The sequence below is a fragment of the Candidatus Poriferisodalis sp. genome (assembly GCF_965198245.1).
GTDB lineage: Bacteria > Actinomycetota > Acidimicrobiia > Acidimicrobiales > Poriferisodalaceae > Poriferisodalis.
Genome location: NZ_OZ240249.1, coordinates 801323 through 858993, shown reverse-complemented (window position 1 = coordinate 858993; position 57671 = coordinate 801323). Strand labels below are relative to the sequence as shown.

Below are 57671 nucleotides of genomic sequence, written 5' to 3'. Positions count from 1 at the left end.
GGCCGGCGATTTCGATGTCGAACTTGCCGGCTTCGAGCCAGGACTTGGTGACCGGCTGCGGTTCCGAGTCGGCCGCTGTCGGATGGGTCACGTAGCCCATCGCCAGGCAGCGGTCCTCGGTGTAGCTCCACATTGCCGAGGTGACCCGTCCCACGAGTTCGCCGTCACGACGGATCGGTTCGTCGTGGTAGGCGATCAGGTCGGGATCTTCCAGACGGAACTGCACCAGGCGGCGAGTGCGCGGCTGGTGACGCTGCGCCTCCAGCGCGGCGCGGCCTATGAAGTCGCGTGGCTTGTCCCATGCGATCGCGAACCCGAGCCCTGATTCGAGCGGTGTGTCCTCGTCACTGATGTCGTGGCCCCAGTGCCGGTAGCCGCACTCAAGGCGCAGTGTGTTCATGGCGTGGTAGCCGGCGTGCGCCAACTCCAAACCGTCGGCGGTCTCGGCAGCGTCTCTCAACGCTTCGTACACCGCGACTGCCTGGGCGTTCGGCACGTACAGCTCCCAGCCGAGCTCGCCGACGTAGCTCATGCGTACCGCCAGCACCGGCGTCGGGCCCGCTGGCGTTGCAATGTCAATGTGGCGCGCAGTGCCGAACCCGAAGGACTCATTGTCGAGCGGCGCATCGGTGATCCGGCTGAGCATGTCCCTCGCTTGGGATCCCATGAGGCCGAGCACCGCCCACTCGTCGGTCACGTCGGCGATCTCGACATCTCTTCCCCGGCAAGCCCGCCTCAGCCATGCCCAGTCGCGTGTCTGGCTGGCAGCCGAGGTGACCACCCAGAATTCGTGACCGCCCAGTCGAGTGACGGTCAGGTCGGCTTCGATGCCGCCCCGCTCGTTGCACCACTGGGTGTAGACGGCGCGCCCGGCGGGCACATCCACCGAAGCCACGCTCAGCGTGTCGAGCACATCGAGCGCGTCGGGACCGTGCACTGTGAACTTGGCGAATGACGACTGGTCGAACAGTGCGACACCGTTGCGAACCGCGTCGCATTCCCGTCCTGCATTGTCGAACCAGTTCTGCTTGCCGTAGCTGTAGCGGTACTCGCGCTCCTGGCCGGGCTCGGCAAACCAGTTCGCCCGCTCCCAGCCGGCTGTCTCGCCGAAAACGGCACCGGCCGCATCCATTGCGTCGTGCAGCGCCGAGCGGCGCTGGCCGCGGGCGCTCGTGTACTGGAAGAACGGCCAGTGCATCGCATACAGCAATCCGAGGCTCTCGCTGATGCGCTCGGCCAGGTAGCCCTCGTCGGCTTGGAACGGCATGGCACGCCGGATGTCCACCGCTGAGAGATCCATCGGCGGATGCCGGTCAGCGATCCAGTCGGCGAGCACCCATCCGGCTCCGCCCGCGGACTGGATGCCGACAGAGTTGAAGCCCGCCGCCACGAAACAGCCGTCCACCTCGGGAGCCTCGCCGAGGTAGTACACGCCGTCGGGGGTGAATGACTCGGGACCGTTGAAAAAGAGCTGCACGCCGCAGTCCTCGAGTGCGGGCACACGGTGACAAGAGCGCTCGAACACAGGTCCGACGTGGTCCCAGTCCTCGTCGAGGGTGCCGAAGCTGAAGTCCCGAGGCACGCCGCCCAGGCGCCAGACCTTGGCCTCCGGTTCGAAGAAGCCGACCATGAGCTTGCCGGTCTCCTCCTTGAAGTACGAGAAGTTGCCGGGATCGCGCATGATGGGCGTCGTCGCATTGACGCCATCAAGTGGCTCGGTGACGACGTAGAAGTGCTCGCAGGCCTGCAGTGGGACGTTCACGCCGATCTGCGCAGCCAGATGGCGGGTCCACATGCCCGTGGCCAGCACCACCGTTTCGGTTTCGATGAGGTGATCGGCGGCTTCGTCCGCGCCGCCGTTCGCCGATTCAGTGCGCACACCGCAAATTGCGCCGTTGCGCGTCTCAAGGCCAGTCACCGCGACCCCTTCGACGATGCGGCAGCCGTGCGCTCGCGCCCCCTTTGCCAACGCCATCGTCACGTCAACGGGCGAGACCATGCCGTCATCAGGCAGGTACAGCGCGCCCACCAGATCGTCGGTGCGGATCAGCGGCCACATCTCCGAGAGCTCGTCCATGTCGATCTGCCGGGATTCGACGCCCATGGAGGCCCCCATCGAGGCACCTCGCAGGATCTCGTCCCAACGTTCTGCGTCCGCCGCCACCGAGATCGAGCCCGGCGCCCGGAAGCCCGTGGCCTGACCGGTCTCGTCTTCGAGCGCCTCGAAGAGCCGCACCGAGTACGTAGCGAGCTTGGTCAGGCTGTACGTCGCCTTGAGCTGCGCCGCCAACCCAGCCGCATGCCAGGTCGTGCCTGACGTGAGCTGGTTCTGCTCCAGCAGCAGCACGTCCCGAATGCCCCGACGCACAAGGTGGTAGGCGATCGCACAACCCACAACCCCACCGCCGATCACCACCACTTCGGCTTGGTCAGGCAGGCTGCGCCCCACAGTTTCTCTTGCAGTCGCCACTGGTTCAGATGCGTTCAAGCAAGTCGGGCGTCAAGTCGGCGACCGAGCGGACGCCGTTCAAGCGCATCGTTCGGGTCATCCCCTCGACGAAGTAGTTGAGCACCCAGTCCACTCCGGTCTCGCCGGCAGCACCGAGCGCATACAGATACGCACGGCCGATCATCGCCGAGTCGGCCCCCAGTGCCAGCGCCTTGACGATGTCGCTGCCTCGCCGGATCCCGCCGTCACAGATCACCTCACAGCGGTCGCCGACTGCCTCGCGAATCGCCGGCACGCACTCCACCGGGGACGGGGCCCCGTCGAGCTGGCGTCCCCCGTGATTGGACACGATCACGGCGTCGAGCTCGATGTCGGCGGCGATCTTCGCGTCGTCCGGCGACAGCACCCCCTTGAGCATCACGGGGCCGTCCCAGCGATCGCGGAACCACTCGATGTCGTCCCACGACAGCGACGGATCGAATTGGCTGTTGACGTAGTCGGCGAGGGCGACCGCATCGCCGCCGTCGCCGCCGCTCGTCCCCTCGCAATTGGAGAACTTGATCGGCTCGTTGCTCAAGAAGTCGAGCAGCCATCGTGGGTGCAGCAGTCCGTCGATGATCGTGTCAGGACCGAGCTTGGGCGGCAGGCTGAATCCGTGACGCACGTCACGCTCGCGGCGCCCCAGCACTGCCGTGTCGACCGTGATCATGATCGCCTCGTACCCGCAAGCCGCGGAACGTTTCAGCAAGTCGGCCATGAGCTCTCGGTCACGCCACACGTACACCTGGAAGAACTTGCGCCCCGAGCACACATCGGCCACTTCTTCGACTGAGCGCGTGCCCATCGTCGAGAGCGAGTACGGGATGCCGGCACGTTCGGCAGCCCGTGCCACAGCCAGTTCGCCTTGGGACTGGGCAATGCGGTCAAAGCCGGTCGGTGCGATGACCAGCGGTATCGGCACTGTCTTGCCCAGGACTCTGCCCGAGATATCCACGTCGGTCACGTCGCGCAGCACACGCGGCCGGAATTGCCAGCGGTGATATGCCGACACGCTGCGCTCGGCACTGACCTCGTCCTCCGCTGCCCCGTCGATGTAGTCGAAGCAGCCGCCGGGCATCCGGCGTTTCGCCATACGACGCAAGTCCGATACGTCTGCGGCGCGGATCAGGTGCCGCTTGTCCGCATCGCGTTCGAACTCGCCGAATTGCATGACGCTGCGGGCGGTCTCATAGGCCTGTGTGACCCATTTCGCCAGACCTGCCATGACATGCCTCCCCTCTGCTGGCCGCTCAGGGTCCCCACCAACTCATCGGCTTCGTCTTCTCAGCTTGAGGCCGACTCGATCGTGGACGCTCGTATTGGTTGCCTCCCGGTCGTACCGGGTGCGAACGAACTCTACGATGTGCCCGAACTTCCCAATGCCCGTTCCGCATGCATCGGAGACTGCGGTTCGGGCATCCGACTTTTCTCAAGCGAAGCGAAAGTGAGCCGACATGGCTGCTACCGCCGATCTCGCGGAGCGCTACCGGGCGATCATGCCCAGCTTCATCAGCCCGCTGTACGAACGGCCCCTCTCGATTGACCGCGGCGAGGGGAGCTACGTCTTCGACAATGAGGGCAATCGCTACCTGGACTTCTTCGGCGGGATCCTCACGACCATGATCGGGCACGCCAATCCAGTCGTGGTCGAGGCCGTGCAGTCCCAAGCAGCCAAGGTGATGCACACCTCGACGCTGTACCTGAACTCCGAGATGATCTCGTTCGCCGAGGAGGTCGCTGCGGTGTCGGGCATTCCCGACCCCCGTGTGCTGTTCACCACCTCGGGCAGCGAGGCCAACGACACCGCGATCCTGCTGGCCACCAACTACCGCAATAGCAACCAGGTGCTGGCGATGCGCAACAGCTATCACGGCCGCTCGCTCACGGCCCAGGCGATCACCAGCCACCGGGCTTGGTCGACAAGCAGCTTCAGCGGGCTCGACGTGCAGTTCGTCCAGGGCGGCTACCGGCTGCGCAGCCCCTTCAGGCATCTCGACGACGACGCCTTCACCAATGCCTGCGTGGAGGATCTCGTCCAGCTCATCGACATGACCGATTCAGGCGGCTTCTCGGCGCTCATCGCCGAGCCCATCCAGGGTGTCGGAGGCTTCGCCACACCGCCCGACGGCTTCTTCGGTGCGATGGGCAAGGTGCTGGCTTCGGAGGGGATCCTGTTCATCTCCGACGAGGTGCAGTCCGGCTGGGGACGCACCGGCGAGCATTTCTGGGGTTACGAGGCCCACGGCATCACGCCCGATGCGATCACCTTCGCCAAGGGCGTCGGGAATGGCATCACCCTGGCGGGCATCGTTGCCCGGGCCGAGCTCATGAACTGCCTCACCCGCAATTCGATCACTACCTTCGGCGGGAATCCGCTTTCGACCGCCGCGGGCCGGGCCACCCTGCGTTACCTGCTCGAGAACAATCTGCAGGCCAATGCCGCTGCCCGCGGGGCGCAGATGCACGAACGCCTGGCTCCCGTGTGCGACGCGTCGCCGCATGTCGCGGAGCTGCGCGGCAAGGGACTGATGCAAGGCCTCGAGTTCTGCCACCCGGGCAGCATCGAGCCCGACGCCGCGACCACGTCGGCAGTGCTGGAGTCCGCCAAGGACCGCGGCCTGCTCGTGGGCAAGGGCGGCCTCTACGGCAACGTCATCCGCATCACGCCGATGATGAACGTGACCGAAGCAGAGATGGATGAGGGGCTCGACCTCCTCGTCGTCGCCATCGAAGCGCTCGACTGAGAGCAGGCGCTCGTCAGTCGAAGCTGATCGAAACCTTCAGCGCGCCAACTTCGTGAGGTTCGTGCGCGAGCCGGAACGCGTCGCCGATGTCGCTGACGTCGAAGACGTAGCTGAGCAGTGGCGACACGTCGATGTCGCCCGAGGCGATCAGGCGTAGCGCCTGGCGGAAGGACATGGAGCCGGGCTCGTCCTGGGCCCCGTACGTGCTCGCCGCGGACAGCCGCTTGCGGAAGAACTTCTGGAAGCGCACGTGGATGTTGTCGTCGGTGGACGGCAGCCCGAACCACAGCAGCTGACCGTCCATGCGCACGAGCTCGACCGAGTCCAGGAACGTGTCCGCGCGCCCCACAGCTTCCACGACGTAGTCGGCGCCGCGGCCGTCGGTCATGTCCTTGATGGCCTCGATGACTCCGGCGTTGCCGAGCTCGGCGGCATTCAGGCACTCGTCCGCGCCGTAGGCCTCTGCGACAGCCAGGCGCGCCGGCGAGAGGTCGGAAACGATGACCCGCTCGGCACCGGCCCGCTTCAACAGGTAGGTGAAGAACAATCCAGCCGATCCCTGTCCCATCACGACGACGGTCTCGCCGGACACGTCGCGGGGATGCTGGCGCATGGCGTAGATGACCGTGCCGAGCTGCTGGCCCATGAGCAGGTGCGAGCGGGGCACATCGCTCGCCGGAAGCGGAACGTAGTAGCCGGAGTTGATCCGCTGAAATGCGTTGAAGCACTCGCCCACCGGCGGATTCGGAAAGGTCAGTACATGCGTGCCCTCCGGAAGGCCTGACGCTCGGCTCTCGACCACCATGCCGATGCCCTCGTGTCCCGGGAAGCCATGCGGGCACGGCGGGCGATGCGCAAGGCCGGCCCCCATCATCACCATGTGCAGATCGCTGCCGCAGATAGAAGCCATCTCGGACCGAATGAGCACGTCGTAATTCACCGCTGTCATGCCCAGGGCGGCATCGGGCCTCGAGGACGGCGCGGCGTCTGAGGAGGCCTCGTCCAGAGGTGGCACGGGAATCTCTTCGCATTCCATGCGTCCGATGTCGACCATCCGGCCGGCCTTCATCATTTCCATCGGCTTGCTCGCTCCTCGCCTGCCGTTTGGCTGCAGATCATTCTCATCGGTTCGGCGAATACTGGCTCATGAACGCTCGGCCGTCCGCGGTGCCGACGCGCATTCCGGCCGCGGCAGGCGCATCGGGGCAAGTTAGCTGGCAGGCTGTGCGGCGATGAGTGTGCCGGTGGCTACCGCTGAGCGCAGCCAGCGGTCCCTTCGGGGCTGGGTTGTGCTGACCGGCGTCTTCGGGGTGATGATGATCACCTCGGGCATGGTGTTCTATGCCCTCGGCGCCTTCTTGGATGCCTTCGTCGACGAGCAGGGCTTCAGCACCAGTCTCGCGGGCGCAGGCGTGGGCGCCTTCTTGCTGGCATCAGGTCTGTGCGGGTATTACACAGGCAAGCTGGTTAACCGCTTCGATGCTCGCTGGGTGATCACGGCGGGCACTGCAGTCAGCACCGTCGGCATGGCACTCCTCGCACAAGTGCAGTCTGGCTGGCAGATGTTCGTCGTGATGACCATCTTCGGCATCGGGTTCGGACTCTGCGGTCTGGTGCCGACTACCACGTTGGTGACGCGCTGGTTCGAGCGTCGCCGCTCGGTGGCGATGGCAATCGCCTCCACCGGTCTGTCGCTCGGCGGCATCATCCTGCTGCCGCAGCTCAGTCAACGCATCGAAACCGAATCGTTGGTCTACTGGGCGCCCCGATTCGCGCTGGTGTACTGCGTCCTGCTGCTGATCTCGACGTGGTTCTTCATTCGAGCATGGCCCAAAGACGTGGGACTACGGCCCGACGGTGCGCGGCAGGCCAGCGATTCGGGCGGAGCCCCCGATTCTCCACCGCCGGGAATGCCCTACCAGCAGGCCATCCGCACTCGGTTCTTCATCTTCACTGCCATCGGATTCGTGCTGGTGATGAGCAGCCAAGTCGGGGCCATCCAGCACATGTACAAGTTCGCCGGCGACCGCTTGGGATTCGAGGCCGCTGGTGCGGGTGCGGTGCAGCTGCTGGCGGGCACCAGCGTCGTCGCGAGGATCTGCGGCGGCGTTGCAGCCCTGAAGGTGTCGCTGCGTTGGCTCACGATGGTGCTGATGGTGGTGCAGGTCGTGGGGCTGTGCCTGCTGGCTGTTGCTGGCAGCGGCCTCGCCATCTTGTTCGGCGTGTTGGTGCTCGGCAGTGCCATGGGCAACCTGCTGATGCTTCATCCGCTGATCCTGGCCGACGCTTTCGGCGTACGGGACTATCCGCGCATCTACGGCTTCGGTTCACTGCTGATGGTGTCCGGCCTGGCCGGTGGGCCGTTCCTCACCGGGGTCCTCAACGATGCGTACAGCTACCGGTCCGCGTTCTTCGCTTTGGCAGCGATTGCCGTGGTGGGTCTGGTCGTCTACAGCTTCGCCGGCAACCCGGCCCGCGACTACCTGAGTGCACGCGCACCGCGACCAGTCCAACGTGTCGAGCCGGCGCGCGTCGTAGCCCGTCCGCCATCCGCCGCTCCCCAAGCAGTGCTCGCGGCCTCGCGCAACGGTGTGCCCGCCGGTCGCGCCGCAGTGCTCGCAGGAGCGAAGGCGAACGGTGCATCACCCGGAGCGCCTCAGATCCAGCCAGGTCGGGCACCCGAGGTCTGGTCGGTCGACCCCGCCTGAATCCGGGCTCGGCGCCCAAATTTCAGCGTCCGTGCCGGCGATGTGGCAGATGCAGCCTCGCTCGAAGCTGCGCAGCCAGATCAGGGGCGGAAAGCGATCGGGCGCGCCACAAGCTGAGCCGGCCGGCTGACGATTCGATAGGCGCCCTCGATCCACTCGCAAATCAGTCGACGAGTCTCGCGTGGGTCGATCATCTCCTCGATCTGGAAGCGGTTGAGCGGACCGATCGGGCCACGCGCGGCTTCGATGCGCGCCTCCAGCTCCGCCCGCAGCGCCACCGGGTCTTCAGCCTCGGCCAGCTGCCGCTTGTAGGCAGCCTCGATGCCGCCCTCGGGCGGGATGCCCCCGACATCTGCGGCCGGCCAAACCACCCGGGCGTTGTGTTGGCGCCGTGGCGTGGCGTAGTTGTTGCCGGCCACGCCGAAGCTGCGCCGCATGAGCACAGTGAAGATCGGCACCGTGGCCTGGGCGAACGCCGTCATCCACGTCGCACCCTTGCGGATCGTCCCGGTGATCTCGTGCTCGACCCCGACCGCGAAGCCGGGGTTGTCGCACAGGTTCAGTATCGGCACATGAAAGAGGTCGCACAGGTCGATGTGGCGGGTCAGCTTGTCGCAGCCGTCGGCAGTCAGTGCGCCGCCGTTGGGATGGCGGCTGTCCGACGCCAGCACCCCCACCGGGTGCCCGTTGATGCGTGCGAACCCGACCACCTGGTCAGTGCCCCACAGCGGACCGATCTCGAAAAACGAGCCGCGGTCACAGATCAGCTCGATGCCGCGGCGCATGTCGAACGTGGTGGTGCGCTTTCGGGGAATCAGCGTCAGCAGCTCGTCTTCACGCCGATCCGGCGGATCATCGGGGTCCGGCCGCAGCACGGGTGGCGTCTCATACACCGACGACGGCAGGTACGAAAGGAACTGTCGCACCAGCTCGGCTGCCTCCTCCTCGGTCTCGGCCAGGTTGTCCACCGAGCCGTTCGTGCAGTGGATGCGCCAGTCGCCGAGGTCTTCCTTGGAAATGTCGTAGCCCATCGCGTGGCTGACGACCGGCGGTCCTGCCACGAACAGCTGCGAGATGTCGCGCACCATGACGGCGAAGTGGCCCAGGACGGCCTTCGCGGCTCCGATGCCGACCACGCTGCCGAGCAGCATGTTGACCACCGGCACCGTGGCGAGCTGGGTGGCGTACTCGGTGCTGCCCAAGTGCGAAGGCAAGAACGAACCGCCGCCTCCACTCACCCGCGGGCGCCCGGCTTTGATGGCGCCAGAGCTCTCCTTGGCCGTGCTTTCCCCATCCTTGCGTTGCTCGGGCACCATCGAGGCAACGCTGCCACCGCCCGAAGAGCCATCGAGGAGCCGGATCGACGGCACCCCCAACTCGGTCGAGAGCAGGTCGAGGTGGAAGCTCTTGGCGCCGATTGCCCCGTCGGCATGGCCGCCGCGCGAGGTGAAGTCGTCTGCACAGACCACCACGCCTCGGCTCTCGATCGTGCCGGTTCCGCCGACGTGATTCGCGGGTGTGAACGCTGCGATCTCGCCATCGTCGTCGTAGGAGGCAAAGCCCGCGAGGCTGCCGACTTCGCGGAAGGAGCCCTCGTCGAGCAGCAGCCGGATGCGGTCCCGGCAGTGCAGCTTTCCCCGGCTGCGCTGGCGCACCACACCGGGCTCGTCCGAGTCGGGCCCCAGGCGTTTCTCCGCCAACCGCCGCAGGGTTTGCACCTCATCAAGCAGCGGTTCCCAGCCGCTGCGCGCCGCTTCTGCGGCCGCCGGTGTGCCCGACAAAGCCGTCGCAGTCACTACCGCGAGCACGTCGCCCGCGGCCAGCTGGTCGCCAGGCTGCAACTCACGCAGAGCTGTGATCGTGCCGGCGCTAGGCGCGGTGACCTCGGTCTCCATCTTCATGGCCGACAGCACCACGAGCGCCTGCCCTGCTGCCACAGCGTCACCTGCGCTTACCCGCACCTCGACGACGCTGGCGGGAAGTGGGCTGGAGACTGCTACTTCATCGTCACCGAGTTCGCGGTCCGGCCATGTCGATGGCGGCAACGCCGGCATAGCGGCAGGCGCAGCAGCGGGGTGTGGCAACGCTGGCTCCAAGAGGGCGGCGCGGCGCGAAGCGTCGCCGCCACCCATGCCGTTCGGACTGCCCGACGCTCCGCTTTGCGCCGTCACCATTTCGGCCAACAACGTGGTGCGTGCGTCGCCATTGCTCACCGCCGGATGGTCCAGGATCTCGCGGAGCTGGCCGATATTCGTGGGCAGCCGACCGATGTGGAAGTCGGCCAAGGCCGATGAAGTGCGGGCCACCGCGGCTTCGATGGTGTTCCCGGTAGCGATGACCTTGGCGAGCAGGGGGTCGTAGTACGGCGGCGGCGCGTAGCCGGAATACCCGGCGGCGTCGACTCGCACACCCGCCCCGGAGGGCTCCTGGTATGCCGAGATCGCACCCGATCCAGTTGCCACCACACGGGCCTGCACCGCGTAGCCGCGAGGCTCGGCGGTGCCAGCCGCGCCGATGCCCACCGCTGCGAGCGTTTCGCCGGCGGCGATGCGGAACTGAGCTTCGACGAGATCAACGCCGGTGACCTGCTCGGTGACGGTGTGCTCCACCTGGATGCGGGGGTTGCACTCGATGAAGTAGTGCTCGCCAGCTTCGGGCGAAACCAGGAACTCCACCGTGGCCGCATTCACCAGGCCCGCCTCGGCGGCGAGTCGGACGGCGTCGGCATGAAGCTGTGCCCGCAGTTCAGCACTGAGCCCATGGGCAGGGGCGATCTCGATGACCTTCTGATTGCGCTGCTGGACCGAGCAATCCCGTTCGTAGAGATGCGTCACATTTCCGTGATGGTCCGCCAGCACCTGCACCTCGATGTGGCGCGGCCGGTTCACGAGACGCTCCACGAACACAGTGCCGTCGCCAAACGCTGCGGCGGCCTCGCTCGAGCATCGCCCGAACGCCTCGTCGATGTCCTCGATGCGCTCCACGGCGCGCATGCCGCGACCGCCCCCGCCGGCAGCGGCCTTCAACATGACCGGCAATCCAATCGCTGCGGCCGCGCCGGCTGCGGCAGCCGCGTCGGCAACAGCACCCGGCGATCCCCCCACGACGGGAATGCCAAGGGAAGTGGCCAGGGCCCGAGCGCGGATCTTGTCGCCGAAGAGCTCGAGCGTGCTCGCTGCCGGGCCGACGAATGCGATCCCTGCCTGAGCACATGCATGAACGAACGCTGCGTTCTCAGCAAGGAATCCATAGCCCGGGTGAACGCAGTCGCAGCCGTGCTCGCCTGCGATCCGCAGCAATGCGGAGATGTCCAAGTACGCAGCCACCGGGTCGCTGCCGGGCAATGGAGCAACGTGGTCCGCGGCTACCAGGTGCAGTGAGCGCTCGTCGACGGGCGCGTAGACGGCAACCGACTCGATGCCCAGTGCGTCAGCAGCCTTGGCAATGCGGATGCCGATCTCGCCGCGGTTGGCGATGAGGACCCGGTCGAAGCTCACGATTCCCCCTGGCTCAGCGCCGTACGCGCTGTCGGTGTGGCGATTGTGGCCGCTGTGGCACATCGCCGCACAGGAACCGGGGTATCGCACAGCACGAGTCGCGCCCCACGATGCGAGACTGGCGAGATGGAGATTTACGACGTCATGCGCACCACGTTCGCCGCCCGGGACTTCACCGACGACGAAATCACCGACGAGATGCTGTACCGCATCTTCGACAACGCCCGCTTCGCGGCCAGCGGCGGCAACCGCCAGGGCTGGAAGGTCATCGTGGTGCGCGACCCCGCACGCAAGAAGCACTTGGGCGAGTTGTGCTACCCGGCGATGCGCGTCGCAGCGGCCCAAGTGAAGGCTGGCGAGGTCTACTGGCAGAGCTACAGCCCCTCAGCGGTGAACATCGCCGAAGCGATGAACGACGAGTCGCTGAAGTTTCCGCTCCCGATGTTCCGGCACATGGACCAGGTGCCGGTGGTGCTCGTGATCGTCGTCGACCTGCGCGTGGTTGCTTCCATAGATAAGGAGCTCGACCGCGTCGGTGTCGTGAGCGGCGCCTCGATCTACCCGTTCGCGTGGAACATCCTGCTCAGCGCCCGCAATGAAGGTCTCGGTGGCGCGATGACCACGCTGCTGTCGGCATCCGAGCCCGATGCCAAGGAATTCCTCGGCCTCGAGGACTGGGAGGCGGTGTGTGGGCTGCTTCCGATCGGCAAGCCGACCAAGCAGCTCACCAAGCTCAGTCGCAAGCCCGTCGAGCAGTTCGTCGTTCGCGAGCGCGGCGACGGCGAGGCATTCACGCTGTAGCGCGCCCGCGTCGGCCCCGCTGTCGCGGATCTGCGGGGTCGCCTCAGTCATACGGGCACGAGGAGGTACCGATGGCCATTGATTTCAGCTTGAGTCCAGAACTCGAGAAGCTGCGCGCTCGCATCGCGGACTTCATCGACGCAGAGGTGCGCCCCGTCGAGGGCAGCATCGACGCGGAACGGCTCGAAGAAACCGATCGCGACGCGTACGTGACGGCGCTGCTGGGCATGCGCAAGCGCGCACGCGAGGAACACCTGTGGCTGCCGCACATGCCGACCGAATGGGGCGGCATGGGCCTCGGCCACGTCGAGATGGCGATGGTGCAGGCCGAGGCTGCCAAGACCCGCTTCGGTTCGTGGGTGCTGAACTGCCAGGCGCCCAACGAGGGCAACATGCACACGCTGCTGCACTGGGGCACCGACGACCAGAAGCAGCGCTACCTGGCGCCGCTGTGCGAGGGCCGAGCCGAGTCGTGCTTCGCGATGACCGAGCCCGAGGTGGCCGGATCAGATCCGACGCTCATCCAGACCCGCGGCTATCCCGACGGCGACGAGTGGGTGCTGAACGGCCACAAGTGGTTCATCTCGAACGCACACCGGTCGAAGTTCGCGATCCTCATCGCCCGCACCGAGGACAATCCGGATATCCCGCAAGCCGGCAACTCGGCGTTCATTGTGGATCTACCGGCCGACGGCTGGACCGAGGTGCGCCAGATCGAGACCATGCACGGCTCCACCGGTCACAGCGAGATCCTGATCGAGGACTTGCGTGTCGGCGGGGGCCAGATGCTGGGCGGGCGCGGCCAGGGCCACCTGCTGGGCCAGTACCGGCTCGGGCCAGCGCGGCTGGCGCACTGCATGCGCTGGATCGCCCAGGCCCAGACTGCACTCGACATGATGGTCGACCGGTCGCTCAACCGGTTCTCTCACGGCTCGCTGCTTGCCGAGAAGCAAGGCATTCAGTGGATGATCGCCGACAGCACGGTGGAGCTGTACCAAGCGAAGCTCATGGTGCTGCACGCGGCCTACAAGGTCGATCGCGCCCAGGCCGGACACGGAGACGACTTCAAAGCCGAAGTCTCGATGGCGAAGCACTTCGTAGCGAACATGCTGGGCCGGGTCATCGACCGCTCGATTCAGGTGCACGGCGCGCTCGGCTACTCCACCGATACGCCGTTGGCGCATATGTACCAGCACGCGCGCTGGGCCCGCTTTGCCGACGGGGCCGACGAGGTCCACCAGATGCGCATCGCCCAGCGAACCATCGCCGCCTACAGCGACACCAACAGCACCGCCGCAGCGACCGGCAACCTGCCGATCTGAGTGTGTTGCTGACGATGGACGTTCGATGAGCCGCGCAAAGAACGTCCGATGAGCGTCCTCGAATACTTGCTGGCAGCGTTGTTCGTCGCCGCCGGTGCTGGCACACAGGCGTGCATCGGCATGGGCATGGGACTCATAGCCGGGCCGGTGCTGGTGGTCATCGAGCCGACCGCGGTGCCCGGGCCGATGCTGATGATTGCGGGCGGCATCAATCTGCGCAACGCCATCGCGGACAGAGCCTCGCTGAACGCACCCGCTCTGCGGCGGCAGTTGCTCGCGGCACCGCTGGGTCTCGTCGGGGGCATGGCATTGCTGTCCGCGTTGAGCGATCGTGCGCTGGCAATTGCCGTGAGCCTGTTCGTGCTGTTGGCCGTTGCAGTCCAGGCGTTCGGGGTGCGGCCGCCCGAGGGCCAGCGAGCTGACTATGCCGCAGGGGCCGGCACTGCGTTCTCGTCATCGGTGGCAGCAGTGCCCGGTCCGGTGTACGCCGTCTTCGCCAGCCACTGGCAGCCTGCAGCGTTGCGAGCCACGCTGGCCACCTACATGCTCATTGTCGGCACGGTCATTATCAGCGCCCTAGCCGTCATGGGCGATTTCGGCCTCCGACAGCTCTGGCTCGGGCTGGGCCTGCTGCCCGCGGTGGCACTCGGCTTGCCGTTCGGAAGGTGGCTACGGCCGCGCCTTGCGGGACCACGCTTTCGGATGATCGTGCTCGCCGTCGCCGCAACCAGTGCGACGGTCGTGCTCATCCGCCAACTCGTCAACGGCTGAGCACGCCCGCGGCGGCGGGGCTGCTGACAGGACCAGGGGTTTTCCGGACCCGAAGCTGGCTTTGGCACCGGCGTAGTGGCCGGGGCGATGGCCTGCGCCCCCTGATGAGTCGCGCATACCCGACTATCGAGAGCCGGTATGCGCTGAATTGCTGCCGCTGCCGCTGGAATCGGGCACACTGGCCCCGTGTCAGCGGTCCAACGCCCCAAACTTCTGCTGAAGGAGTACCCGCCTCGAACCATGACCGAGGTGGAGCGCGGCGAGGAGCTGGCGAGCCTGCTCCACCTCGCCATGCATTTGCCGAGGCAAAATTCACCCGAGCTGGAGTATCCCGTGTTCAGGAGCCGGCGTGAGCGACCAGCCGGCTGAGGTTCTTGCTCCCGACATATTGGGGTTGATCCGGGGGCTGCATCATTCCCTTGAGCGCTCAGGCCTGCCATACGCATTCGGCGGTGCGCTGGCGTTGGCGTGGTGTATTCCCGAGCCGCGTACAACGCGAGATGTGGACCTCAACATCTTCATTGAGGCCGAGTCCGCCGAGGTTGCGCTCGCTGCGCTTCCGCCCGAGATCGTCGCCACCGATGCCGCAAAGTCCGAGCTGCGCACGAGGGGCCAATCGCGTCTGATGTGCGACACCATTCCGGTTGACGTCTTCCTCACGAATGATCCGTTTCACACCGAAGTGGCAACACGCATCGTCCGACGACCGTTCCTCGGCGAGCAGATGCCGTTCCTGTGCTGCTCAGACCTTGCCGTCTTCAAGGCATTTTTTGACCGGAGAAAGGACTGGTTCGACCTCAGCGAGATGTTCGAAGCGCGCTCGATCGATCTGGCAGAGATAACTGAGCTCGTCGCAGAACTGCTGGATCCCGACGACCACCGCATCGCCCAGCTTCGCCAAGCGCACGACGACGGAGAGCGCACACGACTCCGCCGCACCGCCAGCGATGATGGAGACTCCTGACGGCTTCACGGCATCGACAACAGCAACCGGTCCATACGGCGTCGTGGCGCGCCTGCGTCAGAACCCAGAGCCCACTCGCTCCGACGTGATCACAGATCGGTCACATCGCAGTCTTGCTCAGCGGCAGGTGCTGAGAGCCGCTGTCAGGACCAGGGGTCCTCGGGGCCGGGCGCTGGTTTGGGCGCTGGCGTGGTGGCCTCGGCGATGACCTGGGCGGCAGCCGCTACGCCGGAGGCACCCATGGGGGCGTCGATTGCCACAAGGGTGGCTTCTATGGTGCCGAGCGTGCCGAGCAGCATCGGCGGGTTGAGATGACCCATGTGACCGATGCGGAATTCGGCATCGGCGTTGCCGGTGATGCTGAGCCCCAGCGTGAGGCCCGATTCGGTCTCACAAGTGGCGCGCAGCTGCTGGGCGGACACCTCGCCAGTGCGGATCATCGTGACGGAGTTCGAGCGATGCGCAGGGTTCACCACATTCAGCTCAAGCCCGCCGGGTGCCGACCATGCGTCTACGGCTGCGTGGATTGCGCCTGCCATCACGCGGTGGCGCTCCCAGACATTTTCCAAGCCCTCCTCGTCGATCATGTCGAGCGCCTCAGCGAGACCCCACAAGTGCTGGACCGGCGGTGTGCCGCAGAAGATCCAGTAATGGGCATCGGGGTCGGTGCGGCGCGTCCAGTCCCAGTACGCAGTGCGCAAGTCGGCTCGCTGGTGTGCGTCCCATGCCTTGGGCCCGACCCAGACGATGCCGAGTCCTGGAGGGACCATCAGTCCCTTCTGGCTGCCTGCCACGGTGACATCCACGCCCCAGTCGTCCATCTCGAACTGTTCGCAGCCCAGTGAGGCCACGCAGTCCGCCATCAGCAGTGCCGGATGGTCGGCCTCGTCCATCGCGCAGCGGACCGCGGAAATGTCATTGCGCACTGACGACGCTGTATCGGTCTGGGCGACGAGTACAGCGGCGAACTCCCGGCTGACGTCTCCGCGCAAACGCTCGGTGATTGCTTCGGGATCGAGGGCAGCCCGATCCGGCGCATGCAGCACTTCGAATTTCACTCCGCTGAGGGCAGCCATCTCGGCCCAGTTCGTGGCGAAGTGCCCAACTTCGAGTACCAGCACCTTGTCGCCACGAGACAGCGTGTTGGTGACGGCCATCTCCCACGCACCGTGGCCGTTGGAGATGGCGATGTACGCCCGGTGCTCGGTGCGGGCCAATGCCGGCAGCCGGTCCAGCAGCGAGTAGGTGAGGTTCACCACCTCGCCCTCGTAGATGTTCGGAATAGGTCGTCGCATCGCGTTCAGGACGCGATCGGGAATGACCGACGGGCCGGGGATCATGACCAGCGGTCGACCGTGTCGCAGCGACATCGAAGCTCCCTTCGGCGACCGCGCTTGCAAGCGCGTCGCCAAACTTCATCAGCCTACGAACAGCCCGCGTGCACGCCTGCATGGACTCGAGGCGCACCATGACCCAGCGACGGCTCCGGTTTCCCTCCCCTCGCTCCGCAGCTCACGCGTAGGCTGCGCTCAGGCCTGTGCTCATGGACATGGGAGCTCATAGACGGGGGTGTCCACGATGGGCAGCAACGCACTCATTCATCCGTTCTCGGTCGTCAGCCGCGATGAGAACGAATTCATCCAGATCGTTTCCGGCGAAGGCGTCATGCTGCGTGACTCCGCCGGCAACACCTACATCGATGCACTGGCCAGTTTGTGGCTGTGCCAGATCGGTCACGGCAATCGCACCGTCATCGATGCGATCACCGCACAGCTCGAACTGCTGCAGACCTACAACACGTTCGATCCGTTCACGAACGGTCCAGCGGTCGAAGTTGCCGAGATGGTCCGTGCGCGCTCACAGCACCCGGACGGCCGGGTGTTCTTGGGCTGCTCGGGCTCCGAAGCTGTCGACACCGTCTTGAAGTTCGCCCGGCGCATCCACCGGCTGCGCGGCGATGCGGACCGGCAAGTCATCGTGCGCCGCACCGGCGGCTATCACGGCGTGAACGTCGGGGGCACCAGCGTGCAGGGCCTCGAGCCGATCCGCGATGGCTGGGGCGACCTCATGCCGCATGTCGTCGAGATTCCCAACGACGACGTCGAGCCCGCAGCACAGCTCTTCGCCGAGCAGGGAGAACGCATCGCAGCCGTCATCACCGAGCCGATCCAAGGCGCAGGCGGCGTGATCCCGCCACCGCCCGGTTACTTCGAGGGCCTGCGCCGCCTGTGCGACGAGCACGGCGCGCTGCTCATCTTCGACGAGGTGATCTGCGGCTTCGGGCGGACAGGCAGCTGGTTCGGCGGTCAGACGTTCGGCGTGGTCCCCGACATGTTCACCTTCGCTAAGGGCGTGACCTCGGGGTACATCCCGCTGTCGGGCGTGGTGGTGTCACGCGAGATCGCAGACACACTCGAAGCCGACGAGAACAAGTTCATGCACGGCTACACCTATTCGGGCCACCCCACGGCTTGTGCGGCCGGTGTCGCCAACATCGGAGTCATCGAATCCGAGGGACTGGTGGACCGCGCTCGCGACATCGGCGACCGCATGGAAGAGGGCTTCCTGGCGCTCCAAGGCGACGGCATGATCGACAGCTACCGAGGCATCGGCGGCATCTGGGCGTGCGATATCGGCCGCGACGCCACCGAGGCTCGCGAGGCGTTCCTCAAGCGCGGCGTCATCTCGCGGCCCATCGGCAACGCGCTCGGGTTCTGCCCGCCGCTCATCATCACCGATGACGAGATCGGGCAGATGTTCGACCGGCTCGACGACGCCCTGCGCGCCACCGCGCCCTAGGACACCTGGTCACAGGAGGAAGAGCGACAATGGAGACTGCTGAGACACGGGCGTTGATGGAGCGCTACTACGCCGCGCTGACAACGGCCGATCAGGACACGCTGCTGGAGTGTCTCGACCCTGACGTGGTGTGGGTGCTTCCCGCCACGGCCGCGCTGGGCAACGCTGTGGACACGATGTCCGGGGCGACCGAGGTCGTGGAGGCTCTGGGCGGCCGCGTGGTCCGGCAGTCCTTCGACGTCAGAAAGCCGATCAACCTCGAAGTTCGCAAGATGACCGTCGAGGACGACACTGCCGTCGTGCAGCAGCGGTTGGCGGCCACCGCCAAGGCCACCGGCCTCGACTACGACAACCAGTACTGCTGGGTCTACACGTGCCGCGACGGCCGCATCGCCCACATGGAGGAATACACCGACACGCTGTACGCAGCCCGCCAGATGGGCTGGGATCTCGACGTCTGACCGTTCCTGCGGGCCGGCGAGCACGGCTGATGTCCCACGCGGCACAATCAAGACAACGCAACCGAGTGCCCCGAACGCGGAAGCTTCAGGAGAAATCGCCATGAGCACCTACGACATCGTCATCAAGGACGGCATGATCTTCGACGGCACCGGTGCGCCCAGAGTGCGCGGCGACGTCGGCATCGCGGGCGGCAAGATCGCCGCCGTCGGGCGGGTCGACGCCCGTGAGGGCGCCAGGGTCATCGACGCCTCAGGGATGCATATCGCCCCCGGCTTCGTGGACCTTCACACCCACTACGACGCTCAAGTGTTCTGGGATCCCTACTGCACGCTGTCGGGCTGGCATGGCATCACTTCGGTAGCCATCGGCAATTGCGGCTTCGGCTTCGCCCCGGTCGATCCGGACATGCGCGAGTACGCCATGCGCTCGATGACCCGGGTCGAGGCCATTCCCTACGAGTCGATGCGCCAAGGCATGCCGTGGGACTGGGTGACGTTCCCCGAATACCTCGACAGCCTCGAGCGCACCCCCAAGGCGCTCAACATCCTGCCGTACGTGCCGATCGGGCCGATGCTCGTCATGGTGTTGGGCCTTGACGACGCCAAGGAAGGCCGGATGCCGACGGTCGGCGAGCACGAGATGCTGGCCAAGCTGGTGCACGAGGCAATGGACGCCGGTGGCTGCGGCTGGTCTGCCCAGCGGCTGCCTCCGACGGGTCCCGCCGCGGTGCAGCGTGACTGGGACGGCACGCCGATGCCGACCGACATGATGAACGACGAGACGGCGCTGGTGCTGGCCCGGGTTCTGGCCGAACGCAACGAGGGTGTCGTGCAGATGACGCTGACCAGCGGCAACGTGGCCCACGATCTCGCACACCTCGAAGAGATCGCGTCGATCAGCGGCCGCCCGCTGCTGCACAACGTGGTGCAGGCCTTCGAGGACAAGCCGAACATCCACCGTCGCCAGATCGAATGGCTGGAACGCTGCCGTGAGCAGGGGGTGCCGGTCTACGGCCAGGGCGTCACCAGCGATGCGGGATTCACTTTCACGCTCGAGGACTGGAACCTCTACGACGACTCTGAGGCCTGGATGGAAGCCTGCATGGGCGACAAGGCCGAACGCTTGGCAAAGATGGCCGATCCCGAGCGTCGCCAAGCCCTCAAGGACACGCTTCCTCGCACGGCCACTGCGCCGCTCGAGACGGTGACGATCCTGTCGCCGCGCAGCGAATCGACCGAGCGGTACCGGGAGATGTCGGTGGGCCAAGCAGCCGAGATTGCCGGCAAGCACCCGGTGGATCTCATGCTCGACGTCGCCGTGACCGACGGACTCGACACCCTGTTCTTCGTGGCGCCGCCGCAGGGCAACTCAGACCTGTTGCGCGACTTGGTGCAGTACCCGCACATGCTGTTCGGCGTGTCCGACGGCGGTGCGCACACCAAGTTCCTTACGGCGGGCCGCTACCCCACCGAGACGCTGACCGAACACGTGCGCGAGAACCAGTGGATTACCTACGAGGAAGCCCACCGTCGCCTGTCGGCGCTGCCCGCACAGCTCGCCGGCTTCCGTGACCGGGGCCTGATCCGAAACGGCGGACCCGCCGACGTGCTCGTGTACGACCCGGAGAATCTGGAGATCGGCCCGAACGAAGTCGTCCACGACCTGCCGGGCGGCGAGTGGCGGCGAGTCCAGCGGGCCAGCGGCTACCGCAGCGTCATCGTGAACGGCCACGAGACCATCTCCGAAGACGCCCAGACCGAGACCTACAGCGGCCAACTGCTCCGCCACGGCGGCTGACCAAGCTCAAGCATCGCTTCAGATTCGAAGACCGAATGGCTGAGGGGTACTCCCTGGCAGATGCTGGCGCGCGAAATCGACTACCGGGCGCTGGAGCGACGAAGCGACACTCCTCAACCGCCCGGTCGCCGCTGGACCGTCTACCGATTCGATTTCGAGAACGGCCAGCAATACGTGGGCATTACTCAGCGGTCCGCTCGTGCTCGTGAGGCTGAGCACGTCTCGGGCGACACGCGTCTCACAGGCGGATCAGCACGGATCAGTGAGCTCGTCGCAGACGGTGTCACGTACGACCTCGCCACCCTCGCAACTGACTTAACCGAAGGCGAGGCCTACGAACTCGAACGTGAAGAGATCGCCAAGCTGACGAAGCCTCTCAACGTCCGAGGACCCGTCAATCTTGAACCCGTCGAAGCTTGGCCTGATGAGGTCGCATCCTCGGGGCCAACAGGCATCGATGACGCGACAGTCATCGCAGCAGTAGCGGCAGCGAAGGACGAGCTCAGCGGTGACGGTGATTCGCCGGTCGTTGGCATGCTCGAAGATGCAACACTGTTCCGCAGATCGCAGGCCACGTCACCAAGGGACCACGAGGGGAGACCATGACGACGTACGCAGGTGAGCGGCTCATTCACGACACTGACAGCCATCTGATGGAGCCAGTGGACTGGCTGGCCAGCTACGCCGACAGCTCCGTTGCCAGCAAGCTCCGGAACCTCAGTCTGGCCGGCGGGGGCGATGCGGCGACGTTCGAGCTTGTGGAGAAATGCTGGGAGCGTCGCAACGATCCCGACGAGACAGCGAAGCTGGCTGCCGACGTAGTGAACGGGCCGAAGGGCTACTACGCCTATGGCTCGATGGATGCCAACGAGCGGGTGGGAGCGCTCGACCAGCTCGGCTTCGCCAGCCAGCTCGTGTTCACGACCTTCGCGCACACCCAGTTCCACGGCCGCAAGGACCTCGACCTGATCTACGGCGGCGCATCAGCGCACAACCGCGGCATCGCTGACTTCTGCTCGGTCGACCCTCGATTGCTCGGCGTGGCGTTTGTACCGCTGGAGGACCCGCAACGGACCATCGAGTGCGCCCGTGAGGCCATCGAGGCCGGGTGCCGGGCTGCGTGGATCCCACACGGCGTGCCAACAGAGCTGAGCCCGACGCATCCCGACTTCGATCCCCTGTGGGCGATGCTGTGCGAGGCAAGCGTGCCCGTGCTCATGCACTTGGGGCCCAACGGCGGCAACCAGCTGCCGAAGACGTACCACAACAACGGCCGGAACCCCGGCAAGGACTTCGTCGGCGGCGGTGAGAACCTGCGCTCGAAGGACTTCCTGAACCTCTTCCACGATGCCGAGAACCTGCTGTCGTGCATGGTGATGGACGGCATCTTCGAGCAATTCCCCGAGTTGCGGTGCGGTCTCATCGAGCTGGGTGCGGGCTGGGTGCCGAACCTGCTGCGTTCGCTCGACAACGCCATCTTGGCGTTCGGGCGGCACGAGCCCGAGTTGGCCAAGCTGACCATCGCGCCGTCGGACTACATCCGGCGGCAAGTGAGATTCACCCCGTGGCACTTCGAGGATGTGGGCTGGCTGGTATCGAACTGCGGGCCCGAGCTGTTCCTGTTCTCGTCCGACTGGCCGCACCCCGAAGGCGGCCGCGACCCCATTTCGGAGTTCCAGGCGTCGTTCACCGCTGCCGGCCTCGGCGAGGGCGTCACAGCGCCGTTCTGGGCCGGCAACGCCTCGTTCCTGCTTGGCGTCTAGCGCTGCCAGGGCCCGTGCGGGCCAGCGGTAGATTTGACCTCAGAGCGCCGCGGGAGCCGCGCCCGGCGGCACGAATCTCGGCGCGGGAGAGCAGACATGGCTGAGAACCCGAACCGGCGCGAGCGGCCCCGTGCGGCCCTGCTCGTCGTGGACGTGCAGCCCACCTTCTGTGAAGGCGGCGCCTTGCCGGTTGACGGTGGTAATGCAGTGGCCTCGCGAGTGGCGGACCTGTTGGCTGGGGAGCACGGCTACGACCTGGTGGTCACTACCCAGGACTGGCACATCGATCCCGGCGATCACTTCAGCGACGAACCCGATTTCGTCGATACGTGGCCGCCGCACGGCGTGGCGGGAACCGCTGAGGCCGAGTTGCATCCCGCCCTCGACCCCGTCGTTGACCGGATCGACGCAGGTGTGCGCAAGGGCATGGGGGCTGCGGCATATTCCGGCTTCGAAGGAATCGACGACGACGGCCGGACACTGGATGAGGTGTTGGCCGCCGCGGAGGTGACCGACGTGGACGTCGTCGGGCTCGCATTTGACCACTGCGTACGCGCCACCGCCGTCGATGCGGCTGCCAACGGCTACGCGGTCACGGTGCTTGAGGATCTCGCTGCGTCGGTGGCTCCCGAGACTGAGACCGCAGCCCGTGCCCAGCTCGCCGACGCCGGCGTCACCGTCGTCGCCTCGCGCTGAACTCGCCGCAACTCGCTCCGCTCAGATCCCCGGGATCCCAGCTAGGAGTTCGACTCGGCGATGTGTTCGTGGTGACGGATGACCTCGTCCATCACGAATCGCAGGAACTTCTCGCTGAACTCGGGATCGAGGCCCGCCTCAGCGGCGAGCGCGCGCAGTCTGCCGATGTGCTGTTCCTCACGAAACGGGTCGGCAGCCGGCATGCCGTGCGCGGCCTTGTAGACGCCGATTTCCTGGGTGATGCGGAAGCGTTCCGCGAGCAAGCGCACCAGCGCGGCGTCGACGTCGTCGATGCTGCGGCGGTAGGCCTCGAGCTGGTCGTCGGACATCGGCCCTGTTTCTAGCCCATCGAGCCGCGACAACCACCGGTTCGGCTGACGCAGCGCCGTCACCCCAGGTGCGCCGGGCTCGGGCGGCGCCCGGCGCCGCTTGGCTACGGTTTGCGCCGTGAGCGCATCGGGTCTGGAACACGGCCTTCGAGGCCGCACCGCCATCGCAGGCGTGGGCGAGACCACCTATTACAAGAGGGGCCAATCGCCCGATCCCGAATTTGTGCTGGTGCTGAAGGCCATCCTTGCCGCTTGCGAGGACGCTGGCATCAACCCCCGAGAGATCGACGGCTTCTGCTCTTACAGCAACGACCGCAACACACCGGCCCGGCTGGCAAATGCGCTGGGCCTCTCCGAGCTGAGGTATTCGAACATGCAGTGGGGCGGCGGCGGGGGTGGCGCAGCCGCTGTCGTGCAGAACGCCGCCAGCGCGGTGCACGCCGGTTCAGCGAACGTGGTTGTCGCTTACCGCGGGCTCGCCCAAGGGCAGTACGGACGGTTCGGCCAGGGCAGCCGGCGCCCGGCCATCAACGGCGAGTACGCCTACACGATCCCCTTTGGCGTCATGAGCCCGGCTCAGGTCTATGCCATGCGCACCACCCGGTTGATGTACGAGCACGACATCGATCGGTCGACCATGAGGGCGGTTGCGCTGGCTGCCTACCACCACGCACAGAACAATCCCCGGGCGGTGATGTACGGCCGGCCGTTGGACGCGGAGACATACGACTCGTCGCGCTGGATCACCGAGCCGTTCCGCCTGTACGACTGCTGCCTGGAGAACGACGGCGGTGCGGCGATGATCGTCACCTCGGCCGAGCGGGCCGCTGATCTCAGTGACACTCCGGTTCTGGTGCTGGCAGCCCAGCAGAGCGGCGGGCATCGCTCCGGAGCGTGGGTCCACAACCCGACCGATTACGCAACTTCGAGCTTCAAGTTAGCGGCACAGCATCTGTACGAACAGGCAGGTGTGACCCCCGAAGATGTAGACGTTGTGCAGAGCTACGAGAACTTCACCGGCGCCGTGGTGATGAGCCTCATCGAGCACGGCCTGTGCACCTACGACAACGCCAACGAGGTCTTGACGTTCGAGAACCTGCGCGCCGACGGCGGCTCGCTGCCGCTGAACACCAGCGGCGGCAATCTGGCCGAGTGCTACATGCACGGTCTCGGGATGCAGATCGAAGCGGTGCGCCAGGTGCGCGGCGACTCAACCAATCAGGTGCCCAATGTAAAGGTGTCGCTCTCGAACGCCGGCCCGATGGTCGAGATTGCATCGACCGCCATCTACGGCACGGCTGAGGCACTCGGATGAGCGCCCTCTCCGGTTCCGCGTACCTGCCGAAGGGACTGACGCAGCCAGCACCCATGCGCGACGGCCTCGACCTTCCGTACTGGGAGGGCACCCGCGAACACGAGCTGCGGGTCCAGCGCTGCACCGATTGCGGCACTCACCAGTGGGGTCCCGAGTGGATGTGCCACGCCTGCCAGTCACTCGACGTCGAATGGGTGCCCGTCGAGCCCACCGCCCGCATTTACTCGTGGGAGCGCGTCTATCACCCGGTGCATCCGGCGCTCGCTGACCACGGCCCCTACATCGTGGTGCTCGTCGAACTCCCCCAGGCCGATAACCTGCGCATGCTCGGCAATCTCCTCGGCGAACCGATGGCCGACATCGTCATCGGCAGCGACGTGGAGGCCGTCTTCGAAGACCACGACGACGGCAGCCCGCCCTTCACCCTCGTCCAGTGGCAGGTGAGCGCGGCCTGACGCTCCGCTCGCCAACCGTAGAAATGCGTGCGTAGCGGCGGGACGGACTTAGCATTCGAGCGAGAGCCACTAGGGGGTGCAGGCGATGGCACGTGCCGATATGGCTCACACTGACAACGTCGACGGGCCATGGTTCGTCGACACGCGCTGCATCCGGTGCGATGTCGCCCGGCACTGGGCTCCCGGTCTCATCGAGATGGACGACAGCGGGCTCTCGTACCTGGCGCGCCAACCGGAGAGCCCAGCCGAGACTGCCGCGTTGTGGCGGGCGGCCGAGGCCTGCCCGACCCAGTCGATCGGCAACCTCGAGATTCGCCGGCCGCCCAGCCCGCCATTCCCTTACGAGCTGACATCCGGTGTGTTGGCGCTCGGGCACAACGCTCGATCCTCATTCGGGGCGCACTCGTACCTCGTTGAACGGCCCGACGGAAATCTCATGGTCGACTCGCCTCGGTACCTGCGCGGCTTGGCCGAACGAGTGGACGACCTCGGCGGCATCCGGCACGTGCTGCTCAGTCATCGCGACGATGTCGCTGACGCCGACCGGTGGGCCGAGCGCTATGGCGCGGAGGTGTGGATTCATGCGGCCGACGCAGATGCTGCTCCCTACGCCACCGTGATCCTCGACGGAAACGAACCCGCAGCGATCTGTTCGGGGACCATCGTCATCCCGGTGCCGGGCCACACCGAGGGCTCGGTCGTCTTCCACGTCGACGACCGGTGGCTGTTCACCGGCGACACGCTGCATTGGAACCACCGGCGACACGAGCTCGACGTCTTTCCCGAACAGACCTTCCACTCATGGGATGAACTCGCACGTTCGATGGAGCTGCTCTCGAAGCTCCGTGTCGAGTGGCTGTTTGCCGGACACGGCTCGTGGCACGACCTCGGTACCGATCTGTATGCCGACCAGATGTCGAGCCTCGGCGACAAGATGCACCAGATCGGCCGAGCCGGTTGGGCGCAGCGCCCCCGCGCCGCCTACGACTGGTACTGAGCCCCGCCAGAACCGATACGCCGCCCCGGCAGGAGGCCAGCCTCGCCAGATGAGCCGGGCCAGCTCAGCCGTGCTTGTCGGGGCCGGCCTTGGTGATGTGGAAACGGACCAGGCAGCGTTGGTCTTCGGTCATGGCCCGGCGGTAGTCGTCCCAGTCGGGATGCTCGCCCCGCAGGGCGCGGTAGTACTCGACGAGCGGGTCGAGCGCTGCGGGGCCAGAGATGATCTCGGCTTGGCACTCGAGCTGGACCCAGCGGCCCAACCACTTCTCGGGAAACACGCACAGCCAGGACTGCGGGTTGCGATGCAGGTTCTTGGTCTTGAAGGCCGTGTCTCGGGTGCTCATGACCACCGTGTCGTCGACGACCGCCAGCGTCACCGGCGAAAGCTGCGGTGTCCCGTCGCGCGCCTTGGTCGCCAGAACTCCCCGGTCGTTCTTGCGCACGTAGTCGAGTGCCTTGGAGATCTCCATGAGCACAGCGTCGCACACACCGCATCGTCAATTCAGTGCAGCTCGGCTTGGTCCGCAAGACTGCCGCCATGAAGATCTCCGCTGCGTTTCCGCCCGTTCCCGAGACACCCGACCACATCGTGCTGGCCGAGGAGTTGGGTTACGAGACCGCGTGGGTCTACGACACCCCTGCGCTGCAGCTCGACGTCTGGATGACACTCGCACTCGCGGCGATTCGCACCGAGCGCATCCGTCTCGGACCGGGCGTGCTCATCCCGTCGCTGCGCCATCGCCTCACTACCGCCTCGGCTATCGCAACGCTGGTTGGCCTAGTCGGTGCCGACCGGGTGATCGTCGGCGCCGGCACCGGCTTCACGGGCCGCCGGGCCATGGGTCAAAAGCCGTTGCGCTGGGTCGACTTCGGGGGCATGGTCACCGACGTGCAAGCACTGCTTCGGGGCGAGATCGTCGAGGTCGACGGCAGGGCGGCGCGGATGCTGCACTGGCCTGGCCAAGCGGTTGAGCGACCCATCGAGGTGCCGTGGATCCTGGGCGTGAACGGCCCCCGAGGGCTCGCCGCAGCCGCCGAGATGGGCGCCGGCGTGTTCACCTCACGACCCCGTCCTGATGCCGACTACAACGGGATCGACGACGTCATCCTGCTCGGCTTCGGCACGATCATGGACGACGACGAATCGATCGAGTCCCCTCGCGTGATGGACACCGCCGGTCCAGGTGTCAGCGTGGCGTACCACGCTTTCCTGGAGCAACGCGACGCCCGGCTCGGCACGTTGCCGAATGCTGAGCGCTTCGCCGAGATCACTGGGGACATGGACCCCGCGACCATTCACCTGTCGCTCCACGAAGGTCACCTCACCCAGTTGAACGCCATCGATCGCCAGGTCCTCACGCCTGAGTCGCTGCGCATTGCCCCGTTCGTGTGCCATGCCGCCGAGGTGCCCGAGCGTATGGATCGGCTCGCCGCCGCTGGCATCACTGAGGTCTCGTTCCAGCCGATGGGCGACGTCGAGCGCGAGCTGCGCACCTTCGCCATAGCAGCCGGAATCTGAGCCCCAACGCGTTCAGCCGGCCACAGCACATTGGGTCGGCCCGTTACGGTTCACAGCCGCTATCTGGCACTATCGGGGCGATGACGAGTGGCGGGGCAACGATCCCGGACCCGCTGGAGAGCCCCGAGGGGATTCCTGTCCTCGGCGATCCCGACTCGCTGGATCTCGCGGAGGCGGCCATCGATTCGCCCCTCACCACTGCCGAGCTCTGCCGCGTGGTCGGCAGCCGCGTCCGCGAACTGCGCCAGGCGTTGAACATGACGATGTCGGCCTTCGCCACTGACGCCGGCATCTCGCTGGGGATGCTTTCCAAGATCGAGCACGGCCAGAGCGCGCCCAGCCTGTCGACGGTCGCGCGCCTGGCGGCGACCGCCAAGGTGCCGGTGACCGCGTTGTTCCGGGGCCTCGACGAGGAGCACGACCTGGTCATCGTCCGGGCGGGCGAAGGCCATGAGATCCACCATGACCGGGGCGGACCAGATCGGCTGTATCAAGACCTCGGCAGCCTGCGCGGACCCAACCGGATCATCGAGCCGATGATCACCACCATCGCCGAGCCGGGTGGTGTCTTCCCGCTCTACCAGCATCCCGGCGTGGAGTTTCTCCACGTCCTGGAGGGGTCGCTCTACTACGGCTACGGCGGCAAGGCCTACCTCCTGAACAGAGGCGACACCATGCAGATCCACGGCGAGGTGGCCCACGGCCCGGTCGAGCTCGTGGAGTTGCCGGTACGGTTCATCTCCATCAAGGTGTACCCCGCCAGTGAGCCGCGCGGAGCGACGGGAGGGTGACGCGATGGGCTTGATGTTCGTCGCCGACTGGATCAGCGAAACCGGCTTCGCCCGCCGGAGCATCTTTCTGTGGATCCTGCTCATCGCTGCGGTTGGGCTCACCTACTGGGAATGCCGCGAACGCGGCTACCGGCAAACGGTCTTACTGTGGTGGGTGTCTTTCGTGGCTATCACTCATGTGGTGGGTTACCTGATCCTGCGCTTCGTCGTTCGCCCGCCCCGAGACGACTGACCCCACAAGCTCGCGAGCCGTAGGACGCCAAGATGTCTGAACACGAGTCGATACCCGATAAGCCGAAGGGCCTGCTCGGCCGCATCAATGCGATGCCGGGGCGCCCGATGCTGCTCATCGTGGTTGGCCTGATCCTGGTCATTCTCCTCGTCTTCTTTCCAGGCAGCTGTTCCGGAGTCGACATCGAAGAGGGCCAGGCCATCGCCACGGCCCGCGACGCCCTCGAAGCCCATCCCCAAGCCTTCATACCTGAGCGGACCGAGACCAAGATTCTCCGCCAAGGCTTCCCCCCGACTGCAATGTGGATCATTGTCTTCACGGTCCAAGACCCCGAAGGGGGACCGGAGGACTTCCTCCGCCACGCAGCCATCTGGGTGGACGCCGGCACCGGCGAGCTCCGCCAAGTCAACGTCGGCGAGCCTGACGACAACTGACCGGCGCCGCACAATCGTCGGCGAGGCTCAGCTCAACAGCGCTGCTCCGTCGCTCGCGGCGCGCGACTGCCCGGCTGAATTCGCGCGCCAACCGTCCGCGAGGTTCAATATCAACCCATCGGGTGGGTGTTGTTCTTGCGAACATTGCGAACGTGTTACGGTCTCATCCAATTGGTCTGGCGCCCGGGTTGTTTGGAACTCAAGCGCAAACCGAAAACGGGGGGAGGCGCGATGGACACGTCTGTTGTGTTCACGGAGGCTTATTACTTCTTCACTGTCGCGATCATGTGGCTGCTGCACGTAGGTTTCATGACCTACGAGGCAGGCGTCAGCCGTCGCAAGAACGTCATGTCGACGGCGATGAAGAACATCATGACGATCGCCGTGGTGACACCGACGTTCTACTACGTCGGTTGGTACGTCTACTTCTGCATGCAGGAGGGCCTGAAGTTCACAGGGACGCCCAACGGCAACAGCCCTGCAGGACTTGAGGCGCTGTTTTTCTGCGGCGACCAGTACGGCCTGCCCTGGGACGGTTCTGCGGGACCGAACCTCGGTGACAACATCACCGGCGTCTTCTGGGCAGCCTTCGTGCTGTTCTCTTGGACAACCGGTTCGATCATGTCCGGTTCGGTGCTAGAGCGAATCCGAATTTCGGCTTACCTCTGGCTCACTGCCCTGATGGGCGGCATCGTCTGGGTGGTTGCGGCCGCCTGGGGCTGGAGCTACGGCGGCTGGCTGACTGTTCACTTCGGCTACCACGACTTCGCCGCTTCAGGTGTGGTCCACGGAGTCGCCGGCATCTTCGCCCTAGGGATACTATTCAACCTCGGGCCAAGAATCGGCCGGTACGACAGCAATGGCGGTACACGGGCGTTCAAGCCCCACAACCTCCATCTGACGTTGATGGGGCTGATGATCATCTTCACGGCCTTCTACGCCTTCTACGCGGCGTGCCTGGCCATCACGGCCGACACCACTCCGGGTTGGGCGAACATCTACTTCAACCCGGCCACGTTGTCGGCGATCACCTACACCATCACGATGGGCTTCGCAGGCGGATTCGCCGGCGGCTACATCTTCAGCAAGGGCGATCCGTTCTGGACCATCTCCGGAGGTCTCGCCGGGGTCGTGGCTGTGTCGGCAGGCGCCGACATCTACAGCCCGAACCTGGTGCTGATCCTCGCCTTCTTCTCCGCCGGTGCCGCCTTCATGGTGGGCAGCTGGATCGAGCAGAAGGCCCGCATCGACGATGCTGTCGGAGCGGTGGCAGTCCACGGTGTCATGGGATTCTGGGGAGTCATGGCCGTCGGCATCTTCGCTGCGGGCTACCCGACAGGACCCGCAGGGGTGAAGACCACCATCCTGGGCCAGCTCGTTGGCGCAGCGGCAATCTTCGCATTGTCGTTCGTCACCGGGTACCTCGCTTCCTGGGTTCTGAAGAAGCTGAATCTGCTTCGGGTGCCGCCCGAGGTGGAGGTCGAGGGCCTCGACATGGCCGAGTTCGAAACGGACTTCTATCCGGAGTTCGGCCGAGCCGATGAGCCCATCATCCACGCCGACGGGTCGGAGAGTTCCGCAGAAGAAACGCTGCGGGCCGACCTCGCCGCCAACCGCTAAGTCGGGTGTCCGCCTCGTGGATGCAGTTCGTTCTTGCGATCGTCGTCATGTACCTGCTGGTTGCGGCCGCCGGGTACTGGGGCAAGCAGAAGCGAGCGCAGCAGGAGGCACTGGGACATGACCGACACGATGACTGACATCGTTCAGGACTTAAGGAGGACTGAATGAACACCTTCCCCTACGACAGTTGGGAAGCCGCCCTCGAAGCAGCCGACGGCACGACCGGGTACTTCACCTGGGGTCCAGGTGGCAACACCGGCTCGTACGTCCTTGCAATCATCGGGATTGCGGTCTCGGTGGTTGCGGCACTGCTCGTGACGGCGCGTGAGGACAAGCTGCTCAACGATGCAGCTGACCGTCTCGCTGACAAGTACAGCTAGGAGGACTGACATGGCTCGACGCAAGCAGATCGAATTCCAAGGACTGCACGGTCACAACAAGGCGGTCGAGATCGGGGTGGTGGTATTCACCATCGCCTGCATCGTCTTCACCATCATTGCCATCCAGGTCGTCGGCTGACAGCAGTCAGCAGACTCAACCTGATCAACCCGGCAGACGCCGTGCCGCCAATCGGTGACGCGGCGTCTGCTGGCGCGTGGAGGACTTAGGTTGGCGTTGTGAGAGTCGCCCGATTGCGGATCGCCCAAGCGTGCTCTGCGGTTGCCGGCGCGGCGGTGTTCTTGCCGTGGTACATCGATGCTCGCACTGGACTCGTCGGCACGGAAACGTTGCGCGGCATCAGCACCGGGGTCGGCAGGCTGTTGTTGGTCGTCTGCATCGTGACGATCGTGATGGTGCAGATCGGCTGGCGCCCCGCATGGATCGGCGCCGGCTTCGCCGGCGCAATCGCGGTGCGAGAAATCCTTGATCCCTCAGCATCTGGCACTCCTGATCCGGGCTCCGGTCTGTGGATCACCGTGATCGGCGCTGTGGTGGCCGTCGTCTTGCTCGGGTGGAACATGTTCGCCGGCGTTGCTGCAGATGACGGTTCCGGATCCGACGAGCCCCCACGTTGGTTCTTCTCCGGGCCGCTTGGCCGTCGACGGTGACGCTGGGACCGGTCCATGGGGACGGCGAGACCAACACAGGCGGACCGGCCTGACATCGACACGACACTCACAGAGGCAGCAATGACGACGCTCGCAACCGAACAGTCACAGGTGTTGGTTCCAGGGCCGATGATGCTGGGACCGGGTGTGGAGCGCTACCGGGTGACCGGCGGCGGCGCCACGGTGCTAGCTCTGGCGGCCGGCGACGAGTTGGAGATTGTCGACCCTGAGGGATGCCAGGTCTGCGAGCTGATCGCCTTCGATCAGACCGGGACGTCAAACCCCGGATTGCTGGCGATCGCTGCCGGCAATGGGAACGGGCGAGTTCCGTCATCGAGCAAGCCGGCCGCTGTAAGCATCCTCTCGGCGGGCCTGCACGACTCCCGCCGAGTGCGAGCCGGGCTCGAGCGCGTCGGCATCGACATGGCCAAAGTGCAGGCAGCGGCGCCGCTGCGGCTCTTCGAGGTTGACACGCCGCCCAACAGCAGCGCTCGCGTGGTCGCGCATGCCGATGTCGCCTGCGTGGTGGCAGCGCCGGGCGGCGCCATGTCGGCCCATGGCGGTGCTCCGCCCACCGACCTGGTCGCCTACGTCCACCGCAGCAAACCTGATGGCGTTGACACCGAGCCGTTGCTGCCGACCCCGTTGGCTGATCCCAGTCAGGACTTCATCGTGCTGGCCAGCACAGCTCGTGCCTACCAAGTGTCGGTGGGCGACTGGTTCCAAGTAGTGGACATGGAGGGACGGCAGTGCTCGGACTTCCAGTGCTTCGCAGTGGCGGACCTCGAAGCGGGTTCCGAGCTCGGCCTCGACGCCACCATCACCCGCTCCCTCATGGGAGCAAGCTGCCCGGCACCTGGCCTGTACTCGAAGTTCTTCAACGCCAAGATGGCGCCGCTCGTCGAAGTGGTGCAGGACACGGTGGGCCGCCACGACACCTTCAACACTGCCTGCAACGCCCGCTACTACGAGGAGATGGGCTACCCCGGCCACATCAACTGCACCGACAACATCAACGGGGTCCTCGATCCCTTCGGAGTCGCTGCACGGCGGGGCTGGGAGGCGATCAACTTCTTCTACAACACCCAAGTGGATGACGCGAATCAGATCTACCTCGACGAGCCGTGGTCGCGCCCTGGCGACTATGTGCTGCTGCGGGCGCTGGAGGACCTGGTGTGCGTCAGCACCGCATGCCCGTGCGATGTCGACGCTGCCAACGGCTGGAACCCCACCGACATCGCGGTCAGGGTGTACCCCGCAGCCAACATGTTCAAGAAAGCGACGGCGATCAGAATGACTGCGGACTCCGAAGCCCAGCTCACCCAAGAGACCGGATTCCACCCCCGCACTTCCGCCTTGACGCGGAGCTTCAGCGAGTACTGCGGCTACTGGCTGGCCGACCATTACACGGCACACGGCGCCGTCGAGGAGTACTGGGCCTGCCGGCAGGCCGCGGCGGCCATCGACCTGTCACCCCTTCGCAAGTACGAGGTGACGGGGCCCGACGCCGAAGTGCTGATGCAGACGTGCGTGACCCGCAACGTCCGCAAGCTGGCTGACGGGCAGGTCGTGTACACCGCTATGTGCCACCCCACCGGCGGAATGATCGACGACGGCACCGTCTTCCGGCTGGCGCGCGAGAACTTCCGCTGGATCGGCGGCCAGCTCGGCTACAGCGGCATCTGGCTTCGGGAGCAGGCCGAGCGGCTCGGGCTGGCTGTCTGGGTGCGCAATTCCACCGAGCAACTCCACAACCTGCAGGTCCAAGGCCCCAACAGCCGCCGCATACTCGACGAGGTCATCTGGACGCGCCCCGACCAGCCAACCGTGGAGGAGCTGGGCTGGTTCCGGTTCGCGATTGCGCGGATCGGGGACCACGACGGCATCCCGATCGTCGTCTCACGCACGGGCTACACCGGCGAGCTCGGGTTCGAAGTGTTCTGCCACCCCTCCGACGCCCCGGCAGTGTGGGACGCGATCTTCGAGGCGGGCACACCCCACGGGCTCGTGCCCATGGGCCTGACTGCGCTCGACATGCTGCGCATCGAGGCGGGGCTGATCTTCGCCGGTCACGAATTCTGCGACGAGACCGATCCGTACGAGGCGGGAATCGGTTTCACGGTCCCGCTGAAGACCAAAGAAGACGACTTCATTGGGCGCGATGCCCTGTTCGACCGGCGCGACAACCCTCAGAGGCGGCTGGTGGGGCTGGAACTTTCCGGGGGTGAGTCGGCGGCGCTTGGCGACGGCGTGTACGTGGGGCGCAACCACGTCGGTGTGATCACCAGCGGCACCATCTCCCCCATCCTGCGGAAGAACATCGCCCTGTGCCGCATGGCGTTGCCCTACAACGAGATCGGCACGGCCGTCGAGGTGGGCAAGCTGGACGGCCACGAGAAGCGCATCAGTGCCGAGGTAGTGCGGTACCCGTTCTACGACCCGGACAAGTCCCGAGTCCGCGCTTAGGCGTGTTCTGCAGCCCTGCGCGGGGATGCAAGACTGAGAATTGTTCTACTCTCGTTGCATAAACATCTAACCACAGGGGGGATCTCGTCATGACACGGGTAGCCATCATCGGCGCGGGGCCATGCGGACTCTCGCAGCTGCACGCGTTTGCCAGCGATGCCTCGTCGGAGGCAGCAGAACTCGAACTCGTCTGCTTCGAGAAGCAGGCGGATTGGGGCGGTCTGTGGAACTACACCTGGCGCACGGGACTCGATGAGCACGGCGAGCCGTGCCACGGGAGCATGTACCGCTATCTGTGGTCCAACGGCCCCAAGGAGTGCCTGGAATTCGGCGACTACGGCTTCGAGGAGCACTTCGGCAAGCCGGTGGCGTCATTCCCGCCCCGCGAGGTGCTCTACGACTACATCGTCGGCCGCGCCAACCGCAGCGGCATTCGCGACAAGATCCTGTTCAACCAGGCAGTACGGCGCGTCAGCCGGTCGTCCACCGGCAATGGCTTCACCGTGACGACACACGATCGCGCCGCAGACGCCACCTCCAGCGAGGACTTCGACTGGGTAGTGGTGTCCACGGGACACTTCTCGACACCCAACATGCCCCATTACCCCGGCTATGAGACCTTCGGGGGCACGCTGCTGCATGCCCACGACTTTCGGGACGCCGTGCAGTTCGAGGGCCGCGACGTGCTCGTCATCGGGTCGAGCTACTCGGCCGAGGACATTGCATCGCAGCTGTGGAAGTACGGGGCGCGGTCGGTCATCTGCTCCTCACGCAGCGGTCCGATGGGCTTCGACTGGCCCGACGGCATCACCGAGACGCCGATCCTCACCCATGTGGACGGTCGCACGGTGCACTTCACCGACGGCACCAGCACCGAGGTCGATGCCATCGTCTCCTGCACGGGCTACCTCCACCACTTCCCGTTCATGGACGACGATCTGCGGTTGGTGACCGCCAACCGGCTCGCTTCGTCAATGCTGTATCGGGGCGTGGTGTTCCAGCCCGAGAACCGGGTGCTGTACCTGGGGATGCAGGACCAGTGGTACACGTTCAACATGTTCGACGCCCAGACTTGGTATGCCCGTGACGTCATCCTGGGCCGCATCGAGCTGCCCGACGCCGACGAGCAGGCCCGCTGGATTGACGACTTCCAGGCCGCGGAAGACGAAGTGCCCGACGACTACGCCGCCATTGACTTTCAAGGCGATTACACCCAGGACCTGCTGGACCAGACCGACTGTCCCGACCCCAACACACCGCTCATCAACAAGATGTTCAAGGACTGGAAGAAGCACAAGAGCCAGTCGATCCTGGGCTACCGCGACCACGGCCATACTTCGCCGGTGACGGGCACGATGGCGCCGATACACCACACGTCCTGGGAGGAAGCTCTCGACGACTCGCTGGAGTCCTACCTGGCCGACTCGGGCTGATTCACGGGGCACGCCAGAGGGCCGCGTCCAGAAATTGCGTTGAGAGGCGGAGCTGTGAGGGCGATCCCAACCGAAGTCGATGCGGTGGTGATCGGCGCCGGGGTGATCGGTGCCAGCATCGGCTACCAGCTCGCCCGGCACTCGGACTTGCGAGTGGCCGTCGTCGATGCTCGGGCGCCCGTCGGGGGCATCTCGGGCCGGACGTTCGGCCAGATCCGCCAGCACTACTCAAATGAGCTGATGGTGCGTATCGCCCAGCGGGGCTTCCACTGCATTCAGAACTGGAGTTCCGAGGTGGGCTACGGCGATCCCGGCTACGCCCGGTTCGGCTACATGTTGCTCGTCGTCGAGGACCAGCTGGATGGGTTGCGGTACAACATCGATCTCGGCCAGGGCCTCGGCGTCGACACCCGCTTCGTTGTGGGCAGCCAGATCTCCGAGATTGAGCCGCTGGTGAACGCGGACGGCCTGGCCGGCGGTGCCTACGAGCCCGAGGGCGGCTACATCGACGTCACCAAGATGGTGTTGAGCTGGCTCACGGCAGCGTCTGCAGCCGGCGCTGACGTACTGGCACCACTCGCCGTGGAAGGGATCACCACCTCGGGCGGTGCCGTCACTGGCGTCAGCACGGCCGCCGGCGAGATCCGGGCCTCGACAGTTGTTGCCGCGACTGGCGCATGGGCGCGCGACCTGCTGGACCCGCTGGGTGTGGAAGTGCCGGTCGAGCGGCGACGGCTGGACATGGCAGTGCTCGAACAAGACGCCGGAGCACGGGCGCTGGGTACCTGCATCACCGACGGCAACTCAAACCTGGTCATCCGCCCCGACATGGGGCGCCACATCGTGGCGGTGGCCTACCCGCCCGAGATGCCCGCAGTCGTCGATCCGCTGGCCGACGCATCGGCGGCGGACCACGCAGCCCACGACGTGCGCCTTGAAGCGGCCATCGCGGAGCGGCTGCCGAGCTTGACGGTGGCCTCCACGGCCTCCACCACCAGCGGCGCCTACGACGTATCGCCGGACTACCACCCCATCTTGGGATGGGCCGCCGAGATCGCCCCGGTGGACGGCCTCTACCTGGCCATCGGCCTCTCGGGGCACGGGCTCAAGCTTTCGCCGGCCCTCGGAGAGATCGTCGCCGCGGATGTGCTTGGCCTCGAGTGTGTGGGCGACGCGCCAGCCATCGACACCCGGGCGCTGCGCCCCTCGCGCTTCGCTGAGGGCGACCTCATGCACCTGTCGTACGGGCCGAGCGCCCGCGCCTAGCTAGCTCCAGGGGTAAGGCGAGTTGCTCACCGGGTGGAGCCGGCCCTCGGCGTAACGCGAATAGCGGAATGGCTCCAGTAGCGCCTGAGGCTCTCCGATCAGCTCCTTGGCCACCAGCGCACCCACGCCGATCATCTTGTAGCCGTGGTTGGAGTCGGCAATGAAGTAGGCGTTGTCGCAGAAGGTGTCGAACACAGGGAAGTTGTCGGGCGAGAAGCTGCCGATCCCCCCTGAAGGCTCGTCGCTGATGAGGTGGGTCTTGCCCTCGAAGCGTTTGTGGCAGTGAGCCAACGCCGCAGTCCAGGTGCGGTAGAAGTCGCCCCCCACAACGAAGTCGGGCGAGTCGGGTCCGTAGGGGTCGACGGCCACATCGGCAGACGGCTTATCCACGACGTAGGGCATATAGCCGCCCTGGACGCCGCCGAAGTTGAAGTCCGGCTTGTAGTAGATGCCCCACGGCCCCTCAGTGACGAGCCCGTCGGCGTCGTACAGGGGAGCGTCGGTGTCAATGTGCACCACCGGCGGCATGTTGCCCTCGTTGTCGGTGAGGAAGCCGGGGTCGACCGTGAGCGTGCCTTCCTGCAGGCACATGTAGGTCCAGGTCGGGCGGCTGTGCACCTGGCCGTCGCTGGCGAGAACCTCGGTGGTCGTCGGCAGGTCGAGCATGGCCCAGATCTTCTGCACCCACGGCCCCACCGCCACCACCACGTGATCGCACGCCACGGGTCCTTGATCGGTGAGCACAGCAGTGACCGCTCCGGAGGCATCCTGGTCGAACCCGGTCACGGTGACACCGCCCACCACGCCGACGCCTTCTGCCTCGACCTTGCCGAGCAGCCCCTTGAGCGAGGCCATGTTGTTGGCATACCCGCCCCGGTGCTCATGCAGGACGCTGGTGATGCCCTGCGCCTGCCAGTCATCGAAGATCCCACGCATGTAGCTGGCCGAGGCCTCGGCACCTTCAACGAACGTGGACGAGTAGCCGATGGCCTTCTGCTGAGCATGGATCGAGGCCACGTCGTTGCGCATCGCCTCATGGCTGATCTGCATGTAGCCCACAGGGTGATACGAGAACGCCTCGGGATCGCTGTCCCAGACGTCCACCGAGTGGGCCATGAGCTCACGCATGGCCGGCTGGAAGTAGTTGTTGCGAATGACACCGCAGGCGATGCCCGAAGCGCCCGCACCCACACCGGTCTTGTCGATGACGACGATGTCGTCGCCCGATCCCCGTCCCGACGACCTCAGATCGCGGGCAAGGTTCCAAGCTGTCGACAGGCCGTGAATGCCTCCGCCGATGATGACAAAACGAGCCCTGGTCGGCAGTGCCATAACCGCAGCCTCCTCGGTTCAGTCTCTTTGAGTGGCTTCTCTGAGTGACGGCTCAGTGGCCGCCGGGGGCTGTCCAGCCCTCCAGCACCGGCTTGCGCCAGTCGGTGCCGACGATCCGCGATTCCGCGACCCACGGCCCCAGCTCCACCTGCGGGAACTTGCAATGGATGTCCTTGAGGGTGATGCCGTAGCTGTTGCCCTCGGTGAGGTGCTTCATGAGCACCTTGCGGGCGATCTCGTCCTCGCGGCCGGGCGGGATCTCGAAGTAGATCTTCAGAAACGAGTTCGAGTAGCGGTCGAAGACCGCCGGCACCCCGTCCTCTTCGAGAAGGGTGATGTCCTCGAGCCAGTTGATGTCGGGTCCTGGGGTAACCGCCAGAAGATCTATGTCGATGACCAGCGACATGTCTTCTTGGTAGGCGAACCGCTTGCCAGCCAGGACTTCGGCGTCGATGGCGACGGTGCGGGTCTCGCGCGAGCTCTCGCCTGTGTGCGCGGATGCTGTGTTCGTGGTCTCGGGCACGTCACACTCCCTTGTCGATCACGTAGCGGTCGAAGAGGTCGCGGATCTCTTGCATGTTCTGCTCCTCGGTGACACCAGGGATGTAGTTGGTGCCCGCGAGTGGCACCTTGGCCATTGCGGCCGCCTCGTGGGTGAGCGCGGCCAGGTCCTCGGGCTCCAGAGAATGCACATCGGTCTTGCCGCAAGCCCGGGCCAGCATCTGCACTTCCATGGTGAGGGTGATGAGGAAGTTGTAAACCCGCAGGGCGGCCTCATCTACGTCGAGGCGCTTGCGCAGCTCGACGTCCTGGGTGGCTACGCCGACGGGACACCGACCGGTGTGGCAGTGGTAACACTCGCCCGCGGGCACGCCGATCGTGCCCTCGTAGTCGGTGACGCCAGGGATCTCCTTGTTGCAGTTGAGCGCCATCAGCGCAGCCGTGCCCAACGCGATGGCATCTGCACCCAACGCCAGGCACTTGGCCACGTCGCCGCCGTTGCGGATGCCGCCCGCCACGACCAGGTCGATGTCGTCGGCGAGGCCCACATCCTCGAGCGCCCGGCGGGCCTCGGGGATAGCCGCCATCAGCGGAATGCCGGTCTCCTCAGTAGCCAGATGCGGTCCCGCACCGGTGCCGCCCTCAGCACCATCGAGGTAGATGACGTCGGGGCCACACTTGGCCGCCATGCGCACGTCGTCATACACCCGGGCAGATCCCAGCTTGAGTTGAATGGGGACCTGATAGTCGGTGGCTTCGCGAATCTCCTGGATCTTCAGCGACAGATCGTCGGGACCAAGCCAGTCAGGGTGGCGAGCCGGCGAACGCTGGTCGATGCCCGCCGGCAGCGACCTCATCTCAGCAACCTGCTCGGTGACCTTCTGGCCCATCAGGTGGCCGCCTAGACCAACCTTGCAACCCTGGCCGATGAAGAACTCCACCGCATCGGCCAGCATCAGGTGATGGGGGTTGAAGCCGTAGCGGCTCTGGATGACCTGGTAGTACCACTTGGTGGACAGGTCGCGCTCTGGCGGGATCATTCCGCCCTCGCCCGAGCAGGTGGCGGTGCCAGCCATGGACGCGCCCTTGGCCAAGGCCATCTTGGCCTCCAGCGACAGCGCACCGAAGCTCATGCCCGTGATGTACACCGGGATTTCGAGTTCGAGCGGCTTGGCGGCGAAGCGTGAGCCGATGACTGTGGTGGTGTCGCACTTCTCGCGGTAGCCCTCGATCACGAATCGGGTGAGGGTTCCGGGCAGGAACACCAGCTCGTCCCAGTGGGGGATCTTCTTGAAGATCGACAATCCCCGCATCCGGTAGCGGCCGAGTTCGGCCTTCACATGGATGTCGTTGATGACCTCGCGGGTGAAGATCCGACTCTTGCCGAGCACATCGGTGCTCTCGTTGACCTCGTTCGTATCGGCCATGTGTGTTTCCCTGTATCGATTGACGAGCTTGCGCTCGCTAGTGAATGACGAGCTTGCGCTCAGAAGGCTCGAGCAAGTCGTAGTTGTGCAGCACTTTGCCGCAGACGAATTTCTGGAATTCGGGCGGATCGCCGAGTGAGTGGATGCGGAACTTGCGCTCGATGAACTCGGTGTCGGCGTCGTCCCACTCGCCGGGCACGCAGTCGACGCCCAGCGAACTCACCTTGCCGCCCACGTAGAGGGCGCCGTCGTACATGGAGTCGCCCAGGTGCTGACCCGCGTTGCCGCAGATGATCTGGCGCCCCCGCTGCATCATGAACCCGGTGTTAATGCCGACATTGCCGAGCACGATGATCGTGCCGCCCTTCTGGTCGATTCCCGTGCGGGCACCCACGTCGCCCTTCACGATGAGGTCGCCGCCACGGATGGCTGCACCGGTCAGCGAGCCGGCGCCGCGCTCGATGGTGACGACGCCCGACATCATGTTCTCGGCCACCGACCAGCCCACACGACCGTTGATCGTCACTTCAGGGCCGTCGATGAGCCCGCAGGCAAACCAGCCGGGGCTTCCCTCGAAGTGAATCCGGCAGCGCTTCAGTATCCCCACCGCCAACGAGTGCTTCGAGGCGGGATTGAGCACGGTCACGTCGGTGATGCCGTCGTCGTAGATGAGTTTGCGCAGCACCATGTTGATCTGACGAATGGTCAGCTCGGCTGCGTCGAAACGGGCCCTGGCACCGTCGACTTCGACGTTGTCGGGCATCTCCGCATGGGGCTCCACGAGCCCCCGGGCGTCATAGGCGACCCCGCTGCGGGAACCTACACCTGCCATACCAGCACCTCTCGCTCGTAGGGATCGCGGGTTTCCACCTCGCGATGCACCAATGCTCGGATGGCCACTTCCTCGGTGGCCACCGCCACCAGCGGCTCGGACTCGAACAGCACCAGCGGCTTGGCCGCCATTTCATCCTTGGCGATTCCCATCTGGTTGCCGGTGACGCACACGTAGGTGAACACGCCGTCGAGCTCATCGAGGCTGTGCTTCATCGACGTTTCCAACGACAGGCCCCGCGACATGTACTCAGCGAGATACACGGCGATGATCTCGGAGTCGCACTCGCTCTGGAACCGGTGGCCATGTTGTTCGAGACGCCGGCGCCACTGGTGGTAGTTGGTGAGCTGGCCGTTGTGCACCACGGCCACGTCCGCGAACGGGTAGGCCCAGTAAGGATGTGCGCTGGCCAGGTCCACTTGGGATTCGGTGGCCATGCGCACATGGCCGATGCCGTGAGTGCCGCGGAACGACCCCAAGTTGTACTGGTCGCTCACCGTTGCAGCGTCGCCCAGGTCCTTGATGATCTCCAGCGAGCTGCCCAGCGACAGCACCTCGCAGCCAGGCACGTCCTCGAGGTAGTCGGCCAGCGCCTTGAGGTCGCCGCCGTAGCGGATGGTGGCCCGGAATGCGTACCCGGTTTCGCCGGTGACCGCGGCCACCTCGGCACCGATCTTGGCCAGGCGACTCTCCACTTCGGCGCGGTTGCGTTCGAGGCGCTCGGCCATGCCGAAGCCGGCGCTCTTGTTGGGCTCAGCCAGCACGAACCGGATGACGACGAGGTCGTCGGCCGGCCCGTACACCGCGTAGCCGGTGGAGTCCGGCCCCCGGTGCTTCATCGATTGGAGCATCGCGGTGAGCTCCGCTCCGATGTCGGCGCTTCCGTCGCGGTGGATCACTCCGGCTATGCCGCACATGGTGCTACCCCCTTCGTGGGTGCGTGTGTTCTGTCTCGGTATGTCTCGTGTGCCAGCCCCGCGAGATCAGAGCAGGCGGGCGGTCAGGGCAGGACGTCGAGATACTCCTCCACGTCCCAGTCGGAGACGGTGTGCAGGAACCGCTCCCACTCGTCGGTCTTGTAGTGCATGAACACCCTGTACATCTCGCCGGGCAGGGCCGCCTTGACCACCTCGTCGGCGTCGAACGCCGCAAGCGCCTCACCCAGGTTCAGCGGGATCTTCTGCACGTCCTTGCCCGACTCCACGGCCTCATAGATGTTGCGCTCCTCGGGCGGACCCGGGTCGAGGCTGCGGTCGAGGCCGTCGTCCATGGCCATCAAGAGCCCCGCGAAGGACAGGTGCGGGTTGACCGAGCTGTCGGCCGTTCGGTACTCGAAGCGGCCCGGCGCGCTGATCCGCAGGGCGGTCGTGCGGTTCTGGAAGCCCCAGTCTGCGAAGACGGGCGCCCAAAAGCCGGTGTCCCACAGCCTCCGGTAGGAGTTGACCGTCGGCGCGCTGAGGCAGGTGAGACCTCGGACGTGCTCGAGGATGCCGCCGATGGCCTTCATGCCGATGGGACCGGGCAGCTGAGGGTTGTCACCTTCGGGCATGAACTTGTTGTTGCCCTCGGAATCCCACAGCGAGATGTTGTGGTGACACCCGTTGGCGGACACGCCCATGAACGGCTTGGGCATGAAGCACGGGAAGGCCCCGAGCTCGCGACCGACCTGCTTGCACACTTGTCGATAGGTGGTGAGCCGGTCGGCGGTGAGCTCGGCTCGGTCGAATTGGAAGTTCAGCTCGAGCTGGCCGGGGGCGTCCTCATGGTCGCCCTGGATCATCTCGAGTCCCATGGCCTCGCAGTACTCGATCACCCTGTGGATCAGCGGCTGCAGTTCGGCGAATTGGTCGATGTGATAGCAGTTGGGCTTGGTCATGCCCTCGACGGTCGGCTTGCCGTCGGCGTCGGCCTTGAGCCACATCATCTCGGGCTCGCAGCCGGCTCGCAGGTGCAGACCGTGCTTGGCCTCGAACTCGGCGTGAAGCCGCCGCAGGTTGCCGCGGCAGTCGGAGGTCAGGAATGCACCACCGTCCACCTCTTCCTCACGACCCCGGAACAGCGTGCACCAGACTCGGGCCGTCTTGCGATCCCACGGCAGCGGCATGAACGTTTCGGGCTCGCCGATGCCGACGAGCTCGCGGGCCTCGGGGCCGTAGCCGATGTAGTTGCCGTGACGGTCGATGAAGAGGTTGGCAGTGGAGCCATAGACGAGCTGAAAACCCTTGCGGGCGATCATCCCGAAGTGTTTGGCGGGAATCCCCTTGCCCATGATGCGGCCGGTGACCGAAACGAACTGGCAGTACAGATACCGAATGCCGTCCGCTTCGATGCGGGCCTCCACTTCGGCGATCTGCTCTTCTCGTCCGTCTGCGCCGACAAACATCTCAAGATCGGTGGCCATTGCTTCCCCTGTCTGCATGACTTCTTGGTTCACACGAACCGTAACGCCCCGGAACTCGTGCCCTCGAACGTGCTCGGATCCCGCCGCAACGTAGCACAGTTCTCGCCGTGATGTCTAATCTGAGTAGCGGCTCTTTCCTCTCAGTAGAGCAAGTCGGCATCGTGGGGGCGAGCCTTAGCGACTCGCCTTCATTGGATGCCGAGCTGCGCTTTGCGCTCTCGGGCGTAGTTCGTGATGAGCTGATCCGCGGTGAGCCCGATGACCGCCACGTTGAAGCCGGCGACCAGGCCCTCCCCCACAAGGGCCTGCTCGGTTCGGGCCAGGAGGATTTCGTCGCCGAGACCGTCGATCCCGCCGATGAACGCGGAGATGATCACGAGCAGCAGCCCGAACAAGATGACCTGGTTCATGCCCAGCATGATCTCTGGGAAGGCCATCGGGAACTTGACCTTGCGCAGTACCTGCCAGCGAGTGCAGCCGGACATCTCGGCTGCCTCGACCAGGTCGGCGGGTACGTTGCGCAAGCCAAGCATGGTGTAGCGCACCGCGGGAACCGTCGCGTAGATGACGATGGCCGTGAGCGCAGCGACCGGCCCGACCCGGAACAGCATGACCACCGGGATCAGGTAGATGAACGACGGCAGCACTTGGAAGGTGTCCAGCACGACCTGCACTGAGGCGTAGCGGCGCGTCGATGTCGAGGCGAACACCCCGATCGGCACGCCGATGGCCACACTGACGATCAGCGCAGCCACAACTAGATAGAGCGTCTCCATCGACTCGATCCAGAATCCCGAGAACGCCAGGTAAGCCACAAACAGCGACACGATCCCGGCGAGCCTCCACCCGCCGAATCGCCAACCGACAGCTGCGACAAGCACGAGCAAGCCGATCCACGGCAGCGACCCGAAGCCGTCGCGCATGGGGAACAGGACTTGCAGGATCATGAAATCGCGAAAGTGGCCCAGCGGTCCTTTCAGATTGAGCTGCACCCAGTCGACGATCCACTCCCACAGCGGCGCGGTGCTGATCGTCCAGCTCTTCGGCAGCACCTTCGCATGATCAGTGATCTGGGCCAGCACAGTGCCGGCGACGCTCACCGCTGCTGCGGCGATCCAGTACGGGTGGCGCGCCAGCCACGACTTCGACAGGTCGACGTGCTCGGGTCTGCGGGCCCCGGCGGCCTGGCTCAGCCGGTCGAGCATGATCGCCATCGCCACGATGGCCACGCCCACCTCGAGAGCCTTTCCGATCCTGAGGCTCTGCAGGTAGTTGAGCAGGGGCAGGCCAAGGCCCCGGGTGCCGACGAAGGAGGCCAGCACGGTCATGCCGAAGCACTGCATCACCACCTGATTCACGCCCACCAAGAGCTGCGGACGCGAGGCCGGCATCTCGACCTTCCAGAGCATCTGCCACCGGTTGCAGCCCGATGTCAGGCCCGCTTCGAGCACCTCAGACGGCACCGAGCGCAGGCCCAGAATCGTGAGCCGGGCCATCGGCGGGACGGCAAACAGGATGGTGGCAATGGCTCCGGCCTCGTCGCCGATCCCGATGAACACTGAGATAGGCAGCAGGTAGGAGAAGTGAGGCATCGACTGCATCACGTTGAGCACGGGCACCAGCAGTGATTCGAACCACTTCGCCTTTGCTGCCGCCAGGCCGGCGGCCCAGCCGATGACCGCTGCGACCGGTGCCACCACCAGCACGATCGACAGCGTGATGATGGCGTCTTCCCACACGTTGAAGACGGCCAGGTACAGCGAGCATCCCCCGCCAAGAAGGGCCAGCCGCCACCCGCCCAGCTTGGCCCCTGCCACCGCAAACAAACCCACCAGCACCACCCACGGCACCGCGCCCAGGCCAAAGGGGCCCTCTCCGGCAATCAGCAGCTGCTCGCTCAGATCAAGCGGGCGCTCCAGCAAGCCCGAAACCGTGCGGGTGAAGTCCTTGAAATTGAACAGCCCGAACAGCTGCTCGTTCTTGAGATGCAGCAGGGCCTCGTTCGCCCAGTCAGGGAGGAACCTGAATTCACCGAGCTTCGAGAGAACGTCGGGGAACAGGCCCGGCGCCGCTTGATGGAAGACCTGAATGGCCAAGTAGGGCGACAGCAGGAGCAGTGCCATGCGCCAGCCCCGCACGCGACGAACCCGCTCCAGAAGGCTCTGGGGCGCCGCGGACTCCGCTGTCGTGGCCATCAGCCCGAGTCGCCAACTCCGGAGGTGGCGCTGCCCCAGATGGCGTCGATCATGGCGTCGCGATTGAGGCTGCCCACCGTGGTGCCGTCGCCGTCAATAACTCGGAGGGGCACGGAAGCGCTCAGTACCTTTGCGGCGATGTCGCGCAGCACCGCGTCGGCCCTCACGGCTGATGCGACCGCGGAGGCATCAGCGACATCACCCATCACGCTTCCGGCGGTGAGGATCCGGTCCCGCTGGACGTCACGGGCGAAGGCGCGCACGTAGTCGGTGGCCGGCTGAGTCACTAAGTCTTCGGCGCGGCCGATCTGCACGATCTGACCCTCATAGAGGATCGCAATTCGATCAGCGAGGCGAATCGCTTCGCTGAAATCGTGGGTGATGAACACGATCGTCTTGTGCAGCACCGATTGGAGACGCAGGAACTCGTCCTGCATCTCGCGCCGGATCAGCGGATCGAGCGCAGAGAAGGGCTCGTCGAGGAACCACACGTCGGGCTCCACTGCGAGCGACCGGCCGATGCCCACCCGCTGCTGCTGGCCGCCAGAGAGCTCCCGCGGGTAGTAGCCGCCGCGGCCTTCGAGACCCACGAGAGCAAGGATCTCCTCGGCCCGGGCCCGGCGCGTCGTGCTGTCAACGCCCTGTACCTCTAAGGGAAAGATGATGTTCTCGGCCACGGTGCGATGGGGAAACAAAGCGAAGTGCTGGAACACCATGCCCATGCGATGACGACGGATATCGATCAGCTCACGGCTCGATGCCTCGAGCAGGTCGATGCCCGCAAAATGGACGCTGCCCGCAGTCGGCTCGATCAGGCGCGAGAGGCAACGCACCAGCGTCGACTTGCCGGAGCCGCTGAGGCCCATGAGCACAAGAATTTCCCCGGGCATTACGTCGAGGCTGGCCGCCACCACTGCCGGGATGTATCCGGCCTCCTTGACGGCATCGGCCGTCGGCGAACCGTCGTGGCGCTGGAGGAATTTCTCGGGATCAGGGCCGTACAGCTTCCACACGTCTTGGCAGGAGATCACGGCTTCACTGTTCACGACGGCACCATCCGCGCCTCCGAGAAAGAGCCAGCCGGACGGATCAGTCGCATCCGCCCGGCTGGCACCCTAACTTCTGCTGGCTTCCTGTGGCATGCCGCGGGCTGACTCACAGGCTGATCGGACAGGTCACACGCAATGGGGAGGGATTCGTTGCCTATCCGCTTGAGCCTCTAGCCGTCGATCCAGCTCCGCCAGAGGTCTTCGTTGGCTGCCAACCACTCCTGGGCAGCCTCGGATGGCTCCTTGCCGTCCACGTCCACCGCCGCAGCCATGGCAGCCAGCATCGGGTTGGTGAAGTCCATGCGCTGCACGATGGCCGCGGCCGTCGGCCACGTCTCCGGGAAGTGGATGCCGACGCCGGTCTTGAGGTAACCGTCTGCGGGGTTGCCGCAGTCATGGGTCAACTCGGAGTTGATGCCCCACTCGGGATCGGTGCGGCAGGCATCTTCGAACGTCGGGAATTCGATGAAGTTGCCCTCATACACGGCTTCCACGAAGTTCGGCGTCCAGTTGAACAGCACGATCGGCGTCTCGTCCACCGAAGCCGCGTCCAGTTCCGCCCACAGTGTCGCCGCCGAACCTGCGTTGATGACCTCGAAGTCCATCCCGAGGCCCTCGACACGCTCCGCGTCGCCCTTGAGCCAGTCCACTGGACCGCCCAGGAAGCGGCCCTTGTCGCCGGTCTCAGCCGTCGCGAAGATCGCAGCGCAGGCGTTCAGAGCCTCCCAGTCCGGAAGCCCAGGGCACTGGTCCTCTACGTAGATCGGGTACCACCACTCCTCACGCGTGACCGCGTTGTGGGTGGCGAAATCCAGTACACAGCCGGCATCAACCTGCTCTTGGAAGGCAACGCCGAAGGCACCCTCCCAGACCTCGTGCACTAACTCGATGTCGCCATCGCACATCGACTGGTACACCACCTGGCTGTCAGACGGCACGTACTCGACCGAGAAGCCGGCCTCCTCCAAGATGCCGCCCACAACCTCGGCGCCAACCAGTTGGCTCGACCAGTTGTGCAGCGGAATCCGGATCGGATCAGACGAATCCTCCATCGCCATCTCGGCTTCCGTCGTCGCAGGGGCTGCCGCTGCTTCCGTTGCGGCTGGAGCGTCCGTCGCGACGGACGCCTCGTCGTCGTCGCTGCTGCAGGCCGAAGCCAGCAACGCGAGAGCCAGCAGCGCCAATGCTGTCGTTCGTAAACGGGACATGGGTTCCTCCAATTCGAGACATTGCCTCAATTGTCGATCTGTGTTGGTCCACAGCCACGCCGTCGTCAACCAAAGGCCCCAAGAGCGATCCGGTTTCCCTGCCCTCGCAGTCAGTAGTCACCATGGTGACGACAGCTGTGGTGTTCCCAACGGTGATGCGACCTAGAACCATATAATAGCATAGTTTCATGAACATAACTCATGACTGAAATATGCCACGGCCGCATGAACGTCAGCGCTCTTGGCGCACGTGAGGTGCCGTCGGTGCCTTAGGAGGCAGCAGCGACAGACAGGCCGAATTCGTTGCCGGCGTCAATCAAGGCATCGAAGAGGTACTGGCCGAACGACCTGTCGCAGAAGATGAGGTAGGAGGGTGCGCCGTCGGTGTCGTTGCGGGCGATGTCACAGGTGACCTTGGCCACCGAGGCCGACGACACTGCACCGTCGGGCGTCATCGGATCGGCCCAGTCCAGGCTGCAGACCTTCTCCAGCATCCGCGCCGACTCGCGGCCGGTCACACGGAACATCGCCCGGCTGTGGGTCCAGTCCAAGGCCGACATGAATTCTTGGGAGTCGAGCCCGTCAAGCTCAGCAACCGCGGCCGCAACCCCCGATGAAGTGCCGAGCACGATCCACTCGCCGGGCCGGGAACCCAGCACCAGCGCACCGGAGGGCGCGACCTGCGACGACCCGAACCTCGCGCCGAGCAAGTCGGCTGCCGGTCCCTGTGCACCGGCCCGGACCAGCCACTTGGTTGTGGCACTGACATCGGACAGCGTCAGGTCTCCCGCTTCCGCCGCCGGGTAGCTCCGCACCACCGGGCTCTCGAAGGCCGGGCTCTCGGACGCCGAGACCTCACGTGATCGGGCGTCAGCCACGGAGACGCTCCCCGGCCGGATCGAAATGGGCGTGATGGTCGATCACAGTGGCGCTGATGCGCTCCCCGGAGATGAGCAGCACCGTCAGCTTGGTGCCGCCAGCCGCCAATTCGGGCTCGACCTGCCCGAGGCAGATCGACCGGTCGAGCGTGGGTGAGAACCGCGACGAGGTGATCCGGCCCAGGATCTCGTTGGTCTCGCCGCGCACGATCTGGCTTGCCTCATCGGGAACGATGCGGGGGTCGTCGGGCTGGATGGCCACGACCTGCGGGAGCTGCCGGTCGGCCGCCCAGGCCAGCTCGGGCTTGCCGGCGAAGTCGTCCTTGTCGAGCTTGATGAGGGCGCCCAAGCCGGTGCTGGGACCCAGGGTCAGCCCGTCGGTGTCCTGGCCCACGATGAAGTGCCCCTTCTCGAGACGCATGATGCGCTGACCTTCCAGGCCGAAGGGCCCGACGCCCAGGTCTCGGCCCGCGTCCATCAAGGCCTCCCACACCCCCAAGCCGTGGCCAGCGGGCACGTGCAGCTCGAACGACAGCTCGCCGGTGAAGCCGATGCGCCACATGAAGCAGCCCGACACGCCGGCGACTGTGGCCGAACGGACGGTCATGTACCCGAAGGCCTCGGGCGACAGGTCCACTCCCTCAGTGACGCGGCTCATCAGCTCGCGCGACTTGGGGCCGGCCACGTTGATGCTGGCGTAGGCAGTGGTCACCGGGGTCACATGGACCTGCCAGTCGGGCCGCTCGGTCTGGAGCCAATTCTCCACCCACTCCCACACGCCGCCCGCGCCCGAGCTGGTAGTGGACATCACGTAGTGGTCGGGGCCAAGGCGGCCGGTGACACCGTCGTCGAGCACCACCCCGTCTTCAGCGCACATCATTCCGTAGCGAACCCGACCCACGTCCAGCTTCATCCACTTGTTGACATACAGCAGGCTGAGCAGCTTCGGGACGTCGGGGCCACGCAGGTCGAGCTTGCCCAGCGGCGTGACATCGATGAGCCCGACATTCTCACGGACATTGCGCACTTCGGCGGCGGGATCGCCGTAGTGATCCGGGCGGATCCACTGGCCGGCCTGAATGGTGGTCACGCCGTTGGCTTCGTGCCATGGATGGATGGACGAGACACGAACCGGCTCGAAGACCCGGCCGGCGAGCGCGCCCAGCGTGAGGGGTGCATAAGGGGGTCGCCACACCGTGGTGCCGACCTCGGCGATCGTCTCGTCCCGGGCCTCTGCTATCGCCGCGACGGTATTGACCGTCTCCAGCTTGCCCTGCGAGGGTCCCATCGTGGCCGTGGTGTAGCGCTTGGCCAGCTCGACCGAGTCGTACCCCTCCTTGGTGGCGGCGACGAGGTCCTTGGAGCCGACGTCCTCGGAGTAGTCGACCATGCCGTGGGTGTCGGAGCGGTACAGCTCGGGATGAGCGTCACGGCCCAGCGCTACCCGTTCGTCGGGCGCCCAGGCGGGCTCACCGCCTGCCACCGGGAGCGCTCTGGTCGTGCGGGCCTGCAGGCGATGGCGCACGGTCGCGGCTCGGGCCGCGGCGAGGCGGCCCGTAGCGGTGCCATGGGAACGAAGCTGGTCAAGACTTCCGTCGCCGGCAAGGCCCCCTGCTGCCAGGATGTTGCTCGGTGGGTCGGACGGGAAAAATCGGGCCGTGGCTGCGTCGTAGACGGGACGGTCGCCCGCCATGTTGAGCAGTGAGGTCGGGGCGGTCCAGCCGGCGGCCACGACCAACAGGTCGGCATCGATGCGCCTATTGCTGGCAAGCCCTGCGTCGGCGATCACGGCATTGACCGCTCGGGAAGAACCCTGAGTTGCGCTGACTCGGCGACCCTCGCGGCCGTCGATCACGCTTGCGATCTCCACCCCGGCCCGCTCCAGGTCGGTCGCAGCCGCATCGCCATCGGCGTTGGCGGTGAACACCACCGCCCGCTCACCCGGCTTGACTCCCCACAGATTGATGAGGCGCCGGGCTGCTCCCGACGTAATGACGCCCGGCCGGTCATTGCCCTCGAATACGTAGGGCCGCTCGATGAGTCCGGGAGCCACGACCAGGGTCTTGGCCCGGGCTTTGATGAGCCGTTCTACCGCGATCGGGTGGCTGCGCTGGCAGATGCCGAGCCAGTTGTCCTCATACCGCCCCGTCACCGTTGAGTCGGTCAGCACCTCGATGTCGGAGGCTTCGAGCGCCCCTCGCAGCTCGGCCAGCGCGGCTCGGTCGGCGGCGTCACTCGAATAGCGGAGATGGCCGCCCACCGCATGCTCGTGTTCGACGAGCAGCACCCCGGCGCCGGCCTCGCTCGCAGCCAGAGCTGCTTCGATGCCGACTGGCCCGGCGCCGGCCACCACCACATCGGGATGGGTGTAGCGCTTGTCGTGGTAGCCGTGAGGGGTGTCGATGTCGATCTTGCCGCCTGGCGCAAACGTGGTGAGCACCCGCTCGTAGGTGGGCCAGAGCCACTGCGGGCGCATGAAGGTCTTGTAGTAGAAGCCGGCCGACAGGAAGCGCCCGAGAAGGCCGTTCGCCGCCTTCAGGTCCCGGTTCAGCGACGGCCACGCATTCTGCGAGCGGACGTCCATGCCGGCTTCCAGCAAGCGATGGCCTGCCCTGACGTTGGGGTCGTCTCCCACCTGGACCATCAAGTTGGGGTCCCAATAGTCGGCCGTGAGGATGCCGCGGGGACGGTGGTACTTCATCGAACGCGAGAACACATTGACGCCCGATGCGGCCAGCGCTGAGGCGATCGTGTCGCCCTCGAACCCGCTGAACCGCTTGCCGTTCCAGCTGAAGCGCAGCTTGGCAGCCCGGTCGATCACCTCGGTGGGCTGGACGCCCTGCCGGCTCATTGTCATGCCGCACCGCCTCGCTTGTCACCCGGCAGAGGCGGATCCCGGAACTCGTTGGTGGCGGTGTTGCGTTCGATCGTGAACCACCGGCGGCAGCCCGACGCGCAGTACCAGGTCTCGCGCAGCCACCCGGCCGGGTTGTCGCGCAGGTACAGGTAGCTCCGCCACTGCGAGGGGGAGGCCGTGTTGGGGTCGGGGCGAGCGTGCGACTCGCCTCCGTACCGGAGATCGGCCGAGTTGCGCGGGCCGCAGTGAGGGCAAGGCACGAGCAGCATCAGTGACCCACCACTCTCGCGACGGCGGCGGCGGGCACAACGGCACCGTTGGGAACGGGTACGAGCACCATCAGTGACCCACCACTCTCGCGACGGCGGCGGTGGCCACGACGGCACCGTTGGGAACGGGTACGAGCACCATCAGTGACCCACCACTCTCGCGACGGCGGCGGTGGGCACAACGGCACCGTTGGGAACGGGTACGAGCACCATCAGTGACCCACCGCCGCTGCGCCCTTTTCGCCCACCAGCTCGCCGCTCTCGAAGCGACTGAGGGCAAAGGCCTCGATCAGTTTGGGCGTCTTGTCGGTGGCCACCGCCTCGGCCATCTGCTCACCCGACACCGGGGCCGCCTTGAATCCGTAGGTGCCCCAGCCGACATCCACCAGGAAGCCGTCCACGGGCGTGAAGCCCATCACCGGCGAGTAGTCGGGCGTCATGTCGCACAGCCCCGACCACTGGCGCAGCACGCGCATGCGCGAGATGCCGGGCATGAGCTCGAGCACATGACCGGCCAGTTCCTCGGTGAACTCGAGCGAGCCGCGCACCGAGTAGGTGGCGATCGGGTCGACCGCAGCACCGAATACGAGCTCGCCCCGGTCGGTCTGGCTCATATACACGTGCAGCGACCCCGACACCACCACGGTGGGCAGGAACATCTTCACCGGCTCGGTGACAGCGGCCTGCAACGGATGGGTGGTGATGGGCAGCCGAATGCCGGCCATGGCCGAGATGAGCGACGCCCAGCCAGCGGTGCAGTTGACCACGACCGGGGTTGAGATGTCGCCTCGGTTGGTGCGGACGCCAGTTACACGGCCTCCGGGGCCCTTGCCGTCAGGACCCTCGCCGCCAGTGCAGATGATGTCGGTGACCTCGGTTTGCTGATGCATCTCGACGCCCATGTGGTCGGCGGCCCGGGCGTAGCCCCAGACCACCGCATCGTGGCGAACAACGCCGCCGGGCGGGTGGTAGAGCGCCCCGAGGATCGGGTAGCGAGGGTGATCGGACGTGTCGAGGCTCGGAGCCTCCTTCTTGATCTCGTCGGGGCCGATGACGCTGGAGTTGACACCCTGCAGCTTGTTGACCTCGGCCCGCCAGTGCATCGTGCGCAGGGAGCTGTCGGAGTGGGCGAGGGTGAGGTGGCCGCGCTGGCTGAACATCACATTGATGTTCAGGTCGACGGCCATCGAGCTGTAGAGCTGCACGGATCGGTCATAGAACGCCACGCCGGCCGGGGTGAGGTAGTTGGAACGAATGATGGCGGTGTTGCGGCCCGACCCGCCGCTGCCCAGGTAGGCCTTTTCGAGCACGGCGACGTTCTTGATGCCGTGGTTGCGGGCCAGGTAGTAGGCGGTGGCCAGGCCATGCACACCGCCGCCGATGACCACCGCGTCGTAGGAGCGCTTCAGATCGGTGTCACGCCAGACGCGTGGCCAGCTCTGGCCACGGAAGCCCTTCCAGGCCAACGCCGCAGCCGAGTACCTGGGTGGCCGCCGCCGGATCCAGCGGGCGATTGCCGTCATCGCCGTACGAGCGTAGAGACCTCTCTCGGTGAGGCAAAGTATCAATATCCGATTGATTCAGACTCAACGCATATAATTGCGAAGTGAACTTGAGGCGCCTGCGCTATTTCACGACCGTGGCGGAGGAACTGCACTTCGGTCGTGCCGCCGATCGGCTGCTGATGTCCCAGCCGCCGCTGAGCCAGCAGATCCGGCTGCTCGAGCGTGAGCTCGACACAGCGCTCTTCGACCGCAGCACCCGGCGGGTGACCCTCACCGATGCGGGGAAGTTCCTCTTACCAGAGGCTGTGCGCCTGCTGGCTGCTGCCGACGGCGTGGAGCGCCTCATGGAACAGCGCCGGGGAGGCCAGACCGGCACGCTGCGGGTGGGATTCGTCGACTCAGCCGCCTACGAGGTGATGCCACGTGTGCTTGCCGAGTACCGGCGGCGGCGCCCCCGCGTCGATTTCGAGCTGCACACCTTGAGCTCCGACGAGCAGGCACAGGCCCTGCGCGCCGGGCGCATCGACTTGGGCATCGGCAGGGCAGTCGCCGATTCCACCCATGTGGAGGCAACCCTCGTGATGCATGAGCGGCTGCTGCTGGCCGCCGGCGCGTTCCATCGTCTGGCTGAGTCGAGTTCGGCATGTCTGCGCGACCTCGCCGGCGAGCCGATCATCGGATTCGACCGCAGCGCGTCGCCGAGCCTGCACGCTGTGCTGGCGGGAATGCTCGCCGCTGAAGGCGTCAACTACGACCCCATGATCGAGGCGACGGAGTACACGACCATTCTCGGATTTGTCGCTGCGGGCGAGGGAGTAGCGATCGTGCCTGCGGGGGTGCAGACATTCCGGCCGCCTGGATTGCACTACGTGCCGCTGGAAGACTCAGTTGCCTCGGTGTCCCTGTTGCTGCTCCGGGGCGCCGGTGAGCCGTTGCCCCTGGTGTCACACGCTCTCGAAGTCGTGGCCGAGCTCTACGACCCGCAACCTCCGGCCTGAGCGCTCTTAGGAGGCACCCGGGTTAAGAGCGGGCTTGGTCAGATGGCGAGATCGTTGAGGTTGTAGTCGCGGATGACGCGATCGAAGGTCTCGGCGTTGTAGCGGAAGTCGTCCTCAAGGCCGACGAAGGGGGCGTAGGTGTAGCGCCGTTCGTCGGAGCGATGCTGAGCCCGGGCGTCAATTGCCACCGCGATCACCGACGAACGCTTGAAGACTCGCTCCTCGTCGTAGACGACGGACGCGTCACGCGCACTCACGCGCAGCTGGCCTGCCACTCCGACGACGGACGACCGCCGGTGGAATCCGAACGTCACCGAAATCCGCGGTTCCGCAGAAGTGTTGGCGTACGAGCCGTGCACCATGTGCCGGTTGACCACGGTCGCATCGCCGCGCTGGCACAGCAGCGGGATGGCGTCGGGCAGCATCACGCTCCCGCCGTTGCGGGCGACCTTCTCTCGCAGGTCAATGCGCCCGACCTTGTGCGTGCCAGGGACCACCCATAGCGCGTTCGCCGCGGTGGTCTCGTACAGCTGCACCTGGAAGTTGAAGCCGTGAATGCCCATGTCCCAATTCGGGTTGTCCCAGTGGGTGACGCCGTCCTGATGCCAAGCCACCGAGCCCCCGAGCCCCGGTTCCTTCACGAAGATGGCGTCGTTGTAGGGGACGAAATCGGGGCCGTTGATGCTCTCGGCGATCGACATCAGATCCGGGTGCCCGTACAGCCGCAATGCGGACGGCATGGACTGGCACATGCCGAAGATCAGGTAGACGACGTCGGGCGGGGCGTCGGCGTCGGGGACCGGCTGGTCCATCTGAACCTGATGGCGGCCCGCCAAGGCGTCGGTGCCGCCCCACGGGTCCGACAGCGGTGCGACGTGGATGTAGGGCTCTACGGCGTAGTCACGCCCCAGTGCCGGCCGGCCGTGCTTGTCCGCGTCGGCGCCCTTGCGCACAGGAGCCCCCTCGATGACCTCGCCGACATCAGCCCGCAGCTCGTCGATCTCATCAGCACCCACGACACCTTCGAAGACGTAGAAGCCGTGTTCCCAGTAAGCGTCCGCGATGTCAGGGTGCAGCTTGCCGTCGGGGCCGAAGCGCACGGGACCCTTGTTGCCGATGAGGCGGGCTCGCTCTTCGCCGCCCGCCAGGTATTGCGCCATGCCCGCGAGATGCTGCTCCCTCGTCGGCGCATCGGCTGCCTGAATCGGATCCGCAACGTCAGTCATCACACACCACCAAGACGAGTCCCCCTTTATGGGTCTTCCGGTCACGCCCGGTCCCCGGGTGCGGGAAATTCACTCGCTCGACAAATGGTAGTCGTGACAGGCTCGGTCGGCCCTGAGGCCCTTCCAAGACGAACGGCCCTACACGGAACTAGTCCTATATAGACTATCTACGATGGAAGAGAGTGAACCCATGGTCACCGACGTCGCCGAGCGCCCGACGACTGGTACGCGGGTGTGGACCGTTGCGGAAGCAAAAGCGCGCCTGTCCCACATCTTGAGGTGCGCTGAAGAAGAGGGTCCCCAACGCATAGGAACCCGCAAGACGTTCGTCGTCGTCCCCGAAGACCTGTGGGAGCAACACTCAGAACCCGAGGTGCACTTGGGACGGTGGCTCATCGAGAACATGCCACGTGGCTACGAGCTCGAACTTCCCGACCGCCACTCGGACCGGCCCAACCCATTGCTCCTCGCCGAGGGCATCGAGGAGTGAGCGGAATCCTCCTCGACACCAACGTCGTCTCGGAGGCAACCCGGCCGATACCCGATGAGAAGGTGCTCGCCTTCTTGGCGGCACCGCAGTCCTTCTGGCTCTCCGCGATCGTGGTCCACGAACTCGAGTACGGCATTCGGAAGATGCCGAGCGGGCGTCGACGTGACCATCTCGCCGCGGCCATCCGATCATTCATCGCAGATGCCAGTGACCATGTCTTGCCAATAGGTCAAGCTGAATCGGTATGCGCAGCCGAATTCCGGGTCCTCGCTCGCCGATCTGGCCGCGCCCTTACGATCAGCGACTCACTCATTGCTGCGACTGCGTCGGTGAACCATCTCACGCTGGCGACGCGCGATACGAACGACCTCACCGGTCTCGACCTCAGGGTGATCAATCCCTGGGAGTAGCGGGCGCACCGGCAGCGGTTCTGCGAGCATGAGCCCATGGAGTTCGCAGAGTACGCAGACCGATTTCGCACCGCGGAGGTGACCCGGGATGATGCCGGGGTCGTGACCGTCCGCATGCACACCCGCGGCGGGCCGCTGCAGTGGGGCGGCCGTCCGCATCGTGAACTGCCAGAGCTGTTCATGGCGCTGGCCTCAGATCGAGACATCAAGGTGGTGATTCTCACCGGCACCGGCGAGTCGTTCATCGAACTGCCCGACGAGATCAACGCGCTCGCCGAAGGGCGGGCAAATGCCACCGTGTGGGATCGCATCATCTGGGAGGGCAACCGCCTCGTGGACCAGATGCTCGACATCGAGGTGCCCATGATCGCGGCGGTGAACGGCCCGGTGACCGTGCATTCCGAGCTCGCCGTGCTGTGCGACGTCGTGCTGGCCGCCGAGGACGCCTACTTCCAAGACGCGCCGCACTTCCCCGGCGGCCTTGTGCCTGGCGACAGCATGCAGATCGTGTGGCCGCTGCTGCTGGGGCCGAACCGCGGCCGCTACTTCCTGCTCACCGGCCAGCAGATCGATGCGGCCGAAGCTCACGAACTCGGCATCGTGGGCGAAGTCCTGCCTGCCGACGGGCTGATGGCCCGAGCCCAAGAGATCGCAGCGGACCTCGCCAGACTCAACCCGATCCTGCTACGCAACACGCGCCACGCGCTGGTGCGCCCCTTGCGGCGAGCGATGGCCGACGACTTGCACACCGGCCTCGCACTCGAGGCGATCGCCTCGATATCCGCCCGCGAGTGGTTCCGCGACCAATCCGAGGACGGCTCCTAAGAGCGCGAGCGGCTAGGCACAGATGTCATAGCTGCGGATGCGGCAGGGAACTCTGCGAGGTTGGAACCGGCTGGATTCCCGGAGCAGAGGGCCCTGCCGCCTCCGCAGCGGGCGCACCTCCGCGTTGAGCCTCTCAGCCGGTGATGGCGTCGAGGGTTTCCTCGCTGGGCGCGAAGTAAAACGAGCCCGACGCGGGGTTCGAGAAGCTTGTGATGGCATCGCGGACGCCGTTGGCGTCGTCGAGGCCGTACATCCGGCGCAGACGCCGACGCAGCGGTGCCTGATCCTTGCAGAACGCCATGAAGTACAGCCCGACGGTGCCGTCGTGGAACGCGTACGGCGTGGAGCGGCGAGCGATCTCGTTGATCTTGTCGCTGCCCTCGTTGCCGTGGTTGCCATCCGCGCGCAGCTCAACGTGGCTGAGGTGGCTGTACGGCTCCTGGGTGTCGGTCTTTTCGATCTCCGGGTACTTCTGGCGACCGAAGTTCTTCTCCTGCTGGTCGTCGGACAGGGCATTCCAGCCGTCGAGGTCGTGTACCCAGCGCTGG

At 65.7% G+C, this 57671-nt stretch carries 52 protein-coding genes (2 of these 52 running past the window's edge); 30 read left to right on the top strand and 22 right to left on the bottom strand.

Features of this window, described 5'->3' with window-relative positions; genetic code table 11:
• Positions 1 to 2470, bottom strand: partial view of a GcvT family protein gene (locus ACOCMM_RS03975; RefSeq protein ID WP_419551895.1) — the 5' portion only. 68 nt of this gene lie to the left of the window's left edge; only the first 2470 of its 2538 coding nucleotides appear in the window; the start codon lies at positions 2468 to 2470; the stop codon falls past the left edge of the window.
• Positions 2471 to 2474: 4 nt separating this feature from the next.
• The gene (locus ACOCMM_RS03970) at positions 2475 to 3713 is read right to left on the bottom strand and encodes an alpha-hydroxy acid oxidase (RefSeq protein WP_419551894.1); all 1239 of its coding nucleotides are present in this window, start codon (positions 3711 to 3713) and stop codon (positions 2475 to 2477) included.
• A gap of 229 nt (positions 3714 to 3942) precedes the next feature.
• On the opposite strand from ACOCMM_RS03970, the gene ACOCMM_RS03965 reads away from it, so the two are divergent.
• Entirely contained in the window at positions 3943 to 5232 is a 1290-nt protein-coding gene (locus ACOCMM_RS03965; protein ID WP_419551893.1) for an aspartate aminotransferase family protein, read from the top strand.
• Positions 5233 to 5245: 13 nt separating this feature from the next.
• On the opposite strand, the gene ACOCMM_RS03960 is transcribed toward ACOCMM_RS03965, so the two are convergent.
• On the bottom strand, positions 5246 to 6310 hold the full coding sequence (locus ACOCMM_RS03960) for a zinc-dependent alcohol dehydrogenase (protein ID WP_419551892.1): 1065 nt from the start codon (positions 6308 to 6310) through the stop codon (positions 5246 to 5248).
• A 166-nt stretch (positions 6311 to 6476) separates the two neighbouring features.
• Here ACOCMM_RS03960 and ACOCMM_RS03955 point away from each other — a divergent pair, with 166 nt between their 5' ends.
• The gene (locus ACOCMM_RS03955) at positions 6477 to 7940 is read left to right on the top strand and encodes an MFS transporter (RefSeq protein ID WP_419551891.1); all 1464 of its coding nucleotides are present in this window, start codon (positions 6477 to 6479) and stop codon (positions 7938 to 7940) included.
• 80 nt (positions 7941 to 8020) lie between these two features.
• Here the strand turns inward: ACOCMM_RS03955 and ACOCMM_RS03950 are convergent, their stop codons facing one another.
• On the bottom strand, positions 8021 to 11437 hold the full coding sequence (locus ACOCMM_RS03950; protein WP_419551890.1) for a carboxyl transferase domain-containing protein: 3417 nt from the start codon (positions 11435 to 11437) through the stop codon (positions 8021 to 8023).
• 126 nt (positions 11438 to 11563) lie between these two features.
• Here ACOCMM_RS03950 and ACOCMM_RS03945 point away from each other — a divergent pair, with 126 nt between their 5' ends.
• From ACOCMM_RS03945 to ACOCMM_RS03930, 4 genes are all read left to right on the top strand, one after another.
• The gene (locus ACOCMM_RS03945; protein WP_419551889.1) at positions 11564 to 12238 is read left to right on the top strand and encodes a nitroreductase family protein; all 675 of its coding nucleotides are present in this window, start codon (positions 11564 to 11566) and stop codon (positions 12236 to 12238) included.
• Positions 12239 to 12309: 71 nt separating this feature from the next.
• Positions 12310 to 13560: an acyl-CoA dehydrogenase family protein gene (locus ACOCMM_RS03940; protein ID WP_419551888.1), complete on the top strand. Its 1251-nt coding sequence runs from the start codon at positions 12310 to 12312 to the stop codon at positions 13558 to 13560.
• A 48-nt stretch (positions 13561 to 13608) separates the two neighbouring features.
• Positions 13609 to 14331, top strand: coding sequence for a TSUP family transporter (locus tag ACOCMM_RS03935; RefSeq protein ID WP_419551887.1), 723 nt, complete (start codon positions 13609 to 13611; stop codon positions 14329 to 14331).
• Between the two features lie 349 nt (positions 14332 to 14680).
• Positions 14681 to 15295: a hypothetical protein gene (locus tag ACOCMM_RS03930; RefSeq protein ID WP_419551886.1), complete on the top strand. Its 615-nt coding sequence runs from the start codon at positions 14681 to 14683 to the stop codon at positions 15293 to 15295.
• A gap of 143 nt (positions 15296 to 15438) precedes the next feature.
• On the opposite strand, the gene ACOCMM_RS03925 is transcribed toward ACOCMM_RS03930, so the two are convergent.
• The gene (locus ACOCMM_RS03925) at positions 15439 to 16665 is read right to left on the bottom strand and encodes a pyridoxal-phosphate-dependent aminotransferase family protein (RefSeq protein WP_419551885.1); all 1227 of its coding nucleotides are present in this window, start codon (positions 16663 to 16665) and stop codon (positions 15439 to 15441) included.
• Between the two features lie 208 nt (positions 16666 to 16873).
• Between ACOCMM_RS03925 and ACOCMM_RS03920 the strand changes: the two genes are divergently transcribed.
• From ACOCMM_RS03920 to ACOCMM_RS03895, 6 genes are all read left to right on the top strand, one after another.
• On the top strand, positions 16874 to 18094 hold the full coding sequence (locus ACOCMM_RS03920) for an aspartate aminotransferase family protein (RefSeq protein ID WP_419551884.1): 1221 nt from the start codon (positions 16874 to 16876) through the stop codon (positions 18092 to 18094).
• Between the two features lie 29 nt (positions 18095 to 18123).
• Positions 18124 to 18555 carry a nuclear transport factor 2 family protein gene (locus ACOCMM_RS03915; protein ID WP_419551883.1) on the top strand — a complete coding sequence of 144 codons (432 nt, stop codon included), beginning with the start codon at positions 18124 to 18126 and terminating at the stop codon, positions 18553 to 18555.
• Between the two features lie 100 nt (positions 18556 to 18655).
• Entirely contained in the window at positions 18656 to 20353 is a 1698-nt protein-coding gene (locus ACOCMM_RS03910) for an N-acyl-D-amino-acid deacylase family protein (protein WP_419551882.1), read from the top strand.
• Between the two features lie 60 nt (positions 20354 to 20413).
• A complete protein-coding gene (locus ACOCMM_RS03905) occupies positions 20414 to 20959 on the top strand; it encodes a hypothetical protein (RefSeq protein WP_419551881.1) in 546 nt (181 codons plus the stop codon).
• Positions 20956 to 22116 (top strand): amidohydrolase family protein, encoded by a 1161-nt coding sequence (locus ACOCMM_RS03900; protein ID WP_419551880.1) that lies wholly within the window; start codon positions 20956 to 20958, stop codon positions 22114 to 22116. The genes ACOCMM_RS03905 and ACOCMM_RS03900 overlap by 4 nt, the downstream gene beginning before the upstream one ends.
• Positions 22117 to 22212: 96 nt before the next feature.
• Positions 22213 to 22812: an isochorismatase family protein gene (locus ACOCMM_RS03895; RefSeq protein WP_419551879.1), complete on the top strand. Its 600-nt coding sequence runs from the start codon at positions 22213 to 22215 to the stop codon at positions 22810 to 22812.
• Positions 22813 to 22853: 41 nt separating this feature from the next.
• Here ACOCMM_RS03895 and ACOCMM_RS03890 read toward each other — a convergent pair whose 3' ends face one another.
• Positions 22854 to 23141: a chorismate mutase gene (locus ACOCMM_RS03890; protein ID WP_419551878.1), complete on the bottom strand. Its 288-nt coding sequence runs from the start codon at positions 23139 to 23141 to the stop codon at positions 22854 to 22856.
• Positions 23142 to 23259: 118 nt separating this feature from the next.
• On the opposite strand from ACOCMM_RS03890, the gene ACOCMM_RS03885 reads away from it, so the two are divergent.
• The 3 genes from ACOCMM_RS03885 (at position 23260) to ACOCMM_RS03875 (ending at position 25908) form a co-directional block, all read left to right on the top strand.
• Positions 23260 to 24456: a thiolase C-terminal domain-containing protein gene (locus ACOCMM_RS03885; RefSeq protein WP_419551877.1), complete on the top strand. Its 1197-nt coding sequence runs from the start codon at positions 23260 to 23262 to the stop codon at positions 24454 to 24456.
• Positions 24453 to 24911, top strand: a complete 459-nt coding sequence (locus ACOCMM_RS03880; RefSeq protein WP_419551876.1) for a Zn-ribbon domain-containing OB-fold protein — start codon at positions 24453 to 24455, stop codon at positions 24909 to 24911. Before ACOCMM_RS03885 ends, ACOCMM_RS03880 begins: the two co-directional genes overlap by 4 nt.
• An 85-nt stretch (positions 24912 to 24996) precedes the next feature.
• Positions 24997 to 25908 carry an MBL fold metallo-hydrolase gene (locus ACOCMM_RS03875; RefSeq protein WP_419551875.1) on the top strand — a complete coding sequence of 304 codons (912 nt, stop codon included), beginning with the start codon at positions 24997 to 24999 and terminating at the stop codon, positions 25906 to 25908.
• Between the two features lie 64 nt (positions 25909 to 25972).
• Here ACOCMM_RS03875 and ACOCMM_RS03870 read toward each other — a convergent pair whose 3' ends face one another.
• Positions 25973 to 26380 (bottom strand): PPOX class F420-dependent oxidoreductase, encoded by a 408-nt coding sequence (locus tag ACOCMM_RS03870; RefSeq protein WP_419551874.1) that lies wholly within the window; start codon positions 26378 to 26380, stop codon positions 25973 to 25975.
• A gap of 68 nt (positions 26381 to 26448) precedes the next feature.
• Here ACOCMM_RS03870 and ACOCMM_RS03865 point away from each other — a divergent pair, with 68 nt between their 5' ends.
• The 11 genes from ACOCMM_RS03865 to ACOCMM_RS03815 all read left to right on the top strand — a co-directional run bounded on the left by ACOCMM_RS03865 (position 26449) and on the right by ACOCMM_RS03815 (position 36720).
• On the top strand, positions 26449 to 27429 hold the full coding sequence (locus ACOCMM_RS03865) for an LLM class flavin-dependent oxidoreductase (protein ID WP_419551873.1): 981 nt from the start codon (positions 26449 to 26451) through the stop codon (positions 27427 to 27429).
• An 80-nt stretch (positions 27430 to 27509) separates the two neighbouring features.
• Positions 27510 to 28220 carry a helix-turn-helix domain-containing protein gene (locus ACOCMM_RS03860; RefSeq protein ID WP_419551872.1) on the top strand — a complete coding sequence of 237 codons (711 nt, stop codon included), beginning with the start codon at positions 27510 to 27512 and terminating at the stop codon, positions 28218 to 28220.
• Entirely contained in the window at positions 28192 to 28452 is a 261-nt protein-coding gene (locus ACOCMM_RS03855; RefSeq protein ID WP_419554922.1) for a hypothetical protein, read from the top strand. The genes ACOCMM_RS03860 and ACOCMM_RS03855 overlap by 29 nt, the downstream gene beginning before the upstream one ends.
• Positions 28453 to 28484: 32 nt before the next feature.
• The gene (locus tag ACOCMM_RS03850) at positions 28485 to 28886 is read left to right on the top strand and encodes a hypothetical protein (protein WP_419551871.1); all 402 of its coding nucleotides are present in this window, start codon (positions 28485 to 28487) and stop codon (positions 28884 to 28886) included.
• A gap of 231 nt (positions 28887 to 29117) precedes the next feature.
• Positions 29118 to 30506: an ammonium transporter gene (locus ACOCMM_RS03845; protein ID WP_419551870.1), complete on the top strand. Its 1389-nt coding sequence runs from the start codon at positions 29118 to 29120 to the stop codon at positions 30504 to 30506.
• 164 nt (positions 30507 to 30670) lie between these two features.
• Complete coding sequence (locus ACOCMM_RS03840; RefSeq protein WP_419551869.1) at positions 30671 to 30886, top strand: hypothetical protein; 216 nt, start codon at positions 30671 to 30673, stop codon at positions 30884 to 30886.
• Positions 30887 to 30896: 10 nt separating this feature from the next.
• Positions 30897 to 31025 (top strand): hypothetical protein, encoded by a 129-nt coding sequence (locus tag ACOCMM_RS03835; protein ID WP_419551868.1) that lies wholly within the window; start codon positions 30897 to 30899, stop codon positions 31023 to 31025.
• A gap of 98 nt (positions 31026 to 31123) precedes the next feature.
• Positions 31124 to 31555, top strand: a complete 432-nt coding sequence (locus ACOCMM_RS03830) for a hypothetical protein (protein WP_419551867.1) — start codon at positions 31124 to 31126, stop codon at positions 31553 to 31555.
• A gap of 81 nt (positions 31556 to 31636) precedes the next feature.
• The gene (locus ACOCMM_RS03825) at positions 31637 to 34021 is read left to right on the top strand and encodes a DUF1989 domain-containing protein (RefSeq protein WP_419551866.1); all 2385 of its coding nucleotides are present in this window, start codon (positions 31637 to 31639) and stop codon (positions 34019 to 34021) included.
• Between the two features lie 89 nt (positions 34022 to 34110).
• Positions 34111 to 35454 (top strand): flavin-containing monooxygenase, encoded by a 1344-nt coding sequence (locus tag ACOCMM_RS03820; protein WP_419551865.1) that lies wholly within the window; start codon positions 34111 to 34113, stop codon positions 35452 to 35454.
• Positions 35455 to 35508: 54 nt separating this feature from the next.
• Complete coding sequence (locus ACOCMM_RS03815) at positions 35509 to 36720, top strand: NAD(P)/FAD-dependent oxidoreductase (RefSeq protein WP_419551864.1); 1212 nt, start codon at positions 35509 to 35511, stop codon at positions 36718 to 36720.
• On the opposite strand, the gene ACOCMM_RS03810 is transcribed toward ACOCMM_RS03815, so the two are convergent.
• The 13 genes from ACOCMM_RS03810 to ACOCMM_RS03750 all read right to left on the bottom strand — a co-directional run bounded on the left by ACOCMM_RS03810 (position 36721) and on the right by ACOCMM_RS03750 (position 53192).
• Positions 36721 to 38052 carry an NAD(P)/FAD-dependent oxidoreductase gene (locus tag ACOCMM_RS03810; RefSeq protein WP_419551863.1) on the bottom strand — a complete coding sequence of 444 codons (1332 nt, stop codon included), beginning with the start codon at positions 38050 to 38052 and terminating at the stop codon, positions 36721 to 36723.
• A 52-nt stretch (positions 38053 to 38104) separates the two neighbouring features.
• A complete protein-coding gene (locus ACOCMM_RS03805; protein WP_419551862.1) occupies positions 38105 to 38575 on the bottom strand; it encodes a hypothetical protein in 471 nt (156 codons plus the stop codon).
• Position 38576: 1 nt separating this feature from the next.
• Entirely contained in the window at positions 38577 to 39980 is a 1404-nt protein-coding gene (locus ACOCMM_RS03800) for an FMN-binding glutamate synthase family protein (protein ID WP_419551861.1), read from the bottom strand.
• 37 nt (positions 39981 to 40017) lie between these two features.
• The gene (locus tag ACOCMM_RS03795) at positions 40018 to 40812 is read right to left on the bottom strand and encodes a GXGXG motif-containing protein (RefSeq protein ID WP_419551860.1); all 795 of its coding nucleotides are present in this window, start codon (positions 40810 to 40812) and stop codon (positions 40018 to 40020) included.
• Positions 40800 to 41729 carry a glutamine amidotransferase gene (locus ACOCMM_RS03790; RefSeq protein WP_419551859.1) on the bottom strand — a complete coding sequence of 310 codons (930 nt, stop codon included), beginning with the start codon at positions 41727 to 41729 and terminating at the stop codon, positions 40800 to 40802. The genes ACOCMM_RS03795 and ACOCMM_RS03790 overlap by 13 nt, the downstream gene beginning before the upstream one ends.
• An 83-nt stretch (positions 41730 to 41812) precedes the next feature.
• The gene (locus tag ACOCMM_RS03785) at positions 41813 to 43231 is read right to left on the bottom strand and encodes a glutamine synthetase family protein (RefSeq protein ID WP_419551858.1); all 1419 of its coding nucleotides are present in this window, start codon (positions 43229 to 43231) and stop codon (positions 41813 to 41815) included.
• Between the two features lie 170 nt (positions 43232 to 43401).
• Positions 43402 to 45408, bottom strand: coding sequence for an ABC transporter permease (locus tag ACOCMM_RS03780; RefSeq protein ID WP_419551857.1), 2007 nt, complete (start codon positions 45406 to 45408; stop codon positions 43402 to 43404).
• Positions 45408 to 46454: a quaternary amine ABC transporter ATP-binding protein gene (locus tag ACOCMM_RS03775; protein ID WP_419551856.1), complete on the bottom strand. Its 1047-nt coding sequence runs from the start codon at positions 46452 to 46454 to the stop codon at positions 45408 to 45410. Before ACOCMM_RS03775 ends, ACOCMM_RS03780 begins: the two co-directional genes overlap by 1 nt.
• Before the next feature lie 173 nt (positions 46455 to 46627).
• Positions 46628 to 47515 (bottom strand): ABC transporter substrate-binding protein, encoded by an 888-nt coding sequence (locus ACOCMM_RS03770; RefSeq protein WP_419554819.1) that lies wholly within the window; start codon positions 47513 to 47515, stop codon positions 46628 to 46630.
• Positions 47516 to 47934: 419 nt separating this feature from the next.
• On the bottom strand, positions 47935 to 48543 hold the full coding sequence (locus ACOCMM_RS03765) for a hypothetical protein (protein ID WP_419551855.1): 609 nt from the start codon (positions 48541 to 48543) through the stop codon (positions 47935 to 47937).
• Entirely contained in the window at positions 48536 to 51400 is a 2865-nt protein-coding gene (locus tag ACOCMM_RS03760; protein ID WP_419551854.1) for a 2Fe-2S iron-sulfur cluster-binding protein, read from the bottom strand. The genes ACOCMM_RS03765 and ACOCMM_RS03760 overlap by 8 nt, the downstream gene beginning before the upstream one ends.
• Positions 51397 to 51669 carry a sarcosine oxidase subunit delta gene (locus ACOCMM_RS03755; RefSeq protein ID WP_419551853.1) on the bottom strand — a complete coding sequence of 91 codons (273 nt, stop codon included), beginning with the start codon at positions 51667 to 51669 and terminating at the stop codon, positions 51397 to 51399. Before ACOCMM_RS03755 ends, ACOCMM_RS03760 begins: the two co-directional genes overlap by 4 nt.
• A 212-nt stretch (positions 51670 to 51881) precedes the next feature.
• Positions 51882 to 53192 (bottom strand): FAD-dependent oxidoreductase, encoded by a 1311-nt coding sequence (locus ACOCMM_RS03750; protein ID WP_419551852.1) that lies wholly within the window; start codon positions 53190 to 53192, stop codon positions 51882 to 51884.
• A gap of 83 nt (positions 53193 to 53275) precedes the next feature.
• On the opposite strand from ACOCMM_RS03750, the gene ACOCMM_RS03745 reads away from it, so the two are divergent.
• Positions 53276 to 54172, top strand: coding sequence for a LysR family transcriptional regulator (locus ACOCMM_RS03745; protein WP_419551851.1), 897 nt, complete (start codon positions 53276 to 53278; stop codon positions 54170 to 54172).
• A gap of 38 nt (positions 54173 to 54210) precedes the next feature.
• Here the strand turns inward: ACOCMM_RS03745 and ACOCMM_RS03740 are convergent, their stop codons facing one another.
• On the bottom strand, positions 54211 to 55398 hold the full coding sequence (locus ACOCMM_RS03740) for a phytanoyl-CoA dioxygenase family protein (RefSeq protein ID WP_419551850.1): 1188 nt from the start codon (positions 55396 to 55398) through the stop codon (positions 54211 to 54213).
• A gap of 172 nt (positions 55399 to 55570) precedes the next feature.
• On the opposite strand from ACOCMM_RS03740, the gene ACOCMM_RS03735 reads away from it, so the two are divergent.
• Genes ACOCMM_RS03735 through ACOCMM_RS03725 form a run of 3 tightly spaced genes read left to right on the top strand, consistent with a single transcriptional unit; the run spans position 55571 to position 57123 of the window.
• Positions 55571 to 55888: a type II toxin-antitoxin system prevent-host-death family antitoxin gene (locus tag ACOCMM_RS03735; RefSeq protein ID WP_419551849.1), complete on the top strand. Its 318-nt coding sequence runs from the start codon at positions 55571 to 55573 to the stop codon at positions 55886 to 55888.
• On the top strand, positions 55885 to 56298 hold the full coding sequence (locus tag ACOCMM_RS03730) for a type II toxin-antitoxin system VapC family toxin (protein ID WP_419551848.1): 414 nt from the start codon (positions 55885 to 55887) through the stop codon (positions 56296 to 56298). Before ACOCMM_RS03735 ends, ACOCMM_RS03730 begins: the two co-directional genes overlap by 4 nt.
• Before the next feature lie 36 nt (positions 56299 to 56334).
• Positions 56335 to 57123 carry an enoyl-CoA hydratase/isomerase family protein gene (locus ACOCMM_RS03725; RefSeq protein ID WP_419551847.1) on the top strand — a complete coding sequence of 263 codons (789 nt, stop codon included), beginning with the start codon at positions 56335 to 56337 and terminating at the stop codon, positions 57121 to 57123.
• Between the two features lie 133 nt (positions 57124 to 57256).
• Here the strand turns inward: ACOCMM_RS03725 and ACOCMM_RS03720 are convergent, their stop codons facing one another.
• Positions 57257 to 57671, bottom strand: the end of a protein-coding gene (locus tag ACOCMM_RS03720; protein WP_419551846.1) for a Dyp-type peroxidase. Its footprint extends 515 nt past the window's final position; 415 of the gene's 930 nt are visible here — the last part of the coding sequence; the start codon falls outside the window, past its right edge — the gene reads right to left on this strand; the stop codon is at positions 57257 to 57259.

Coding starts and splice junctions, on each gene's coding strand:
- ACOCMM_RS03970 (WP_419551894.1), bottom strand. CDS start 3,713: ATGGCAGGTCTGGCGAAATGGGTCACACAGGCCTATGAGACCGCCCGC.
- ACOCMM_RS03965 (WP_419551893.1), top strand. CDS start 3,943: ATGGCTGCTACCGCCGATCTCGCGGAGCGCTACCGGGCGATCATGCCC.
- ACOCMM_RS03960 (WP_419551892.1), bottom strand. CDS start 6,310: ATGGAAATGATGAAGGCCGGCCGGATGGTCGACATCGGACGCATGGAA.
- ACOCMM_RS03945 (WP_419551889.1), top strand. CDS start 11,564: ATGGAGATTTACGACGTCATGCGCACCACGTTCGCCGCCCGGGACTTC.
- ACOCMM_RS03940 (WP_419551888.1), top strand. CDS start 12,310: ATGGCCATTGATTTCAGCTTGAGTCCAGAACTCGAGAAGCTGCGCGCT.
- ACOCMM_RS03935 (WP_419551887.1), top strand. CDS start 13,609: ATGAGCGTCCTCGAATACTTGCTGGCAGCGTTGTTCGTCGCCGCCGGT.
- ACOCMM_RS03925 (WP_419551885.1), bottom strand. CDS start 16,665: ATGTCGCTGCGACACGGTCGACCGCTGGTCATGATCCCCGGCCCGTCG.
- ACOCMM_RS03920 (WP_419551884.1), top strand. CDS start 16,874: ATGGGCAGCAACGCACTCATTCATCCGTTCTCGGTCGTCAGCCGCGAT.
- ACOCMM_RS03915 (WP_419551883.1), top strand. CDS start 18,124: ATGGAGACTGCTGAGACACGGGCGTTGATGGAGCGCTACTACGCCGCG.
- ACOCMM_RS03910 (WP_419551882.1), top strand. CDS start 18,656: ATGAGCACCTACGACATCGTCATCAAGGACGGCATGATCTTCGACGGC.
- ACOCMM_RS03905 (WP_419551881.1), top strand. CDS start 20,414: ATGCTGGCGCGCGAAATCGACTACCGGGCGCTGGAGCGACGAAGCGAC.
- ACOCMM_RS03900 (WP_419551880.1), top strand. CDS start 20,956: ATGACGACGTACGCAGGTGAGCGGCTCATTCACGACACTGACAGCCAT.
- ACOCMM_RS03895 (WP_419551879.1), top strand. CDS start 22,213: ATGGCTGAGAACCCGAACCGGCGCGAGCGGCCCCGTGCGGCCCTGCTC.
- ACOCMM_RS03890 (WP_419551878.1), bottom strand. CDS start 23,141: ATGTCCGACGACCAGCTCGAGGCCTACCGCCGCAGCATCGACGACGTC.
- ACOCMM_RS03880 (WP_419551876.1), top strand. CDS start 24,453: ATGAGCGCCCTCTCCGGTTCCGCGTACCTGCCGAAGGGACTGACGCAG.
- ACOCMM_RS03875 (WP_419551875.1), top strand. CDS start 24,997: ATGGCACGTGCCGATATGGCTCACACTGACAACGTCGACGGGCCATGG.
- ACOCMM_RS03870 (WP_419551874.1), bottom strand. CDS start 26,380: ATGGAGATCTCCAAGGCACTCGACTACGTGCGCAAGAACGACCGGGGA.
- ACOCMM_RS03865 (WP_419551873.1), top strand. CDS start 26,449: ATGAAGATCTCCGCTGCGTTTCCGCCCGTTCCCGAGACACCCGACCAC.
- ACOCMM_RS03860 (WP_419551872.1), top strand. CDS start 27,510: ATGACGAGTGGCGGGGCAACGATCCCGGACCCGCTGGAGAGCCCCGAG.
- ACOCMM_RS03850 (WP_419551871.1), top strand. CDS start 28,485: ATGTCTGAACACGAGTCGATACCCGATAAGCCGAAGGGCCTGCTCGGC.
- ACOCMM_RS03845 (WP_419551870.1), top strand. CDS start 29,118: ATGGACACGTCTGTTGTGTTCACGGAGGCTTATTACTTCTTCACTGTC.
- ACOCMM_RS03840 (WP_419551869.1), top strand. CDS start 30,671: ATGAACACCTTCCCCTACGACAGTTGGGAAGCCGCCCTCGAAGCAGCC.
- ACOCMM_RS03835 (WP_419551868.1), top strand. CDS start 30,897: ATGGCTCGACGCAAGCAGATCGAATTCCAAGGACTGCACGGTCACAAC.
- ACOCMM_RS03825 (WP_419551866.1), top strand. CDS start 31,637: ATGACGACGCTCGCAACCGAACAGTCACAGGTGTTGGTTCCAGGGCCG.
- ACOCMM_RS03820 (WP_419551865.1), top strand. CDS start 34,111: ATGACACGGGTAGCCATCATCGGCGCGGGGCCATGCGGACTCTCGCAG.
- ACOCMM_RS03810 (WP_419551863.1), bottom strand. CDS start 38,052: ATGGCACTGCCGACCAGGGCTCGTTTTGTCATCATCGGCGGAGGCATT.
- ACOCMM_RS03800 (WP_419551861.1), bottom strand. CDS start 39,980: ATGGCCGATACGAACGAGGTCAACGAGAGCACCGATGTGCTCGGCAAG.
- ACOCMM_RS03795 (WP_419551860.1), bottom strand. CDS start 40,812: ATGGCAGGTGTAGGTTCCCGCAGCGGGGTCGCCTATGACGCCCGGGGG.
- ACOCMM_RS03790 (WP_419551859.1), bottom strand. CDS start 41,729: ATGTGCGGCATAGCCGGAGTGATCCACCGCGACGGAAGCGCCGACATC.
- ACOCMM_RS03785 (WP_419551858.1), bottom strand. CDS start 43,231: ATGCAGACAGGGGAAGCAATGGCCACCGATCTTGAGATGTTTGTCGGC.
- ACOCMM_RS03780 (WP_419551857.1), bottom strand. CDS start 45,408: ATGGCCACGACAGCGGAGTCCGCGGCGCCCCAGAGCCTTCTGGAGCGG.
- ACOCMM_RS03770 (WP_419554819.1), bottom strand. CDS start 47,515: ATGGCGATGGAGGATTCGTCTGATCCGATCCGGATTCCGCTGCACAAC.
- ACOCMM_RS03760 (WP_419551854.1), bottom strand. CDS start 51,400: ATGACAATGAGCCGGCAGGGCGTCCAGCCCACCGAGGTGATCGACCGG.
- ACOCMM_RS03755 (WP_419551853.1), bottom strand. CDS start 51,669: ATGCTGCTCGTGCCTTGCCCTCACTGCGGCCCGCGCAACTCGGCCGAT.
- ACOCMM_RS03750 (WP_419551852.1), bottom strand. CDS start 53,192: ATGACGGCAATCGCCCGCTGGATCCGGCGGCGGCCACCCAGGTACTCG.
- ACOCMM_RS03740 (WP_419551850.1), bottom strand. CDS start 55,398: ATGACTGACGTTGCGGATCCGATTCAGGCAGCCGATGCGCCGACGAGG.
- ACOCMM_RS03735 (WP_419551849.1), top strand. CDS start 55,571: ATGGAAGAGAGTGAACCCATGGTCACCGACGTCGCCGAGCGCCCGACG.
- ACOCMM_RS03725 (WP_419551847.1), top strand. CDS start 56,335: ATGGAGTTCGCAGAGTACGCAGACCGATTTCGCACCGCGGAGGTGACC.